Here is a 57,671-nt window from a genome sequence, read left to right as displayed (position 1 = left end):
TATCAGTACTATGGCATCGTAACCGTCGGCCATAGATGATCTATCGTGAAGAGGGGAAAACATTGCAAACCTCCACAAGCTCCACGGAATCCGACTTCAGATTCAAAAGGGGAATCTGATTAAATCACGCCGACGTATTAGAGGCTAATGGGACCAGTAGAGACCGATGATATCCCAAATGAGGGGAACACCACCTGGAAGAACAGCCTTCGCCGGCCTGCTCGGTTGTCCAGTACGGTAACTGTCACATCCACTTCCTAATTTACGATGGCTGTCGATCTGGCAATCCATGATGCACTCGTTCTCACAGCCGACGAGCGGAACCGCCTGTACGAGCGCGGCACAGTATGCATCACCGATGGCTGTATCGAAGAAGTCCGACCATCACGTGCAGGAGACGGAGAATTAGAAGCATCCACCGTTATCGACGGGAACGGGAAACTGGTGATGCCGGGGTTGGTGAACGCCCACACGCACCTGGAGATGACACCGCTCATCGGTGCGTTTAGCGAACTCGAGCTGACGGAGATGCTCGGGAGTGGGACGGCCTTGTTTAACAGACTAGGGAACGGCGAATTCGAGTACCTCGTCGAGGCAGGCGTCGAGCTCGCAGCGCTCAATTTCCTCCTGGGCGGTGTCACGACCGTGAACTCCATGGACGCACGGCCTGCCGCAGGTGCGGAGACGTTCGGGGAAGCAGGGCTCCGCGGATTTTTCGGCCCGGCGATCTCGGACCTCTTCTGGGACCAACCAGTCGATCAGCAGTTCGCCCGTGCTCGCGAGTTCGTCGAAACGTACCACGACACGTACGACGGCCGAATCAGGGCGACGATCTGCCCGCACGACGACTGGTCGTGTACCCGGCAGCTGTGGGAACGGACCGCATCCCTCGCCGCAGAGTATCCGGACCTGCTCGTCCACACGCACTTGCTCGAACTCGAGGAGAGTAACACGATGGCACGAGCGAACGGTGGCGAGGACTCGGTAGGATTGCTCGACGACGTTGGACTCCTGGACGACCGACTGGTCGCTGCTCACTTCCGCCTCGGCGACGAAGAGGACATCCAGCGAACCGCCGAGGCGGACGCGGCTGTTGCGCACTGCCCGTCCGTCTTCTGTTACTGGAATCCGGACGGGGAGACGCAGTGGACGCCCGTTCCCGAGCTTCGAGCCGCCGGCGTCGACGTCGGAGTAGGGATTGACGACCACTACTGGCACGACTCGTACAGCATGTTCGGTGAAGCGCGGCAAGCTCGGCTGGCGGCAAATCTCAAGCGTTCAGCCGGGCAGTTCGACTCGATGGAACTGATACGAATGCTCACTATCGAGGGCGCACGCGCGCTGGGGATGGGCGACGAGATCGGCAGTATCGAAGCGGGAAAGCGCGCGGATATTATCCTCCTCGACGTCGACAAACCGAAGTTCACGCCACTGACCAACGTTCCCGCACACGTCGTGAACAACGCGGTCCCGGCCGACGTCGAGACAGTGATCGTTGACGGCGACGTCGTCCTCCGGAATGGTGTGCCCGAGACAATGGACTCGGACGACGTGCGACAGCGAGTAAATCAGGCTGTCGAACGCTTCATGGACGAGACAGGCTGGGAGTTAGACATTGGTGGTAGTGAACCGCCGACCAGCATCGAGACTGTACGGGACCTCCCAAAGCGTGGCCCTGCGCGACTCCTGACTCGCCTCGCGATGCAATCCGCGCGTGATCGGTTCTCCTTCTAAGACCCTGCCAGCGTAGGGGTGGTTCCCCCTCAGGAATTTCTGTGGGCGCGAACGAACGCACGTCGCAGGACGGTCAGAAGAACGTACGTCTCGTACTTCTGGGTCTGGCAGTGCTCGCAGGGCTGCATATCCTCGACGATCTCCTCAATAGCGTCGTCGCACTCGTCGGTGAGCGTAGTGAGCGCGTCCGTGATCTGGGGCTGGGCAGCGTCGATCATCTCCTCGACGGCGGCGTCGGCCGAATCTGGTAGTGAGTACGAGAGGACGATCGTGTTCGCGTGGTAGTACTTCGTCGTCCCACCACGCCCCTCCTCGAAGCGAACGACGTCGACGAGGCCCGCATCCCGGAGCTCGTTGATGTGATGGCGGACCGTGTTCTCCGTCCGGTCGATGCCGCGATCGTCGAGGCGTTCGTGGACCTCGGTCGCAGTTAGGGCTTCCTCGGACAGAATGTCGAGGACCATCGCCCGCATCGGCTCGTCGATGGCGTCCGAAATCCGAGTGTCTCGCACCGCGATGTCGTCGAGACGGTGGTCGGTATCGGAATCACTCATACGAGGACTGAGCGCGAGCACGCGGGAAAAGGTAGCGGGGCAGGAGTCGGGTAGGTGTCTGTCGAGGTATCCAGTACAGGATGGACCCGCGATAGCGAAAGCCCTAGACGACCCGTTTGACTGTTCCAACGACTCGTATCCGAATTCAAACATATCATATAAAAAATACTTATTGAGGTACGGGCACTATCTCAAACTGTAATGAGCGACACAACCCAATTCCGCGTCCTCGACTTCGACTGCCCGACCTGCGCGAGTACCGTCGAACGCGCCCTGTCGAACGTCGACGGCGTCCAGCACGTCGAAGTCCACTACGCGACCGGCCGCGTCGAGATCGAGTACGACGACAGCGTCGCTGACCCCGACGCCTTCGCAGAGACCATCGAAAACCAGGGGTACACTCCCCAGCCCGCCTAACACTATGAACAAACAATCGATCACGCAGTACTACCGGAACCACCGGAAGGCCATCGTCACGGCGACAAGCGGCCTGCTGTACGGCGGTGGCTGGAGTCTCGGCTACCTCACGAGTTTCGAGATGGCAAGCGCCGCCATCCTCGTCCTCGCGACGGTCGTGGGTGGCTACGACATCGCCAAGACCGCTTACCACGAGGTCACCAACCGGACGCTCGGCATCAAGACGCTGGTGACGCTGGCCGCCATCGGTGCTATCGTCATCGGGGAGTACTGGGAAGCCGCCGCCGTCGTCTTCCTGTTCAGCCTTGGCAGCTACCTCGAAGGCCGGACGATGCGGAAGACCCGGACGGCACTTCAGGAGCTACTGGAGATGACGCCCGACACGGCGACCGTCCGTCGCGACGGGACACTCCAAAAGGTCTCCGCCCGCGATGTCGAAGAGGGCGAAGTCGTCGTCGTAAAGCCGGGCGGGAAGATCCCGGTCGACGGAACCGTCGTCGACGGCGAGAGCGCAGTCAACCAGGCGCCGGTCACCGGCGAGAGCGCGCCCGTCCACAAGGCCGACAGCGACGAGGTGTACGCCGGGACGGTCAACCAGGAGGGCGCGCTAGAAATCCGGACGACGGGAGCGGGATCGGATACGACTCTCGAACGGATCATCCGTCGCGTCGAGGAGGCCCAGGAGGCTCAGTCGCCCACGGAGAGTCTCATCGACCGGTTCGCGAAGTACTACACGCCGGCCGTCATTGCCCTGGCTATCGGCGCGTACGCGGTCACGCAGAACGCGATCCTGTCGCTGACGCTGCTGGTCATCGGCTGTCCGGGCGCGCTGGTCATCGGGCCACCGGTCAGCATCGTCTCGGCCATCGGTAACGCCGCCCGGTCGGGCGTGCTGATGAAGGGCGGCGAACACCTCGAACGCGCCGGCAAGATCGATCTCGTCGCCTTCGACAAGACGGGGACGCTCACGAAGGGCGAGACCACCGTCTCCGGTATCGAGGGGTTCGGCGTCGCCGCCGCCGACGTCCTCTCGCTCGCAGCGACCGCCGAGAAGAAGAGCGAACACCACCTCGCGGACGCCATCGTCGACATGGCCCGCGAACGCCAGACGGCTGCGACGGACGGTGGAGCGACGGTCGCCCAAGCGGACGATACGGACGTGGGGCGCAGGTCGGTCCCCGATCCCGACGACTTCGACGTGGTCGCCGGCAAGGGCGTCATCGCCCATGCCGATGGCCAGGAAGTCGTCGTCGGCAACCGCGCGCTGCTGGACGACCGCGACGTCGATGTCCCCGATCGGGTCGCCGACTACGTCCGCGAGCGTGAGGGGCGCGGCGAGACAGTCGTCCACGTCGTTCGGGACGGGGACATCATCGGCGCGATTGCGATGCGGGACGAGCTCCGGGAGGCCGCTCCTGGGGTCGTCGCGGCGCTCCAAGACGCTGGCATCGAGACGGTGATGCTCACCGGCGACAACGAGCGGACGGCCGCTGCCGTTGCCGAGGAGGTCGGTATCGACGAGTACCGTGCCGAACTCCTCCCCGAGGACAAGCAGTCCGTCATCGAGGGCTACCAGGCCGACGGCCACGTCGTCGCGATGGTCGGCGACGGCATCAACGACGCGCCATCGCTGGCCACTGCCGATGTCGGCATCGCGATGGGTGCTGCGGGAACGGACACCGCTATCGAAACGGCTGACATGGCGTTGATGGCCGACGACCTCGAACGCATCCCGTACGCGGTCAAACTCAGCAAGGCGACGCGCTGGAACGTCCTCGAGAACGTCGGGCTCGCGGTGCTGACCGTGACCGTCCTCCTCGCGGGCGTGCTCACCAGCTACGTCACCCTCGCGTCGGGAATGCTGGTCCACGAGGCCAGCGTCCTCCTCGTCATCCTCAACGGGATGCGACTGCTCCGCTACTGACCACGAGACACGATCACAACCACAACTCATGACATCGAATTCGACTGCGACTGACACGACCCAGACGAGAACCAATTGGCAGGTCGACTACGACGCCGACCCGATCGAAATCCGCGACCCCGTCGCGGAGGCCCTCGGCGTCCTCGAACCGGGCGAGCCGTTCGTCGTCACCTACCGGGACGCGGTGAAAGAAGCCGGACACTCCTGTCCGACAGCCTCGGGTGCCTATCGGATCGTCCAGCTCGGGCTCGACGCCCTGTATCCCGACGACTATCCAGTCCGGAGCGAAATCGAGGTCCAGACGGCCGGCCCGCAGGACGATGCCGCGTACGGCGTGATGAGCCGCATCATCTCGTACGTGACTGGCGCGACCGGCGATGACGGATTCAGCGGGCTCGCCGGCGGCTATGGCGGCCGCCGCGACCTCCTGCGCTTCGACGCGTTCGACCCGGACACGGCGGACCCGACGTTCCGGTTCCGGCGAACCGACACGGACGAGACCGTCGAAGTGACCTACCACGTCAGCGACGTTCCTGACGGTGGACCCGCAATCGGGAACCTCCAAGGGATTCTCGACGAATCGGCAACTGACCAGCAACGAGAGGCTTTCGCTGACGCCTGGCACCGCCGGGTACAGGTCGTCCTCAGCGACGACTCGCTGTTCACCGTCGACGCGGTGTGAACGCGACGGTCTACCCCTCTCACTCGAAATAAGTTACTGCGGTACACTATCGATCTCCTCAAGGGCCTCAGTAGCGACATCACCTAACTCACCAGCCTCGATATGCGAGTACCGCTCACGAACCATCTCCTCAGAATTATCGAGATATCGGGCCGCCACAGTATATCCGAATGCCCGGACCAGAACCTCGCCCATGCCACGACGGCCACCGTGCGGAGCAAGATAATCGTGTTTCGGATGGTCGATGTCGATCTCCGCGGCCTCCGAGAGTCGTTGGAGAATCGACCGTGCGCCGTCCGTCGTGATCGACGGCGGCCGAATGTCCACATCGAGCGCCAGCAGCAGGTCGCGAGCGTACTCCGCACGGCGTTCAATGATTGCTTCTGGGCGTTCCCCTCGTTCGGCGAGGTTTTCCCGGACGAGCCCTGCGAGCGTCCGTTGGTCGAACGTCGGAAACACCGGCCAGCGCTCCGTTGGTGGGTCCATCAACTGGCGATAGCTTCGCAACGGCGAGATCACCGGATCGGGAAGGCTCGCGGCATCCCATTGCTGTTTCTTCCGGTAGACGTCCATACTCCCGTCGTCGACGGAGAGGTCCTCCCAGCGGACGCCGCGCCGGCGCGGGTCGTTCGGATCGCGGAGGAGTTCGCCAACGCGGACGGCGGTGTACGCGAGGACAAACACCAGCGCCCGGTCACGAGCCGCCTTCAACGCCGCGTAGCGTGCTCGCTGCTTGTCGAGGGGATCAGTATCCTCCGGGAGTGTCGTGTACGCCTCGACGGCGTCGCGGGCCCGTTCGTCGACGTGACGGGTGAGGGCGTGGCGCTGTTCGGACGTCCAGGCCTGCTGGTCGCCGGGCTTGCGACCGTCGTCCTCCGGCAGCGGCGCCATCGCACTCGCTCGCTGCGCGTAGTGGGCCTCAAGATATCCCTCGTTGACGCACCAGCCACACCACGCAGAGATATAGCGGTAATAGGTTTGTACTGTGTTCTGCTTGAGTCCCCGATCTCCACCGAGATGTCGGGCGTACTCCCGGAACACGCGTTCGTCGAGATCGTCGAAGGTCGGCTCGCGGCCGACGTCGTCGGCGATCCCGGTCCAGTCGTCGGCGCCGCGGTCGCCGGCGGCCCACTCGGCGAACCGTTCGAGCTCGCGTGCAGCGTTACGTCGATAGTTCCCACCGCCGCCGCCCCGGCCTTTCCCCTTGTCTTGGAGGTAGCGCTCGAAGCTGTCGTCGAGCGGCGTCGAAAGCGCTCGGTCAGGCATTCACCGGCCCTCCACCGTCCTGCAGCCCCGGTCTCGGGTCCTCTACCCTGGGGGAAGCGTCGTCGTGAGGCGGTTGCAGCATTCGTGCTTCACCGACGGCGCCGGGGTACTTCAAAGTGGTCGTGATTACGGGCATAATCACGACCACTTGTTGTATTTGAGCAATCGGGAGAATTCGGGGGTCTAGAGTCTCTTAGCGCCGGAACTCCGCATTACAGTAGAATGTATATCGTATATCGCTATACAAAATCTCGGGCCTTGGAAGTTCACAGTTTCGGAGGATAGGCTAGTTTCAGATCGAATTAGCATCTATTCGTGGCGTATCTCACCGGCCAATCACCAATTCAAATCCCTGATGGCCGTATCTACCGGACGAACGTGGGTAATTGCGTGGATTTTGGGGCTCCTGAATAAGGTTGCCACTCCCAGACGGAGGAGTCACTAAGAGATCAGCCGGTTAGTCATGTGGAATCAACGACGAGGCAATGAGCTCAACACACTCACCCGCAGTCAACACGGGTGCATAGTCCATCTCACCGTCGACATCCGCTTTCAGCAGGAAGTCGGTGAGCCGCCAAATATTGTACAGGAGTACCGCGAACACGAAGTAGAACAGGCGAACGCGGTAGTCTTTCGAGGAGGTCTTGGCGAGAAAGTCACCTTTGATCGATTTGTACTCACTCTCGATCTGCCACCGGCGGCTGTAGCGCTGACAGAACGACTCGGCTTCCTCCGGACCGACTCGGAGATTCGTCGCGAAGACGGCCGTCCCCTCACCACTCGTCGACGGTACGTACAGGAGCCGCATTGGATGCGATCCAGATTCCACATGGACAGAAGCTGACTCAACGGCCACCTCTTGGTCGTCTTCCTCCATTTGTTCGAGTACATCCCGTTCAGAGCTGGAGACTCGCTTCGGAATGAGGTAGTTCACATCGAGGTTTGAGAGCGTCTGAAACACGCGTATCGAATCGAACTCCCGATCACACAGCACTGTCTCAATCGGAACGTGTTCTTTCGCTTGTCGAACCAGTCGCCGCACAGTGCGATGAATCTGATTCGACGAGTTCTCATCCCACTCAGAGCTCTCTCGGACCGGTTCTACGGCGAGAACGAGCGGAATGTTCTGCCCGATGATCGAGAGGGTTGCGAATTTGAACGCTCGACCGTCTCTATCCTTCGTCCCGCTGACCATCGGCATTCCTTCGACCTCTCCGTAGTAGGGAATAGTTGTGATATCGATCGCGGCCGTGACTGGACGCCGGAACGATGCTTCAGAGGCGATCACGGAGAGTAAGCGATCCGTCGTCTCGTTAAATCCGCTCACGAGGCCTTCAGGATCGAACTGTTTGACAGCGCGGAGGTGGGTGTCGCCGTGGGGTCCATACTCTTCACCACGACGGTACTGAAAGCGAGTCGCTCCTTGCGCGGTTCCGCACCGAACCATCCCCATGAACGTCTGTAACTCGAAAAATTGCGTGTCTTCGTAGGTAGTGTTTGACGCCCGATCAGAGTCGAAATGACCGAAGGCGTGATCACGCGCGAGGCGCGTTGTCTGGACGATTGCGTTCTGTGAGAATGATTCGTCTTCGACTGAGTCTATGTTTTCTTCAGTACCTTCGACGATCTCTTTCTTGGGGCGAACCTCAGACGCTGAGATATCGCGATCGTGAACTTCTTTGATAACAAAGTGGGCAGCAGCGTGGACATATTCGTGGGTCTCGTCGTCGAATCTATTTCGCCACGCTCGTGAGAAGGCCGATTCGTCAGGTACTCGGGTGAAGCCGAGAATAGTGGCGACTTCCGGTTGCCGGGTGAGTCGTCGAGAAAACTCGGCGTACGAATCTCCGGTGATCTCCATGAAAACGAACGAGAGGACCATTGCTCGAAAGGAGAGTGGCGCAGGATGCCACGCTGGATACTCGTCTTTGATCGCGTCTATCGAGTGATCAAGGTTCTCGAACGCAGTGACGAGATCGGTTTCTTTGAACTCGTTACGGATGGTGATCCCTAGCTGGTACGCTTCGCACAGAGTGCATTCAAAATTTTTCACTAGAAGGTGAATCGTCAGGGGTGCTCATACAATATACTGAGGAAGGTTACAAAATCAACTCTTTGAGTGGAAACGTTGAGTAGAACACGAATTAACAGCTAGATTGAAATTCTATCCAAGTGATATATGCTGGCTTGATTGTGGTCAATACCTCACAGTGTTACCGGAGAAGAGCACCCGCGTAAAGCACAAAGAGAGCCAGAACAACGGAATTGGCTCTGTTGAAATCCTCTTAGATTTATATGTTTGTCCTGTGATTTCACGAAATGAAGGCTCTCCCGAAGTCGCAGATTCTCCGATCTACTGCGAAAGCTATCCATCTGGCCCGACGAGCAGTCTTTCGATACTCCTCGAAGCTCTCCAAACACCACTATACACTCCCGCAACACGTTGGTCTGTTGTGTCTCAAAGTTCGGAAGAACACGACATACCGTGGCCTGCTTGACGATTTCACTGGAGGTGAAATTTAAGTAATATAAATTCAACAGAGTGAGTCATTTTTGATGATAGTTCAAATTTAGCTGTGGTTGCTGGCTGGACACAATCGATAATTATCACTCCAAGTAAGACAGGCGCAGTAAATTATAAATTTAGCCTTATCTAATTATTTCACAATGCTGAGTGCGATCATGGAAGACTATCTCAAAGCGATCTATTATCTCCAGAACGAAGCGGACGACCGGGTACGAACCTCGGTACTCGCTGAGTATATGGATGTAGAGCAACCGACGGTTACCAGTATGATGAAAAAGTTATCAGAGCGTGATTTCGTGCTGTACGAACCCTACAGGGGAGTTGAGCTCACTGATACTGGAGTTCCTATTGCTCTCGAAATCATTCTCCATCACCGACTGTTAGAACGATATCTGACGGACCACCTCGAGTATGATTGGGCAGAGGTACACGACGAAGCAGATCGTCTCGAACACCACATCAGCAGTAAGTTTGCCGACCGGATTGCAGAGCAGCTAGGACAACCAGCGGTTGATCCGCATGGCGACCCAATTCCCACCGCGAATCTGGATGTCTCGGGAGCAAAGGATGGTGAACGTCTTGCTGATCATCAAGTGGGTGACAGCGTTCAGATCGTACGGGTTCCGGACACAGATCCAGATCTCCTCCGGTACCTGTCCAAACACGGGATTCTCCCCGGAACTGTCGTAGATGTTGTTGAGATTGCGCCATTTGGAATGGTCACACTTGACCCTGATAGCGGAGATGGTCCGGTTGCGCTACCCGAAGAAGTCGCATGTTCCATATCCACCCAATCTCTCACACAGAGTTCTCACTGAGAAGCTCGGAAGTCCGCTAGTCTATTTTTAGATTAGACCTACTCGAAGTTTAGATGGGTCTAATTTATATATTGGGCCCATCCACTATCACATATGGGTATCCGAAGAGTCAACCCGTCGAGGAGATCATGCCCTCGATAAATTACGAGAGTGCGGCAGATGTCACCAAACGACTCGAACAGCGTTTGGTTGAATCACTCACTGGTGAAACGAGCGTCAGTCGTCGCACGGTACTCGGCAGTCTTGGTGTCGCGGGAAGTGCCGCCGTTGGACTCGGGAGTTCACGTGCAAGTGCGTCACCCGGCCACGAGGGCGATGATACACACGGTAACTTCGGTTCGGTGGGCGAATACCAAGATTTGGATTTCGATCCGCACGAGTTCCTCACCGCGTTCAATACCGGAGACAGCGGGCAGGATAACGTTCCGCAGCAAGTCTACGAGGAGGATGGTCGAACCGTACGGGAGTTCGAATTCAACGCCGTCGACACAACGATCACCATCGCTCCGGGCGTCGAGTTCCAAGCGTGGGCATTCAACGGTCAGGTGCCGGGCCCCACGATCCGTGCCGTTGAGGGCGACCTAATTCGCGTTAAATTCACGAACCTAGGACGGCACGCTCACACGATCCATCCGCATCTGAAGAACCTTAACCCGCGAATGGACGGAATCCCCCAAAACGGGCCTGGTGTCCTCGAAACGGGAGAATCATTCACCTACGAATGGATTGCCCAACCCGCCGGTACGCACTTCTATCATTGCCACTCGCTCCCGCTGAAAGAACACATCCACCGCGGACTCTACGGCACGATCATCGTCGATCCGGACCCCGAACGCGTCAGGGAGAATCCACGCGACTACGTCAATTACCCCGGCCCGATTACCGACGACATGCGGACGCGGTTCGTCGAAGAGGCGAAGAGCCGGAACCACGAGTACGCCGAAAACGACGCCGTCAACGAGATGGTCATGGTGATGAACTCGTTCGACACTAACTTCGACGGCGGGAACGAGGTCTACGCGGCGAACACACGGGCGTTCGCATACGGGGTCGGTAGTACCGACGGCACCGGCAACTGGACGGCGGGCGAGACGAAGCGTCCCATCCAGATCGACAAGAACGAACGGCAACGCGTGTATCTCTCCAATGCGACTGAGTTCGACCTCATCAACTCGTTCCACACGCACTCGCAGTTCTTCGATTACTATGACCACGGGACTACGCTGACACCGACGCGCAAGACCGTAGACACGATCATGCAGACGCAGGCGCAACGCGGTATCATCGAGCTCGACTACTCGGATCACGAACCCGGGCTGTACATGTTCCACGCCCACCAATCCGAGTTCGCCGAACTCGGCTGGATGAGCTTCTTTGAGGTGGTCTAACATGGCGGATGAGACACAAAAACCGACGCCAGACGGTGGTGTATCTACTGAAAACGAGGTCACACAGCCCCTCGGACTACCGAGATGGGTCAGCGCGATACTCCCGATCGTGTTGCTCGTGCTCGTCTTGGGTGTGTTCGCGTTCACGTCACCACTCGCGAGTATTCAGAGCCAGAGTGGTGAACCGCTTCCCGACGTGACGATCACGCACACGACGCTTCCGAGCGACGAAACGGTCGTGTTACACGTAACGAACAACGGGCCCGATTCCGTGACGATAGCACAGGTCCTCGTCGATGAGGCCTACTGGAATTTTCAGGTCGAAGGAGCTGGTGGCGACCAAACGCTCGCTCCGATGGAAAGCGCACAGATCGTGATCCCGTATCACTGGAATCCGGGATGGGATCTCAACGTCGCCCTCGTACTCTCTGACGGGGCGACATTCGAGAATACGATCGTCGCTCCGAGTCAGGCACCCGGATTCAGCCTCAGTCTGCTCTGGACGCTTGCAGTCATCGGGCTGTTCGTCGGTGTGATCCCAGTCGCATTAGGGATGCTGTGGTTCCCCTACATCAAGACGATGAGCGATCGGTGGCTGCACGCCGTGCTCTTGTTCGCGGCCGGCGTCCTCGGTTTCTTGGCGTTCGACGCCGGGTTCGAGGCGTTCGAACTCGCTCAACGAGTTCCGGGCGCGTACGAGGGCAACCTTTTGATCGTCTTCGGGATCCTCGGCGCGCTCACTCTCGTTCAGGCAATCAGCGCGTGGCGCAAGGGCCGTGTTGCCGCCGGTGACAGTCGGGCGAGTAGCGGTCTCTGGATCGCATATCTGGTTGCGATCGGAATCGGCCTACACAACCTCGCGGAAGGGCTGGCGATCGGGAGTTCGTTCGCACTCGGGCGTGTGTCGCTCGGCGCGTTCCTCGTGATCGGGTTCATGCTCCACAACGTGACGGAAGGCCCGGCCGTCGTTGCACCGGTCGCCCGCGGAGAGCGTCCGTCGTTCAAGCACTTCGCTGCGCTCGGCGTCATCGCCGGTGCCCCCGTCATCCTCGGCGGGTGGATCGGTAGTCTCGCGTACTCGCCGACGATCGGAGCCTTCTTCCTCGCGATCGGGGTTGGCGCAATTTTACAGGTCAACTGGGAGATCGCGGGAATGGTTCGGGATGCAGGCGGTCGCGTGGCCAGCGCCACGAACCTGCTTGCGTTCCTGCTCGGCCTCGGAGTGATGTACGTGACCGACCTCTTCGTGGCGCTCTGAGAGGTACTATCCATCTCTGTTCCAATGGCACTCAAATTCTACAATCGACGGACGGTATTGCGACTCAGTACTGCCGCCTTGGCGACGCTCAGCACCGCCGGATGTTTGAACGGACAGTCACCGTCGACCCTGACCGTCACGATGCCCGACGATCACACGTTCGAGCCGAAGACTGCGACGATCGAAACCGGAGGGACAGTGACGTGGACGAACGAGAGCGACATCCAGCACACGGTCACAGCGTATGAAGACGAAATTCCTGCCGAGGCCGTGTACTTCGCAAGTGGTGGCTTCGAGTCAGAGCGTGCTGCGAGAAACCGGGTTACTGAGGGACTCATCGCCCCGGGAGAGAACTACGAGCACACGTTCGATCAACCCGGAACGTACGGGTACTGTTGTATTCCGCATGAAAGTTCTGGAATGGTCGGGACAGTCCTAGTGAGATGATCTGACAGGAGTATTAATAACTCAACTCACAATACTTATTAATATTTAACATAATATGGGCCAGATATCGCAGTAGAGTTAATAAATCTGTAGCGGCAAGCGGTGAGTAATGACCTCACCTGACGACGATTCCCACGACAAACGTGGCGAACCACCGAACCGAACCCACACGCACGAAGAGGGATCTCAGCATCGTCACGAGTCCGCTCAGTATGCAAAGGGTGTCGATGACACCCCCCCACCACACGGACAAGGGGATGTTGCACAGTTCTCGGTTCCGGAGATGGACTGTCCCTCGTGTGCAGGGAAAGTTGAGAACAGCGTCGAAAAACTGGACGGTATCAACAGCATCGACCCGCAAGTGACGACGGGAACGTTGACAGTCTCATACGACAGCGAGCAAACCAGCGCTACCGAGATAGCTGATCGGGTCGAAAAGGCGGGATACACCATCGAAGACGTCGACGAGATAACGACGAAATTTACGGTTCCCGAGATGGACTGCCCCTCGTGTGCGGGGAAGATCGAAAAGTCACTCGACAAAGCTGGAGTTACAGCGTATAAAACCCGGCCAACGAACGGAACCGTCGTTGTCACGTACGATTCTTCGGAGGCCGGAGAAGCCGAGATAATCAGTGCTATCGAACGTGCTGGATACGAGGTTACAGACAGTTCGAGCGACGAGTCCGAAGGTCAGAACGCGACCGAGGAACGCGAGAGCATCTGGGTGAGTCCGCGGGCACTCAAGACGTGGATCAGCGGTGGGTTCGTTGCTCTCGGTTTGCTCCTTGAATTCTTCCTCACTGGGCAGAACGGACAGATTGCGAGCCTTCTCGGCACAGAGCTGTTCGTTGCCGACGGACTGTTCCTTGTCGCCGTCGCCTTCGGGGGTCAAGAGATCCTTCGCAACGGCTACTACTCGGCGCGGAATCTGAACCTCGATATCGACTTTTTGATGTCGGTGGCTATCCTCGGGGCGCTGGTCGCGAGCCTCGCCTTCGGTGAAGCGCTTTACTTCGAGGCCGCCACCCTCGCGTTCCTGTTTAGCATCGCCGAGCTGCTGGAGCGGTACTCGATGGATCGCGCCCGGAACTCGCTCCGGGAGTTGATGGACCTCTCGCCGGACGAAGCGACCGTCAAGCGAGACAGTAGTACGGAGACGGTTCCAGTCGACGAGGTCGCTGTCGGTGACGTCGTCGTCGTGAAACCGGGCGAGAAGATCCCACTCGACGGGACCGTCGTCGACGGTGAAAGCGCAGTCAATCAGGCGCCCATCACGGGCGAAAGCGTGCCCGTCGACAAGGCGATGGGAGACGAGGTGTACGCCGGTACGATCAACGAAGAGGGGTATCTCGAGGTGGAGGTTACCTCCGAGGCCGGCGATAACACGCTCTCGCGTATCGTGGAGATGGTCGAAGACGCTCAGTCAAACAAGACCGAGCGTGAGCAGTTCGTCGAGCGCTTCTCGGCGTACTACACACCGGTCGTCGTCGCCTTCGCGGTCTTGACGACAGTGGGGAGCCCGTACGTCCTCGGAACCACGTGGCCGACGGCCGTCGTCTACGGGCTGACACTCCTCGTACTCGCCTGCCCGTGTGCGTTCGTCATCTCGACGCCCGTCTCCGTGGTGTCGGGGATCACGAGCGCTGCTAAGAACGGGGTCCTGATCAAGGGCGGCAACCACCTCGAAGCGATGGGGAGCGTCGACGTCGTCGCGTTCGACAAGACCGGGACGCTCACGAAAGGGGAGCTCACCGTCACCGACGTCGTTCCACTGAACGAAAATTCCGAAGAAGATGTCCTCCGGTGTGCGCGTGGGCTCGAACAGCGGAGCGAACATCCCATCGGCGAGGCAATCGTCGCTGAAGCCGGCAGCGCAGGGGTCGCCGAGCGCGAAATCGATGACTTCGAGAGCATCACTGGGAAGGGTGTTCGTGCCGATCTCGATGGGACCCCCCATTTCGCAGGCAAACCGGGGCTGTTTGAGGAGTTAGGTTTCGACCTCTCGCACGTCCACGCGACGACCGACGGTGGCGTCGTGACACAGACAGCCCGTCAGATGTGCGACCGGAATAACTGTCTTGACCTCCTCGAAGAGACCGTCCCTCAACTCCAGGCAGAAGGGAAGACCGTTGTGCTCGTCGGAACCGAAGACGAACTTGAAGGTATCGTCGCCGTGGCCGACGAGATCCGTCCCGAAGCAGCGCGAACGATCGCTCGACTCAGAGATCTCGGCGTCTCACGGACGGTCATGCTGACCGGCGACAACGAGCGAACTGCTCGCGCGATCGCCGACCAAGTCGGAGTCGACGAGTACCGGGCAGAACTGCTTCCCGACGAGAAAGTGGCTGCCGTCGAGGAGCTCATCGAGGAACACGAGGGCGTCGCGATGGTCGGTGATGGGATCAACGACGCCCCGGCGCTCGCGACGGCAACGGTGGGTATTGCGATGGGCGCGGCCGGGACGGACACCGCGTTGGAGACGGCCGACATCGCGCTGATGGGTGACGACCTCGCAAAGCTCCCGTATCTCTACGAGCTCGCGAACGACGCAAACGGCGTCATCCGGCAGAATATCTGGGCCAGCCTCGGTGTCAAAGCCGGACTTGCTCTCGCGGTTCCGTTCGGGTACGTCCCCATCTGGCTCGCCGTCCTCGCCGGCGACGCGGGGATGACGATGGCCGTGACCGGGAACGCAATGCGACTCTCTCGCGTCGAACCGGAGACAGAGAACAACTGACGCTTGAGAGTCGTAATACCGGACATTACGAATTTATCAGATCAAAACGTATGAGTCAACACGGGCATGCTCACGAAGAGACGGAAGAATATGAACTAACAACCGAAACAGACAGCAGTACGCGCCGACTTGCCCTCGTAGCGGTCGTCAATTTCCTTGGCTTCCTTGCCGAATTGGCTGGTGGACTCCTCTTCGGTTCGGTCGCTCTCATCAGCGATGCGCTCCACATGCTATTCGACATGCTTGCGTACGCAATGGCGTTCGGCGCGAGCTACACCGCGGAACGATTCGAAGGCGGTGCTGAGTGGTCGTACGGACTCCATCGACTGGAGCCGGTTGCTGCGTTTCTCAACGGGATACTGCTCGTTCCGATGGTCGGGTACATCCTGTGGGAATCGTATCAACGGTTCCTGGACCCGGTTGAGATCGATCCGACAATGACGCTGATCATCGCCGGCGGCGGCTTGCTTGTCAACTTGGGATCGGTCTATATCGTACAAGGGGGCGAGATGAGCCTCAACGAGCGCGGCGCATTCTATCACCTTCTCGGCGATGCCGGTGGATCAGTCGCGGTGATCATTTCGACACTCGCCGTCGTCACGTTCGATTTACCTGTCGCCGACCCGGTGGCTGCCATCCTCATCGGCGTGTTAGTGCTCGTTTCGGCAGGAAAGGTACTCCGCGGAAGCACCTCAATCCTCTTAGAACGGAGCCCTATCTCACCGGATAAACTTCGAAATGAACTGACAGCTGTCGATGGCGTTGAAGACGTCGACGACATACACGTCTGGCAAGTATGTAGTCAGTTGACCGTAGCGACAGTGCGTCTTCAGTATGAGCCCACATCACTAGACCAACATCAGGCGATCCGCTCTCGCGTCCATCAGCTTCTTTCCGACCATGGAATCGATCACGCAACCGTCGAACTAGTGGGTGAGATGGAGAGGGACCCGGAGACTGCCGACAACACGAGTCACAACCACTGATTTTCAAATGACAGAAATAACGACACGGATTCAGTCTGTCGGGAGTGCAGTTGGGCTCACGTACGGCTCAACGGTTATTGGGTCGGTAATTGTCACCATCGGTGCCGCACTGCTGGGCGCATTCGGGGTCGATGTAACCGCTCGTCCATCGTTGCGCCTCGTAATGAGCACGATCTTGTTACAGGGGGTGACATTCGGAGGGCTCTCAATCCTCTATCTCAGATTCCGAGATCTCGACTTCGAATTCGTTTCGCTTTCGATTCCGGACAGGCGAGATGTTGCTGTAACCATCGGGGGGGTAGGTACACTCCTCGGATTACTCATTGTCGCATCACGCGTTATCTCCTCGCTCGGACTGGAATCAGCAGAAAACCAAGTAGTAACAGTTGGTCAGCAAAATCCGACAGCTTTTCTAATTCTCATTCCTCTATCGTTTCTGCTAGTCGGTCCGGGCGAAGAGCTGTTATACCGAGGACTGGTTCAGGGGACACTCCGAGAAACGCTACATCCAACCCGTGCAATCGTTCTTGCGAGCGCCCTCTTCGCATCGATCCATCTCTTCTCGTTGAGTGGAGAAGGGAAGCTCGTGTACGTCGGTATCGCATTCGTTCTAGCTCTGGTACTCGGTGCGACCTACGAGTACACCGATAACCTCGTTGTTCCGGCTCTGATTCACGGTGCGTACAATGCGATTCAATTCACGAGCGCGTATCTGACGGCAACAGGTGGAATGTAACTGTTTGCTATCTGTGGGTCTCAGATCTCAGTTCTTTCGACAGCAAACCCTTAGTTTGCTTGTGAAGCCCGTCCGACTGTTGCCGAACATATTCGCTTGCCTTCTCAAAAACAGGGATTCTGCAGTCCTCGTTTGTCGCGACAGCCCAATGTGTCGAATGAACCATGACGACACCTTTCGGTGCCCCCGGAACCGGACTGTCCCGGCGAGAATTTCTTGCTGCGACCGGCGTGACGGGCGTATCGGCGTTGGCGGGTTGTTCGTCGAAGACGATTAACGCGCCGACGGCGGCCACGAACACTCCGAACGAGGCACAGACATCTCCGTCAGATCTCCCCTACACCAGCCCTCCGACAGTCGTCAACGTCGACGAACAGGGCGGGTCAGTGACGATGGGGACGCAGCCGGCGCGACACGCCGTCCACCCGCTCGATTCGATGGGCGGGCCGGTCGAGTTCCCCCGCGTCTGGGCGTGGCAGGCCGACGACCACGATCCGAGCGTCCCGGGTCCGATCCTCCGGACGACCGAGGGGAACGACATGGAGGTGACGCTCGACAACACGAACGGGCGCCGGCCGCACACGATCCACTTCCACGGCGTCACCAAGTCGTGGAAGAACGACGGCGTCCCGACGTCGACCGGGATCAAAGTCCCCGCGGGCGAGAAGCACACCTACGAGATCCCGGCGAACGTTCCGGGGACGCACCTGTATCACTGTCACCTCCAGACCCACCGCCACATCGATATGGGGATGTACGGGATCTTCCGGGTCGATCCCGAGGGCTACGAGCCGGCGGACCGGGAGTACTTCATGACGATCAAAGACTGGGACTCGCGGATCCCGAAGAAGTGGGGCGGCGAGGGGAACTTCACGTACGACACGACCTCGCGGACGCCGGACGTCTTCACCGTCAACGGGAAGAGCGCGCCCCGGACGCTCCACCCCGAACAGGGGTCGCCGATCATCGTCGATCAAGGCGATTTGGTCCGCGTACACCTCGTCAACGGTGGGTACATGTCGCACCCGATGCATATCCACAACCATCGCTTCCAGCGCGTCGAAAAGGACGGCGGGGTCGTTCCGGAAGCCGCCAGACACGACATCGACGTCACGAACATCGCCCCCGCGGAACGGCACACGATCGAGTTCACGGCCGACGCGGACCCCGGGATCTACCTCATGCACTGCCACAAGGTCAACCACGTGATGAACGGGTCGTTCTACCCCGGCGGCATGCTTACCGGCGTGGTGTACCGCTCCGTCATGGACTCGGACATCTTCAGTCAGCTCATGGAGTACGCCGGCTACGAACCGAACTGACGCGATCTGACACGGACTTCTGAACCGTCCCGAAGAACTCTACAGGACGGTTCCACGCATATACAGACTCTGAGGGCAGTCACGAGGTCCGTCTCGGGGGGAACGAGAGAGACAGATAATTGTGTGTGAGTCACTAACCCCTCGCAATGACCCAGAAAGGCGGAAAAGGGGGCGCTGGTGCTGACAGACCGAAACCTCGACGAAGGTCGCTCCGCCTACTCGTCTTGGTTGCTGTCGGGATCAGTCTCCTTTCTCTGATCCCGACAGTTTCGGCCCACGGTGGCGCTGAATCGTCGGGACTCTCACAATCGCACGGGTTGGCGATCGCTGGTATCGGTGCTCTCGTAGTCGGTACGCTCATCCTCCTCAAGCGAAGGGGGCGGGTCTCGCCGAGAACCGCTCTATACGGAATTGCGGTCGGCATCGGTGTTGCTATCGCCGGCGCGATCATCTTCGAAGGCCTGGCCCCGGATCCGACGTATCAGGCGGACTCGATGCCGTTCCCGCGGTCGTGGTATCAGCCGCTCGCGATCGGAACCGGCCTGCTAGTCGTGGTCGCGAGTTTCGTCACCGGACTCGTGCGATGGACGACACGTCCCCGGTACATGGCTCTCGGCATGCTGCTCGGTGGCTGGATACTGTACCCGTATCTACTGCCCGGATTCAGCGGCTACACCAACCCGATCGGGTACGGGATCGTCCTCGCGACACCACTACTCGTCGGCTACATTCTCTGGAACGACGTTGGCACGGCACTGTCGACGATCCTTCGGGATCCGGTGGCGCGTCGGTTCGGATTCAGCGTCGGAGCCATGGTGAGCCTCTTCTTTATGGCGACGACGGGATACCTATCCTTCTTTAGTGAGGAGGGCGCTCCGCAAGAGACGACCGTGGCGGTTCTGAACGTACTGTATCAGATCGTGCGATGGCCCACCCTCGAGGTTCTGCTCCCCGACGTTCCGTTTTTCATCGCGATCTCTCCCGGTGTGGTCATCGTGATTGGACTCCTCGGCGTCCTCGTGGGGTTGAACGCGGCCGCCGTCGCTCACTCGTGGCGTCTCGATCAGCAGGCGGGAGCAACACAGAGCACAGCCGGGACGGCGACAGTCGTCGGTGCGTGTACGTGTGGGTGTTGTGGTCCCCTCGTCTCCCAAGTCGCTGTCATCGCGGCCGGCCCGACGATCGCGGCACCAATATACTGGATCTTCGTCGATTCAGCGTCGCCGCTCAGTTCAATATTCCTGTTAGGGAGCATCGCACTGTTCACCGGAACGCTCGTGTATTCGATCGACTCCCCGACACCCGTCCGGCAGGACGCGTCTGAGCTCAGTGCGGGAGTCACCGAGTAAACATCCCGGCCACGTCGATCCACGGCTGCTGATCGTTCATCGAGACTTGTTGAACACGAAGCGCGGACCCCCAGACGTAGTAACCCGAATTAGAACGCTTCAGACGGACTGACACTGTGACTTTGGGGGCGGTACCGGACAGAACCGCTACGGACTAACGCGGAATTCGCCATGTTTCATCCCGAGGAAGTACGCGACCACCGAGAACGCGATCATCGAGGGAAGAACCATCATAAAGACGGTCGAGGGTGTCATCACAGCGGTTAGCGCGACCGTTGCGACGGCGACGATCACGGCGAGTGGAACTACCGAACGCAGGAAATCGAATTCCATGGGGGTAGTAGTGTCTGGACAGGATTAGTCCTTTAGAAACAGAAGCGATGCGGATCCGGGTGGCGACCTCAACGATCGGATCGACGGTGCTCAAATGATAGATAGCTACTCTTTACACCGTATCGGTAGGCTCGGATCCGCGATCGTTTGGAGGCCGTATCCCTTACCTGAGTAGCTTCCGCCGAGTGTTTACGGCGAGCAACCCACCGCTGGCAATAACCGCAGTCGCTGCCGTCAGCGGATTGAAGAACCCGACGGCCAACGCCACGAGTGCGATACCGTTGTAGGAGAACGCGAGGAGATTGTTCTGTTTCACGCGACGGCGGGCCGCTCCCGCAAGGTCGAACGCGGTTTCGACGGAGCGGATGTCGTCGTCGACAATCGCAACATCGGCGGCGTCGGCGGCCAACGCCGTCCCGCCGCCCAGCGAGATGCCGAGGTCGGCGGCGGCGAGCGCCGGCGCGTCGTTGGTACCGTCACCGACCATCGCAACCTGCCCATCAGATTTGAGCCGCCGGATCGTCGCCGTCTTCCCCTCCGGCGGAACCGTCGCAAAGACGTGCGTCACGGCGTCGTGTCGCTTGAAGAAGTCTGTCGCCTCCTCGTCGTCGCCGGTCAGGACGACGATCTCCGTGCCCCGCTCCCCAAGCCGAGAGACGGTGTCATCCCAGCCGTCTCGCGGCTCGTCCCCGACGACGATCAGCCCCTCTGCTGTCCCGTCACGACCGACGACGACCGGAAGCTGTCCGAATCCCTGAGCGTCGGCGACCCGAGACCGGATGTCGTCGTTAACGGTCCACCCCTGTTCTGCGAATAGATCGAGGTTCCCGACGAGGTACGACGTGTCGCCGATCACGCCTTCGATACCCGACCGATGGTTCGTGAACTCGCGTATCTGACCGACGTCTTCCGTTCCGACCGCGTCATCTCCCGAGTCCGGCTGAGCCGCTGCGGCGTCGCCATCGTCACTCCCGGCGAACGCCGTCGTGATAGCGTTCGCGGCGGGGTGTGACGCCCGTTGTTCGAGTGCGGCGACGGCGTCGAGTAACTCGGGAGGCGCGTCCGCTTCGATCACCTCCATCTCTCCGGTTGTGAGTGTCCCCGTCTTATCGAAGACGACGATATCGACGTCGCGGAGCCGTTCGAAGACTGTTTCGTCGAAGATGATGATCCCGCGCCGGAGCGCACTGGAGAGGCTCTTCGCGACCGACAGGGGCGTCGCAAGTCCGAGGGCCCACGGCGAGCCGGCAAGGATGATCAACAGCGCGAGGAGGAGGGCATCTGGCAGGCCCATCCCAAATGCGAGTACACCGACGCTGCCGACCGCGACAGCGGCTCCGACGACGAGGAAGACGGCGTACGACGCGAGTTGGTCGGCGTGGCGTTGGACGCCGTGAGTCGCGCTCTGTAGGTCCCAGACGGCGGTCGTTATCCGGTCGATACTACTCGTTACGTCTGGGCCGACACGGACCAACGCTGCACCGTCCGTCACGATCGACCCCCCGATCACGTCGTCTCCGGCGCGTTTGAGCACCGGAAGCGATTCACCTGTCACGATCGCTTCGTCGACGGTACAGCTGTCTTCAACCAGTTCACCGTCTATTGGAACACGTTCGCCCTGTCGAACGAGCACGACATCCCCTGTATTGAGATTCTCCACGCGAACTTCCTCAGTCTCTCCGTCCGAGTCGTACGTTCGTGCACTCTCGACCTGTGATATGGTGAGCTCGGTGAGACGATCAAGTGCCCGCTGTTTGATTGACGATTCGTAGAATACCATCGCGGTAACCGCGGCCGTGACGATGATCGCGAGATCATAGAAAATGTCGTTTTGCCCGAGGATAACGGCAGCCGTACTGTACGCGTACGCGCTGATGGCGGTGAGCGCGACCAACAGATCGGTGTTCGGGCGTCGCATTTTGAGACTGATATACGCGCCACGCAACACTGGCAGACCGGTAAAGACGAGAATGATACCAGTCATCACGAAATACAGTCGGAGGAACACGAACGCCCCTTGACTGTCTAGCCGAAATGCGCCCTCAAATATTTGGAGCGCTTGCCAGTCGAAAATCGACGCGAGCTGCGCTGGATAGAGGATCGCAACGTATGGGACCAACAGAAACGCACCGAAGAGGAACCCAACGGAGTATCGCATCCCCAAGAGCTGGTCGTCTCGGCGCTTTCGAATCCCACCCATCTCCCGTGATCGACGTGTCGTGCCACCGGCCTCTCCCACGTCTGATGAGGCATCCTCACGGAGATACGCCGTGTACCCCAGAGTGCTCAACGCCTCGCGCAACGATTCCTTCGAAGCAGTGTCTGGATCGTATTCAACTCGGATCGTCTCCGTGACGTAACTCGCCTCGGCACTAGTCACTCCCTCTTGTTTTTCGGCGAGAGATTCAAGATACGCCTCACACGTCGCGGAGTACATGCCGTCGATCCGGAGAAACGTCCGAGAACGATGCTGATCAGTAGGAACCGCGTCTTCCTCTTGGTCGATCCCGTTCTCAGTTGTCTGGGTGGTATCGAGGGAATCGGGAGCTCCAAGCGTCGTGTACACATCGTGACATCCACTTGAACAGAATGACCGCTCACTAACAGTCTCGAATGTGGAAGATTGAATCACACGACCACACAAGTCACAGTTGCCAGTCATATCTCAGTATCGGTGGGTCTGTCTGTCCGATATCAGATCGATATAAATAGAGATGATGGTACACCCTTTGTTTCCCAAAGTGGTCAAGTGGTAGAGTATCAATCGCTTATACCTCGGTACGCAGGTCGTGTTTATGTTGTTGTTGCTCTCTCCTACTCAGACACACTCTGTAGTAAATATCGTGTCGATCGATGATATCCACGCCTATGCAGTACATCCTGTCGATATTATAATATATAGGAGGACTCAAAAAACATAAATAATAGTATGTTTTAATAACGGAACGAAGGCACGCATCAAATCTATCCTCCGAGATTGTGGGAAGTTGAGACTACAACGGGTTCAGCGGGACTGTGATGCGTGGTTTCGGACGAATAGATGAGCGGAAACTGATTCAGATCGCTTTCTGACCGGAGGTTATTGTTGGATGTTCAACTAATCCGGCGTGTTTCTGAGGCCGCGGGTAGTGTAGCCACTCAGACGCCGTGCTACCATAGGTAGAGGGCCTCGCTATCCGATTCCTGTTTCCTTCTTCAGCAGCGTCAGCGTATTGTCGGCTGTTACGATCGGCGAATGTTCGTACTCGCCAGTCAACTCGACCTGCACGAGCAGATCGACAGCTCGCCAGATCGAGTACAGCAGACACGCGAACGCGAAATAGAAGAATCGCAACCCGAAATCCTTCGACGTTGTCGCGGCCATGAATCGCTTGATCGACCTATACCCACTCTCAATTTCCCACCGGTAGCCATACTCAGTGAGGTGTCCGCTTCCTCGATTCGTCATGAACACCGAGTACTGCCGGTGGTCATCGTGCTCGGAGTCCTCTTTCCGACGGTAGATCAGCGTCGTCTCGTGCCACTCGTTCTTCCCGAGATGGAGTTTCCGATCGGTCTCGTACCGGTCTTGCCCCCGCTGGAGTAATCGTTTTGCCTGAGCTTTCTCACTCGTCTGCATCCGCTTCGGCACGACATAGGAAAGCCCACGCTGGCTGATCATCTCTAGAATGTGCTGGCTGTCGAACTCCCGATCCATCAGCACATTATCGACGTGAACGAGCTCTTCAGCCGAATCCAGCAAGTCCTCGACGATCTCCTTGCGTGACTCGCCTTTCTGGACTGGGCGGGCATCAAGGACGAGCGGGACAGCGTTACCGACCAACTGGACTGTCGCCCACTGGTAGGCGTATTCGTCGGTCTTCTCCTTCGTTCCGATTATCTCGTCCTCGTGGCCTGCGCGGTCGCCCGTGAAGGGATCATCCTCAGTGATGTCGATTGCGACGATACCCGCCCGGAAGAACTCCTCCGTCCCCGCAAGTTCGTTGGTGAGTTGCTGGACCGCCTGTCGGTACATCTCGCGGATCTGCTCAATGGAGAGATCACGAATCTGGTCGCGATGGCCGTGCCCGAGTGGTGTTCGCTCACGCGTCGATTCGTGGATGAAGCTGCGAGCGCCCTCGTTGGCGGCCAAGTTCTCGCGGAGCCCGAGATAGGTCTGTAAGCCCCAGTAGGCGTTCTCGGGAATCTCACAGTCCTCGCCACGATTGAGCGAGAACGCGGGGAACACGACGCGACTGACGTGGTCGGTGATATTCCCTGCCTCGTCAAGGATGGTCTGGTCGTCAGGGTCCGATTCAGTAGCGTCGTGGCCTCGATCCAAGAGGTTTCGTTCTGGCTCGCGTGGTACAGCGACATCCGCGTTCTGCGCTTTGATCAGGATCGTTCGAGCCGCTTTCTGAACCGTCTCGCGAAGCCCATCGGTAAAGCGCGTATGCCAACTGCGCCAGAGTGTCGATTGGTCGGGGACGGACTCCAACTCAAGACGCTCACGGAGTTCGGAATGGCTGTCGAGGTACTTGAGGAGTGCAGTTTCGTGCTCCCATCCGTGGAGTTCCTTCAGGACGAACACGCGAAAGAGGGTGTCCATCTCGTAGCGTGTCAAACCTCCATAGCAGTCGTGGGTGTTGAACTGGAAGTAAGCCAGCGGGAGTGACCAGACGAACTCCTCGACCGAGTCGTGGCTATCGTGGTCGAACCACGTCTCTGAGACTGTCTGCACATCTGATTCCAGCCCCGCGAGCGACGTTCGGTCGTAGAGCGGTGTCGTGTCATAGACTGGCCACGCAACGTGCGGTCGGTGTGCGATCCGCCGAAAGACAGTGCGTCGAGATTCACGAGTCGGTGACACGATAAGAAAATAATTCGATTAATAGCGCCGTTCTGTCGATACGACGCTCTAAGTTGTTGACTAGTACACTTGACAGTCAGGCGTCAGGGTTGCGAGGCATAATCTTAACCGTAGCCGAGCGTGCGCGGTCGCTGATCATCGCGTTCAGGTACTGGCTTCCCTCGTACTTTTCGCGATAGGCTTCGTCGATACGGTCGTTAATCGATCCGTCAACCGGCTCGAAAGTGGCCTCCTTCGTCATGCCAGCGGCTTCAATGCGACCGGCGTTTTCTCGGACTGCAGCCTGATACCAACTAGAGTCCTGACCGTTGTAGGCACGCACGTAGAGGGCGTCATCCACTCGAACAGACCAGATCCACGTTGGCGTGCCGTACGTCTCACCGTCTTCACGGAATGGTGCAACGTGCAGGTCGTCCGATTCAACGATTTCACTCAGTTCTTCTTCTGGCCATTCGGGCATTAGTGGGTTCTCCTCGCAATCGATCGTCCGTATCGTTTCTTACTCGTCGGTACTTCGCTTGCGTGTGATTTCACCGATACCAGCATTCGCAGAGCAGTTCGGACAAGCAAACACGCGACCCGTATCATCACTGAATACCCGTATGAAGCGTTCGGACACGTGGCCGTCGCAGTTCTCACACACTGGCATAGGCTAACACGCGTGCTCCATCACTGAACGCAAGGACCGGTCAGTCGTCATGGTGGCGGGTTTAGCTATCTGACTTCGGGTACTCCTCGTCAGTAACGTGGTCCAGCCAAGTGACGGCTTCTCCGTCTTGCTCCTCTTGGATAGCGATGTGGGTCATAGCCTTATCTGGCGTCGCGCCGTGCCAGTGTTTCTCGCCCGGTGGGAACCAGACCACGTCACCGGCTCGGATCTGCTTGATTTCTCCGCCTTCACGCTGGACGAGCCCACAGCCGCTCGTCACTATCAGCCGCTGGCCGAGTGGGTGAGTGTGCCACGCGGTCCGAGCACCTGGTTCGAACGTAACGCTTGCCGCCGCCGCGCGGGCCTCCCCCTGTGGGTTGAACAGGCCGTCAATTCGAACATCTCCGGTAAAGTAGTCCTCGGGCCCTTCGTACGTCGGGAGTGAACTGGCGTCTGTTACCTCCATGTTTGTTCCTCGACTCTACATTGGATGCCCTGCAATTTGGATTCAATGCTATCTTATTAGCCCGTTTAAATAGGGGTATTTGTGATGGCTGTTCAACCCACGTCCTTCAATGGATGTACACTGGAACAAGGGACGAGTTCGTACCATAATAGCACATACCGTGTTGGCTTCGACGAGACATTTCCTGGACGACTGGGGAGAGTATATAAACGGGCTAATCAGTTAGGGCAGTATACAAATCAGCTCTTCTCGTAGATACGGCTATGTCTGAATACGAAGACTCGGCGACGTCGTCCAATGACGTGTCTGGCGGCCACTCGGATATCAAGACAGCTATCGTGACGGGCGCGAACAGCGGGCTCGGCTTCGAGGTGACGAAGGGTCTCGCCGAGCGCGGCACACACGTCGTGATGGTGTGTCGAAGCATCGAACGAGGAGAAAACGCAAAACAAGAGATCGAAACGGAACTCCCGGAATCATCATTGACGGTACATGAACTCGATCTTGCCGATCTCGATTCGCTCGCGGCGTTCGCTGAGTGGTTCGAGTCGACGTACGACGAACTTCACCTGCTCTGTAACAACGCTGGTGTAATGGCTATCCCACGGAAGGAGACAGCGGAGGGTTTCGAGTATCAGTTCGGCGTGAATCATCTTGGACACTTCGCACTCACCGCCCATCTTCTCCCCGTGTTGACACGGACAACCGAGGAATCACGCGTCATCACCCAGAGCAGTGTCGCCCACCGAAACGGTGAAATCGACTTCGACGACCTTCACGGCGAAAAGTCCTACAGCGCGTGGGGAGCCTACGGGCAGTCGAAACTCGCAAACGTCCTGTTCGGGTACGAACTCGACCGTCGGCTTCCCGACGAGGCGAACGTGAAGAGTATCGTCTGCCATCCCGGCTGGGCCGCAACAGACCTCCAGTTCCGCGGTCCTCGACAGTCAGGGTCTCGTCTCCGCCTCTGGATGATGAAACTTGCTAACACCGTGATCGCCCAGAGCGCCGAACGGGGCGCAGAGCCGATGCTCTATGCCGCGACCGAACCGAAACTTGAGGGCGGTCAGTTCGTCGGTCCCGATGGCTTCCGAAATATGCGCGGCTCGCCCGAAGTCCAGGAATCGAGCGACCGTTCCTACGATGTGGACACCGCCCAGCGACTGTGGGAAGTATCTGAAGAGCTTACTGGCGTCTCATTCGACCTAGACCTACCTGAAGCAAACTGGCAATAGAGAGTTCCCAAGAGCGCGGGATTGGACTGTCCGACTGAGCGGCGAGTCTCTGCCTGTCTCTGCTCACGACGTAGCCGACACGCATTTGCGGAGGTTATTGACCGGCGAGGGGTTTCAGGACGTTTCCATTAGCGACCGTTTGACTGATGAGTCGGTGTTCTGCTCGACGGAGCAAATCCGAGGCAGCGGGTGCCGAGATATCGAGTTCCTGTGCAACGTCGTCCGTCGATGCGGTTCGTGGTGATTCGTAGTATCCGAGCGAAAAGGCGACGCGGATCGCTTCGTACTGCCTGTCGGTCAGCCCGAACTGCGCCCGCTCGTCGGGATGCTCAGGATCAGACGAGATGTTGAGTAGTTCGAAAGGGAGCCCATACATTTGACAGCGGTCTCGCAAAGTGCTGAGTGCGTCGTAGTCGGCGAACACTTTTCGTTCGATCCATCCCTCCCCGGTTATGGTCGCGTCCAGCAGCACGCCTTCGAACTGCGTCGGGTCGTGTGACTCAAGCAGATCAGTCGTTCGCTCGGCGAGGATCTGGTAGAACCAGCCGTCCGGCGCTTTCCCAACCGACCGCACGTCAACGATCTCAGGTTGGTCGCTAGCCTCGGCTTCGAACGTCTCTCGTTCGTCAGCTGGAATACTGACCATGAAGATGTATCGGTCCTCGTCGAGCCGGATCATCTGAGAGAGCGAGATTTCTTTATTCGGAAGCGACCGAGCGAGCTTGACGAAAGGGAGTGCGTCCGACGACAGGAGAATTTCTGCGGCGATAGCCATATCGATCAGTCAGTGCTGGAGCATATAATACATACCCGACGACGATAGTCGTTCGAGCTGTGCGCTGGATGCGCGGCGCATCAGTTCGACGCGGCTTCTCCGTCTCCCGGTTTGAGAATGATCTTCCCACGGGCGTGTTTCTCTTCGCTCAGTCGGTGGGCCTTTCGCGCTTGCGAGAGTGGCAACACCGTATCGAGCGTCACCGAGACAGTGTCGTCTTCAAGGAGTTCGGTGATCTCCGCGAACCATTCCCGATTCCAGCGCACGTTCGTCATTATCGCTTCCACGCCGTGTTGGTTCGCCAGTTCTTGCTGTTCGTCCGTGGGGGGACTCGGAAGTTTGTCGATGATTCCCCCAGGCTTGAGCACTTCGAGGGATCGATCGAACGTTTCGCCGCCGACGCCGTCGATTACCCCGTCGACTGGGTCGAGCACCTCTTCGAAGCGTCGCTCTCGATAGTTGACGAACTCGTCGACACCAAGCTCTCGGAGATAATCCTCGTTCGACCCCGAGGCGGTGCCGATGACGTGGAGCCCGCGGTGCTTCGCGAACTGGACGGCGAAGTGACCCACGCCACCAGCTGCGGCGTGGACGAGGACGCGTTCGTTTGCCTCCAGTTCGAGCGCGTCCAGCGCTTGCCACGCGGTTAGCGCCGTCATCGGGACGCCAGCCGCCTCCTCGAAGGAGAGCGGTGCCGGTTTTCGCATGAGTTCCACCTCAGGAGCCACCATCGCTTCCGCGTACGTGCCGCCACCGTCCGGGAACCCGACGAGACCGTACACCTCGTCGCCGACCGCCAGTTCACTCACTTCGGGGCCAGTTTCGGTAACGACCCCAGCGGCGTCCCACCCGACCGTCCACGGGAGCTCCCGCTGCTCCACCATTCCTTTCCGAGTCATCCAGTCAACAGGGTTCACCCCGGCGGCGCGGACATCCAAGCGCACCTCACCAGTCGTGGGTTCGGGTTCTTCGACGTCTTCGTACTGCAGAACCTCCGGGCCCCCGTACTCGTGAATGCGTACTGCTTTCATAGGCTATAGAATACGTCAAGGGCCGGTAGACCAAGGGGGAGGTGCTAACTAGATAGAGTGTTTAAATTCACAATGCTGGATGATTTATGGGGGCGGATCAACGAGAGCACCGTCAGAACGGGACTACGGCTGGACCTGGTCGAGCGGCCGGATCAGGACCTCGTTGATGTCGACGCGCTCCGGTTGTGTGACGACGAACGTAATGGTTCGCGCGATGTCCTCGGGGGCGAGCGCGTCCATCGACCCGACGTACTCTTTGACCCCCGCCTGGAGTTCATCGTCAGGAATGTGATCGAGGAGTTCGGTGTCGACCGCACCCGGTTCGATTGTGGCGACGTGGATACCAGCGTCGGCGACGTCGAGGCGGAGCGAGTCCCCGAACATCTTCACGCCGGCTTTCGCCGCGTTGTAGTGGGCGCTGTTCTCCTGAAGGAACCGCCCGACGACGGACGAGAGGTTGACGATATGCCCCCTCTCCTGTTCCATCATCGTCGGAACGACAGCGTGCGTGAGTTTGATGAGCCCGCTGAGGTTCACGTCGATGGTCGTCTGGAGTGTCTCGCGGTCCGCCTCCGCGATGTGCGCGAGTGGCATGACTCCGGCGTTGTTCACGAGAATATCGATGCGGCCGTACTCGTCCAGCGTCGCTTCCACGAGGTCGTCGATGTCGTCGTCGTTCGTGATATCCGTCGGCACGACGAGCGCCTCACCGTCGGTGTCCTCGATGTTGGCTTCGAGTGCTTCGAGTTTCTCTGCCCGCCGAGCGGCGATCACGACACTTGCCCCCCGAGAGGCAAGTGACTCCGCGGTCGCACTCCCGATACCGGAAGACGCCCCGGTGACGATCGCAACCTGTCCATCCAGTTCAGAACCGAATTCTGTTGACATCGATTGAACAGAGGTCTGGCGTCGGCTTCGAGATTATCCTATACTAAGAGCGCGTTTAAGTAGGCTGATCGGACAGCCGAACTGTGCACGCGGAACCCACCCTCGCACGACAGAGGGCCGCCGAACGGTTTCACCAATACGTTCACTGGGATAGCAGCGCACTCTCATCAGTGTCGCACTAAGGCCGCAGCGACCCCGAAAGCGTCGAATTCAACGACTTCTTCGGATTCCAGAGAGGAACGAGAATTCGCTACTTCGAGGGTTTTCGAGCCGATGTGGAGCGTGAAGCGTGGCAGAAAGCAGTTGCTGTTCGCCGCGGCGGAGGAGCCCCGACATCGACGGCTGTGAGATTCCTAATTCGTCAGCGAGCGCTTCGGCGGTGGTCTGTCTCGGGCGTTCGTAATACCCCCGAGAGAGCGCAAGCACCAACGCCTGGTACTGTCTCTCGGTTAATCCGTACGGCGCGGAATCCGTCGACGGTGCAACGTCGTAGTCGACCGAGACGACCTCCATCGAGATGCCGTTATTCTCGCAGGCGGTCTGGAAATCGGTGAGGGCAGTGTAATCTTCGAACAGCTTTTCTTCGAGCCAGCCGTCCGGCGTGACGGTTATCGCACCCATGAGCACTGCATCCGGGCTCGCCTCGAACGCCTCGGCGATGGATTCGTCCAGCCGCACGGTTAACTTGAGTACGGCTTTGCCGCTCGCCTCATCGAGCTTCGTCACTTCAACCACCTCCTCTAACACCGAGAACTCCTCCTCAGAGGGACTCTCGGAGCTTTTGACCTCAATAACAAACATCTGCTGACGTGGTTGAATCGAGAGTGTATGTATACACGAAATTTGGCGTGATTGTATCGAATCAGCGACGCCTACGAGCGGTAGCGAAGGTGAACTGAGATGGAGTTTAGCTATGATCGTCATTTTGGATCATGCTCCCAGTATACAAGGCGTTATCTTACCCTACAGAACGGCCATATAGCTCGTCGTAATGCCGATCTAATGCTGTAAGAGCGTCCTTCGCGTCTTCAGTTAGACGGTACTCGTTCGTCCGCTTGTCCAACTGCGACTTCTCCAAGTAGCCCATTTCACACAGGTCGTCGAGGTTCGGATACAGGCGTCCGTGATTGATTTCGCTCCGGTACATGGTTTCGAGCCGGCGCTTAATTTCTAAGCCGTAGCAGTCCTCGTCAGAGGCCCCAATTGCGTAGATGGCATGTATGAGATCCCGCTGGAACGAGGTGAGATGATACCACGATTCCTCAATCTCACCGGGCATGAGCGACGGCGGTGTCGGTTCAACATTGTTGTATCGTTCGTCTGTATCCATGGTGTGAGAGGGGATTGGGTATGATTCGAGGTGGTCCGTGCCGATTCAGTCAATGATGTTCTGAATCAATTGATCGATTTTTATGCGTGTGCTCAGGCTCGCTTTACTACGGCCTCTGTTGATGGAGAGATCATGTCGGATCTCTAGCTTTCAGGTTTCACCATAACCTTAATCGCCTCACGGTCGTCCATCGCTTGGTAGCCCTTGGAGACGCCTTCTAGCCCGACAGTCTTCGTAAAGATCGGCGACGGATCGAGAATGCCCTGAAGAACGTCGTCCAGGAGTTCCTCGGCATAATTCCGGACAGGTGCAGGACCACCGATAAACGAGGCGTTGCTGTAGAACAGCGGTGCGAGGAACTCGGCACTTTCGACGTGGGGCACGCCGACGTACCCGATATTCCCGCCAGGACGGACTACTTCAGCAGCAGTTTCGAGCGACGACGCTGCACCGACGCATTCGAGGACGTGATTCGCGCCACCGTAGGTCAGTTCTCGGGCTTGCTCTATAGCCTCTTCACCGCGAGTCGAAACGACATCGGTCGCCCCGAACTCTTGAGCGAGAGCGAGACGGTCTTCGTGGTGGCCCATTGCGATGATGCGCTCTGCCCCTAGGCGCTGTGCAGCGAGAACACCACAAAGTCCGACCGCGCCGTCACCGATAACCACGGCCGTATCACCCGCTCCGACATCTGCGCTCACGGCGGCGTGGTGGCCTGTCGCCATCACATCGGTTAGCGGGAGGATAGATTCGAGAGCATCCTCGTCATTTGCGTGCCGCTCGGGGACGCGAATCAGCGTCCCGTTGGCGAAGGGGACACGGAGCTTTTCTGCTTGGGCCCCGCCTCCGCCGTGCGGACCCCAGAACCCTCCGTTCACACACGACGTCTGGAGTCCCTTGCGGCAGAATTCGCACTCCCCACAACTAATCGCAAACGGAGCGAACACTCGGTCACCCGGTTTGACGTGGCGTACCTCCTCACCGACATCCTCAACGATTCCCATCGGCTCGTGGCCGACAGGTGACCCCGGTTCGTGCTCTTCTTCACCGCGGTAAAACCAGAGATCCGAACCACAGATTGCAGTGTGAGTGACACGGATTATCGCGTCTTTCGGATCCTCTAGTTCGGGTTCGGGTCGCTCTTCGATACGTATCTCACCCGGACCGTGATAGGTCGCTGCCTTCATGATTTGTTGGCCGAGTTAAACAACGGTCTCGTATTCCATGGAAGGAGTGCTATCAACATAGCCTATTTAAGTGGTCTGCGTCAGACAGAGACGGTTCTTTAGACAATCAACGGTGAAGAATGGAAGTTCCACCACCGAGTAGTGAAAACTAGGTCTCCCTGGCCTACCTAGAGACCATTTCTAACGGTACTTGAGAGTCAAGTGAAGACGCGATGAGTTGCCGTTCACCACGACGAAGGAGAGTTGACAGCGACGGTTGTGAAATCCCGAGTTCCTGGGCAAGCTCCTCAGCTGTGACTTGTCGCGGACTCTCGTAATACCCACGAGAGATAGCAAGTGTCAGGGCCTCTCGTTGGCGGTCGGTCAATCCATCTTCTGACTGGTTGTCAGACGAGGACGGGTCGGGAGATATCGAGAGGAGGTCAAGAGAAATACCGTGGTCTTCACAACTTTTCCGGAATGCATTAAAATTCTCATAGTCTCTGAAAACCTTCGTTTCGTGCCACCCTTCAGTAGTGACAGTCGTCGGTTCCAACTCTACTCCCTCGAAGTCCGGTTCGAACGCCTGCGAGACGGATTCCTCTAGCTCGACAGTAAGTCTATAAACAGTCTTATCACTCGTTTCCCCCACCAGCTCCGCCTCCATGATTTCGTCAAGATCCAATAGCTCCTCCTCGGAGACCTTATCGTCTTGATCGAATCTTGCGGAAAATATCTGGACATCCGGTTGTAGACAGAGCGCGTGCGTACTTTCGATTGTATCGACTTGGATCGAATTTGGGATACTGACAAGTGGAAGAGATGGCGAGCGGAGGACAAACTCAGTGGTGACAGTCATGGCGAGAATGTACGCCGCCCGGACGCTTAATCTTCTGGGTCCCGCTTGGATGCTGCCGGCGGTGCCGTTCTGTCACCGGTTATCGGCCAGTTGACCGCCTTGTGTTTGACGAGGTCACGATCCTCCACCGCGAAAGGAAGTGCTGGCTGCACCCTCATTGACGCGTTCTGAGGGTTGATTTCGCGAGTCTTGAAATCTCCAGTCGGCAACGGGGAATCCGAGGAATTGAGCAAGCACAGAGGTTTCTTCAAGTTTCCTTCATTCGCGTTTCTGAAGGTGTTCCGATTGGTTAGATCAATCGATTGTAATATTGTTACAATCGAGAGGTACGGAACGCTGAAGCAGAGATCTCATTAATCACGAAGGTGTTCGAGAACCGTATGCATTGAGAGAGGCAGTCTCAACTACCCTCATCCGGGGAAGTTGAGACTACAGCGGGTATAGCGGGCCTGTGATGCGTTGTTTCGGTCGATTCAGTGATCGGAAGCCGACTCAGATTACTCTCCAGTCGGGCGGTTCTGTTGAACTTCCAATCATATACGCGAATTTCGGCGACTTTCGACAGCGTAGCCACTCAGACGCCCCGCTATTGCGGAGAGAGTCTCGTTACTATCCGATTCCGGTTTCCTTCTTCACCAGCGTTAGCGTATTGTCGGCTGTTACAATCGGTGAATGCTCGTATTCACCGGTCAACTGTACCTGTACCAATAGATCGACCGCTCGCCAGATCGAGTACAGGAGACAGGCGAACGCGAAGTAGAAGAATCGGAGGCTAAAATTCTTCGAGGTCGTCGCGCTCATGAACCGTTTGATCGACTTGTAGCCACTCTCGATCTCCCACCGGTAGCCATTCTCCGAGAGAAGGCCACTCTTCCGATTTGTCATGAACACCGAGTACTGCCGATGATCAGTGTGCGCGGAGTTCTCTTTCCGTCGGTAGATTAGCGTCGTCGAGTGCCACTCGTTGTCGCCGAGATGTAGCTTCCGGTCGGTCTCATACCGATCCTTGTCGCGCTTGAGAAGGCGCTTGGCTTGGGCCTTCTCGCTGGTCTGCATCCGCTTCGGGACGACGTAGGAGAGCCCACGTTGACTCAGCATCTCCAGGATATGCTGGCTGTCGAACTCACGGTCCATCAGTACGTTATCGACATGAACAGCTGCCTCTGCCGAATCCAAGAGGTCCTCGACGATCTCCTTGCGTGTGTCCCCTTTCCGGACTGGGCGCGCATCTAAGACGATTGGGACGGCATTCCCGACCAGCTGGACCGTGGCCCACTGGTAGGCGTACTCGTCGGTGTTCTCTTTCGTGCCGATAATCTCATCTTCGTGGCCATCTCGGTCACCAGTAAAGGGGTCTGATTCAGTGATATCGATGGCAACGATGCCAGCCCGGTAGAACGCCTCCGTCTCTGCGACTCGATCCAAGAGGCGACTCACGGCGTGGCGGTACATCTCGCGTATCTGCTCAATTGAGAGGTCGCGGAGATGCTCGCGATGGGCGTGGCCGAGCGGTGTCCGCTCCCGATTGGACTCGTGAATGAAACTGCGAGCCCCCTCATTGACGGCGAGGTTTTCTCGAAGCCCCAGGTAGGTTTGGAGGTCCCAGTAGGCATTCTCGTGGATCTCACAACCCTCGCCACGGTCCAGTGAGAACGTTGGGAAGGCAACGCGACTCACTTGCTCAGTAACGGTCTCGGCCTGCTCTAATACGGTCTGATCATTGGGGTCCGATTCTTCATTCTCATCATGGTGTCTGCGGCTCTGCCGTTCTGGTTCTCGTGGAACAGAGACACCCACATTTTGGGCTTTGATGAGGATTGTTCGCGCTGCCGTCTCGACTGTGTCTTGGAGTTCGGCCGTGAACCGGTGATGCCAGCTACGCCATAGGGTTGACTGATCGGGGACCGACTCCAGGCCAAGTTGATCACAGAGATCGGGATGCTTGGTGAGGTATTCGACGAGCGCGGTTTCGTGGTCCCAGTCGTAGAGTTCTTTTAACAGGAATAGGCGAAACAGAGTCTCAATCTCGTAGCTCGTCGAGCCTGCGTATCGGTCGTGGGGATCGAACTGGACGTATGCAAGCGGTAATGTGTGGACGAATGGTTCAACGCCCTCGTGTTCGTCTTGTTGGAACCACGTTTTTGCGACGACGCGGACATCCGACTCCAGTGCGGGAAGCGACGAGCGATCGAACAGCGGGCTAGATCCATACGTTGGCCAATCGACATAGGAACAATGAGCGATTTGGCGAAAGACTGTTCGACGCGACTCGGGGGTCATAGCCATGTGGGTACTGATAGCAAAACGTCCAAGACCAGTTGATCAAGATCGGATTGAAGTTGGATTCATCAGCGGAAGTGTTGTGGTTAGTTGGAGTAAGAGACACTCCCAAATTGTGTTTCTCGCCAGTATTTCCAGAGGTAGGATAGATCACTGGGATACAACAGTTTTACAATTTCCCGCTTGCTCCCATCGTTAATATCTGAAAGGGTATCTCGAGAAAGCTTGTTCAGATCTTGCATGAGTCGGTCGTACCGTTCGTTTGGTGCAAGGTATAGCAACCTCGTCATCATCAATCGACGGTCTTGTCGGGGGGCAACTTGCTCGTTCCATAGGTCGTCGTAGACTCCCATCTCCTCAGCAGAGGTGTTTTTCGTCCTCGTCAGACAGCGGTCGGCTGTCATTGCAGCTGCGCGAGCTGATTTCATACACTTGTAGATTCCCTCTCCCCAGACAGGATCAACCGACGGGACAGTATCACCGATCGCCATGAACGAATCAGTACTCATCGATCCGGGGGGCTGTACATGTGCTGATCCCCGAACTGGACTCTCTGCGATTTGTCTGGCGTTCTCGAACCGTGGGTCAGTATCAAGCCAATGTTCGAGATACCCGTCGACGGTGCGATCGTGAATGGCGTTTTCTTGATAGCGTTCATTCTGGATATAACAGATGCCGACTTTTGCTGTGTCGTCACCCGTATGGAAGATCCACGAATAACCTCCAGGGGCGTACTCGTGGTCCAACCGCAACATCATCGCGTCAGTGAGATCAGCAAACTCGGGATGATTGAGATCGACGCCTTCGAATAAGTATTCAATACCAATCGCGTGGTTCTCCCGCTCAAGATTGGCTATCCCCATATCTTTAGCTAGTGGCGCAGCCGGACCCGTAGCATCAATAACGATTTCGCCAAAGACCTCCTGGTCACGGTTATAACGGACACCAACGAGATCACCATCTTCGACGATCGGATCACGAACACGAGCATCAAACCGATACTCAGCACCCTTGTGACGACCATCCTCGACAAGGTACTTCTTGAACGCCTCGAAGTCCAAGACAAAGCCCGGCTGGTCCTGGATAAAGTGTTCATTTGGAGATTCAAGAACTACTGATTCAGTCGCGTGCATAACGACGTCGTCCGGGATGCCGAAGGAGGTCATCATTGACGCAAACGTTCCGCCGGTAGATTTGTTACTTTGAGCTGGGAACTCATCTTCTGCCTCGGTTTCTAGGACGACAACATCGTACCCACGGTCAGCTAGATCTCGTGCACACTGCGCCCCCGCTGGACCTGCCCCAGCGATGATTACATCATAACTGTTGGACATCATTGGAGAACAACTACTCAAAAGAGGACGAACAAGATGTTGGAACACAGTGCCACTTTTCGGTTGTTTCTACACAGACCCGGTGCCCTCCCTCTTAGTGGGCAGACATCTGTGACACCACGTTAACGCAGTAGACGCCACCGATAATGAGGCCAATTCCGACAAGGCCTGCCAGGTCAACTGATTCACCAAAAACAATGGCCCCGATACCTGCCACACCAACAATACCCAATGCTGCCCATGTTCCATAGACAACACCCATCGGTAATTCCTCTAACGTCAGGGATAGTAGATAGAACGCCGCCCCATATCCGAGGACAACCCCAATACTGGGAACCAGTTGTGAAAACCCATCGGAGAGTTTGAGGGCAGTTGTCCCGAATAATTCGAAGAGTATTGCACCAGCGAGCAGTACGTACGGATGCATATCGTTAGGTCTCGAAGCCACCGATATACGGCTATTGAAACAAAACAGCACTTACAATATTTTTGGAGGTACAATGACAATCTATGACTGAATTGGGCGAGCTTGGACTCTCAAGTTACGAGGAGAAGGCCTATCGCACGCTTCTCGTGACGGGAGCAGTGACGGCAGCCGAACTCTCTGATACTAGTGGAGTCCCAAAAGGCCGTATCTACGACGTGCTAAACGGCCTTGAAGCTCGCAATCTGATTTGGAGACAGTCAAGCGACCCAAATCGATACGTGGCCCTACAGCCAGAAACCGTCGTCGACAGGCTTCTGGCTGAACGAGCGTATGAGCTGAAACAAGAGTGGGATCGTTACCGCGAAAAAGCAGAAACAGTCCGTTCGAACCTATTACCGACACCACCGACAGAGAGTAGTTTCTGGCTTGGATCGCTCGGAAGCGACGAAATGAGTACAGCACACCAGCAGCATATGCGAACCGCGGAGAACGTTGTCAAAGCAACTGTCGGGCCTCCCTACGAGGATGCGACGTGGGAGACACTCCAATCTGAAGTGGAAGGCTTTTTGGAGGGTGCTAATACGGATTTGTCTGTAGACCTCCTCTTCAGTGAAAAAGCAGTTACCGTACTCCCCGACCGATTCCCACATCTAATTGAAAACCAACCCGCAGACATAACTGTCAGAACGACTCCTGAGATTGCGCTTTCGTTTGATATCGTGGACAATGTGGAGACGACGATCGATGTGCTACATCCAGTATCTGGTGAAGACAGGATCGGTGTGATCGGGATCAAAGATTCGCAAGTAGTCTCCGAGTTTGAGCAGTACTTCCAACGACTGTGGACCGATGCTGTTCCCCTCCTTGAGTGAGACAGTGATGATGGGAGGAAGACGTGATGTGATGCAAGTGACTCAAACCGATATTGCCTCTGTGCATTGAGAAGGCCAGTCTCAACTCCTGTGGGGCGTGGGGAGTTGAGACTACAGTGGGGTTAGCGGGTCTGTGATGCGTGGTTTCGACCGAATCTAGGAGTGGAAACTGCTTCAGGTCGCTCTCCGAACGAGCATTCTTGTTGCTATATCTACCATATGGGCGATTTTCTACAACTTTCGGTAGCGTTGCCACTCAGACGACGTTCTATCACGGGTAGAGAACCGTACTACCCGATTCCGGTCTCCTTCTTCAACAGCGTGAGCGTATTATCGGCAGTCACCATCGGTGCGTGTTCGTACTCACCCGTCAACTCGACTTGGACGAGTAGGTCGACTGCTCGCCAGATCGAGTACAAGAGACACGCGAACGCGAAGTAGAAGAACCGCAGTCCGAAATTCGTCGACGTCGTCGCGGCCATGAATCGCTTGATCGACCGATAGCCACTCTCGATCTCCCACCGGTATCCGTACTCACTGAGAAAACCGCCACCCCGGTTGGACATGAACACCGAGTACTGCCGGTGATCGTCGTGTTCAGAGTTCTCTTTCCGACGGTAGATTAGCGTCGTCTCATGCCATTCATTCTGGCCGAGATGGAGTTTGCAGTCGGTCTCGTACCGGTCTTGATCGCGCTGAAGCAACCGCTTGGCCTGGGCTTTTTCGCTAGTCTGCATCCGCTTCGGCACGACGTAGGAAAGCCCACGCTGGCTGATCATCTCCAGGACGTGCTGGCTGTCGAACTCCCGATCCATCAGCACGTTATCGACATGGACGAGCCCTTCAGCCGAGTCCAGCAAGTCCTCGACGATCTCCTTCCGTGACTCGCCTTTCCGTACCGGGCGGGCATCAAGGACGAGCGGGACAGCGTTGCCGACCAACTGGACTGTTGCCCACTGGTAGGCGTATTCGTCGGTCTTCTCCTTCGTCCCGATAATCTCGTCCTTGTGCCCACTTCGGTCACCCGTAAACGGGTCAGCTTCCGTGATATCGATCGCGATGATTCCCGCTCGAAAGAACTGCTCTGTCTCCGCGACTTCATCCAGTAGACGTTTCACTGCTTGGCGGTACATCTCGCGAATCTCCGCGATCGAGAGGTCACGAATATGCTCGCGATGGGCGTGCCCGAGTGGTGTCCGATCACGCGTTGACTCGCAAATGAAGCTCCGAGCCCCCTCGTTGGCAGCCAAGTTCTCGCGGAGACCGAGATAGGTCTGTAAGTCCCAGTAGGCGTTCTCATGGATCTCACAACCCTCACCACGGTCCAATGAGAACGCCGGGAAAACGACGCGGCTGATGCGATCTGTGATCGCTTCCGCCTGTTCCAGTACAGTCTGACCGTCTAGGTCGGACTCATCGGTGTCGTTACCTCGTTGGGGGAGCGTCTGTTTTGGGTCACGCGGAACGCTTACACCCGCGTTCTGGGCATTGATCAGGATTGTCCGGGCGGCTGTCTCAACCGTCTCACGCAACTCACCCGTGAAGCGCTCGTGCCAGCTGCGCCACAGCGTCGACTGATTCGGAATTCTACCGAGCTCGAGTTGCTCGCGAAGTTCAGGGTGGCACTCGAGGAATTCGACGAGTGCCGTCTCGTGGTCCCATCCATGGAGTTCTTTCAGCACGAACACTCGAAAGAGGGTGTTCATCTCGTAGCGCGTCGACTCCGTGTAGCGGTCGTGGGCCTCGAATCTGAAGTAGGCGATTGGGAGTGTGCAGATGAACTGCTCCAGTGAGTCGTGTTCGTGGTGAGTAAACCAGACTTCCGAGACGATTTGAATATCCGATTCTAATCCGGCGAGTGAGGTTTGATCGTACAACGGCGTCAAATCATAGACTGGCCACTGGACGTACGGCTGTTGAGCGATTCGTCGAAAGACCGTGCGCTGTGACTCCCAGGTCGCAACCACTACGAGATACTGGCCACGACCCGGCCAAGAATCCGTCTAACTGATCAGTATAGAGGATATATTCAGCAGGCGGTCGCCGTTCGTTTCATGTGACCGAGGTGGAACGGTGGTTCGGTAGGTGTGCAGACTCGATGAGTAGGCCAGCGTGTTCGTCATCGAACTGCCGTCACAGAGTCGACGGTGGGCACCATATGATATATGAATCGGTGAGCGGAAAGCAAAACCAGTGAGGACCGAGTATCAGAACCTCCTCCTGTTCGGCATATACAGCGTCTGTGGTGCGCTCGTCTTCGTCGGCGCGAAGCTGGGCATGCCGGACGTGCCGCCATTACTGTTCGCGGCACTCCGCCTCGACATCGCCGGCGTGGCGTTACTCGCCGTCGCCGGCTGGCGTTCGACGTACTGGCTCCCCCGCACGCGCCGCGATGTGCTCGGCGTGGGGGTCGTCGGCGTGTTCACGCTCGGTGTCATGAACGCCATCTTGTTCGCCGGCCAGCAGTACGTCACCAGCGCCGTCGGTGCGATCGCCTACAGTTTCATGCCAGTCCTGACGACGGGATTCGCCGTCCTCCTGTTGCCGACAGCCTCGCTCGACATCGTCGACGCATTCGGCATCCTTCTCGGATTCCTTGGAGTCGGTATCGTCGCCCAGCCGTCGGCAGCAGCCATTCATGCAGACCGTCTCATCGGATTCGGACTGATGATCGGGAGCGTTGCGATATTCGCACTCGGCACCGTGCTGACCCAACGGGTGCAACCAGCGCTTCCCCGACTCGCGCTCACCGCGTGGGGTGTGCTCCTTGCTGCGGTCGTAAACCACGGTATCGCCGTCGTCTTCGGCTATTCGCTGACCGCGATTACGTGGACGTCCACCGCCATTACTGGCGTTGTCGTTGAGAGCCTCCTCGCGACAGCCGTCTTGTACGCCGTCCATTTCGAACTCATCGACAGAATCGGGCCTGCTCGGACGAGTCTCAATTTCTATCTGCAACCAATCGTCGCAGCACCGATCGGATTGGTCCTGTTCGACAACCGATTGGCGACCGTGAGTCTGGTTGGCTTCCTCATCATCTTCGTCGGGTTCGTACTCATCGAAAGAGAAGTGATACTCAATACCTGCTACTCCGCTACGTAACAACAAACTCGACCCGGATTCCATGACCGGTACGCGGGAGAGTTTAGCAGGAGATTCACTAGTTACTACCCCGAAAAGAAACTGTGCGTGAACTTTTCTATGACACGCTCGCAGAAAGTAGTTTTACTCAAATCTCACTCCGCTACAGAGTGGCGAATACAAGTCGTCCTTCCCATAGGCTATATTACTTAGTAGTATAACTTGGTTATTGATGGCAAAGACTCAGATCCAGCTGGCCAAAGCAGGCGAAATCACATCTGCTATGAAACGAGTTGCCGAGCGCGAAAACTATGATCCGGACTTTGTTCGACAGCAGGTTGCCGACGGACAAGCCGTCATTCCGAACAATCATGCGCACGAATCGCTTGACCCGATGATTATAGGACGGGAATTTTCTACAAAGGTCAACGCGAACATTGGCAATAGCGACACGACTAGTGGTATCGAAGGCGAACTCCAGAAACTCCACACTGCGGTCCACTATGGTGCCGACACTGTGATGGACCTTTCAACCGGCGAGGATCTTGATGACATCCGTAGCGCTAATATCGAGCATTCACCCGTGCCGGTCGGAACCGTCCCGATTTACGAGGCTGTCAAGCGTGTTGACAGTCCCGCCGAAATCACCCACGAACTGCTGCTCGACATTATCGAGAAGCAAGCCAGGCAGGGCGTCGATTATATGACTATCCATGCAGGCGTGCTGATGGAACATCTTCCACTGACAGACGGCCGAAAGACTGGAATCGTCTCGCGAGGGGGGTCTATTCTAGCCCAGTGGATCGAAGAGAATGGGATGCAGAACCCGCTGTACACGAAGTTCGAGGAAATCTGCGAAATCTTCGCGGAACACGACGTGACGTTCTCATTGGGCGATGGCCTCCGTCCCGGTTGTCTCGCAGATGCGAGCGACGAAGCCCAGTTCGCCGAACTCGACACACTCGGCGAACTGACTCGGACCGCATGGGACCACGGCGTCCAAGTCATGGTTGAAGGCCCCGGACACGTCCCAATAGACGAGATCGCCGATAACGTCGAACGCCAACAAGACGTCTGTGACGGTGCACCATTCTACGTCCTCGGCCCGCTAGTCACCGATGTCGCGCCGGGCTACGATCATATCACAAGCGCGATTGGGGCGACCGAGGCTGCTCGTGCAGGAGCGGCGATGTTGTGTTATGTTACACCGAAGGAACATCTCGGTCTCCCTGACGAAGAGGACGTGAGAGACGGTCTCGCAGCCTATCGGATTGCAGCCCACGCTGCTGACGTCGCGAATGATCTTCCGGGTGCACGCGACTGGGATGATGCACTTTCCGAAGCGCGCTACGAGTTCGATTGGCGCAGGCAATTCGAACTCGCACTGGATCCCGAGCGTGCCCAAGAATACCACGATCAGACATTGCCTGGCGACAACTACAAGGAAGCTCGTTTCTGCTCGATGTGTGGTGTCGAGTTCTGCTCGATGCGAATTGATCAGGACGCACGGGATGCCGACGGTGAGATGTCTTCGATTGATGACGAGACTAACCTTGACGCTTCGCCTGCTGCGGATGTGAATCTCCCGCCGGTTGGAACCCATGACACGAGTCGCGTTCCTGATGAAGTCGAAATCAATGGTGTCACATTTACTCCTGCAGAATCACACGCAGACGATTAACCTTCAACAGTTCTGAAATTTATTTTTGGGCCACTCAATACGAGTGATCGCGACTTCGAAACCTGTGCTGACTATGTATCCTGTACTTACCGATTCTTCTCGGTCTATTTCAACCATTGTAGCGTGACCGACTCAGAGCGTCTATCTATCAGTCTGGACACTAGTGATTTCGAATCGTGCGCCTTCCTCGTCGCTGTCGGTCACGGTGATCTCCCACCCGTGAGCGGCAACGAACTGCTTGACGATATACAGCCCAGGCCCTCACCGTTGGTTGAGTCCTCCAATTCAAACACCTGCTCACCTACGTCTTCAGAGATACCCGGCCCAGCGGCTGCCACGTAGAAGCCGTCCTTCAACTCACCAATCGTCATAGGCACGTCCGCAATCCCGTATTCGACCGCATTCCAAATCAAATTCTCCACCACTTGCCGGAGCCGACTCGCATCAGCCTGAATCGTTTGCTCTATGTCGATGACCAGCGTCGTATCGGCTGTTGGAATGGTCTGCCAGCACTCACTGTCTCCGCAAGATCAATCGCCTCGACCTCGCTCCGCCTCACCCTCCATCCTTATCTGAGCACTGCCGTGAATGGAAACCCAAGAATTATATCTTCGTCAACTGGCTTGGCTAGCGTGGTTTACGAGACAGGAAATCGCACCGTCGACGACGCTGTCGCCCGCATACTCGACGGCGAGACACTCGACCGCCGGGATGGACTCGCACTGATTGCCCAGCCGGTCGAGCCCCTCGCCGAGGGAGCGGACTACGTCCACTCCCAGCTCGGCGACGACACTGTCGACGCGTGTTCCATCGTGAACGCGAAGGCGGGCAACTGCGCAGAGGACTGTGGGTTCTGTGCGCAGTCAGTCCACTTCGACACTGGTATCGACACCTACGGCTTTCTCGACCCCGAACAAATCCTCAAGGCGGCCAAGCAAGCCGAACGCGACGGCGCCCAGCGCTTTGGCGTCGTCGTCGCCGAGAAAGGCGTCTCCAAGGAAAAACGCCCCGACGAGTGGGACGACGTCATCCGCGCAATCCGCTTAGTACGAGACGAAACCGACGTCGAAGTCGACGCCTCCCTCGGGATCCTCACCGAAGAAGAGGCCGCGATTCTCGCGGACGAAGGGCTCAATCACTACAACCACAACATCGAAACCTCGCCGCGTTTCTTCCCCGAAATCGTCGGGACCCATGACTTCGAAGACCGCGTGAAGACGCTCGAAGTCGCCAAGGAAGCCGGTATGGACCTCTGTGCCGGCGTTATCCTGGGCATGGGCGAATCGCCTACCGACCGCGTGGACGCGGCCATCGCGCTCCAGGACATCGGGGTCTCCTCGCTCCCCGTCAACATCCTCAATCCGGTCGCCGGGACGATGTTCGACGACCGAGAGGAAGCACTCATCTCCACGGCGGAGACCATCAAGACCATCGCGGTCTACCGACTGCTCCACCCGCACGCGCGAGTGCGGCTCACCGGCGGTCGCGAGGTCAACTTCGCTGAGGACGAGCAACACCTTCCCTTCGAGGCCGGCGCGGATGGCATCCTCACCGGGAACTACCTCACAACCGAGGGCCAGTCCCCCGGCGACGACATCGAGATGATGGAGCAGGCCGGCATGGAGCCCAATACCGAGGTCAACGATTTCGACCCGGAAGAAGTGAAATCCCGTGATGGCGACTCGGCCGACCCCGCGGATATGGCGGTCGGGACAGCCACGAGTAAGGCGGAACTGTCTGATGACTAACACAGAGATACAGCAACAGCTATGAACGACATCAACTTCGCCGTTCTCGGCACTGGTGGTATCGGCCGTCGCGCACTCGAAGTCTCCGCGGACAAAGACGAACTCACCCCTATCGCAGCCTGCGACCGCCATGGGGTTGCCGTCAACCACGACGGCCTTGATGTGGACGAACTGCTGGCCGCAACGGAGGGGAACATCGCTTCCGACGGCGGGACTACCATTGAATCCGGCGGTGACGACATCAAGGAACACGGCGACGACAAGGGCGTCGTCGCCTCCGCACAGGCCGAGCCGACGGAGACGCCCATCGAGGACATCATCGCCGAATACGAGGCCATCGACGCGGTACTCATCGCGCTGCCGAACCTCGAACACGACTTCATTCCGACTGTCGCCGAGCGCTTCGCGAACGCAGGCTACGAGGGCGTCCTCGTCGACGTGCTCAAGCGTTCACGTGTCATCGGCATGCTCGACGACCGCGAGGAACAACTGGAAGAATCAGGCATCACATTTGTCTGCGGTGCGGGCGCGACACCCGGCCTCCTCACGGGCGTGGCGGCACTCGCCGCCCAGTCGTTCATCGAGATCGAGGAGGTCGAAATCTGGTGGGGCGTCGGCCTCAAATCCGGCTACGAGGACAACCGCGGCACCGTCCGCGAGGACATCGCCCACCTCCCCGACTACGATATCGAATCGGCACGTGCCCTTTCGGACGAGGAGATCGAGGAAATCGTCGACGCTCACGACGGCGTCATCGAGTTCAACGACATGGAGCACGCCGACGACGTGCTTCTCGAACGGGCAGGTATCTGCGACGCTGAGGACGTGACCGTCGGCGGCGTCCTTGACCTTCGCAACGACGAGAAGCCCACAACGACGACCGTCAAAGTCACCGGTCGCACGTTCGATGGCGAGGTCGGTACCAACACGTTCGAACTCGACGACGACACGAGCATGGAAGCCAACGTGAACGGCCCTGCACTTGGCTACCTGAAGGCTGCCGTCCGCCGCAACTGGACCGGCGATTACGGCGTCTACGGGCCTGCCGAGCTCATGCCCGGGTTCTGAACAGTGCAGCAGCAGATGGATCGAGGGTTCGACCTCGAAGCACGCCTCCAGTCCCGGGAAGAGCGTGGGCTCCGTCGCGACCTCGCTCCTGTCGACCGTGTCGAGCCGAGGGCTCGCCGGGTGCCCGACCCCGGTGCCGACGTACCGGCCTTCGACGCCGATGCCGAGGAAATGCTGGTGTTCGCAGCCAACGACTACCTCGGGCTCGCGGGAGACGCCAGACTGGCCGAGGCAGCCGCCCGGACAGCCCATGAAGTCGGCACTGGCGCGGGCGCCAGCCGGCTCGTCGTGGGCGATACATCCGCTCACCGCAAGCTCGAACACGCACTCGTCAAATCGAAAGAAACCGAGCGTGCGCTGGCGTTCTCCTCGGGGTACGCCGCCAACATTGGGACGATTACGGCGCTCGCCCCCGACGCGATCTTCTCCGACGAACTCAACCATGCCTCCATCATCGACGGCTGCCGGCTCTCCGGCGCCGATATCGAGGTGTACGACCACTGTGACGCCAGCGACCTCCGGGCGACCATGGATCGCCGTGCCCGCGAAGCAGATGGGGAGGAATCCTGGCTGGTCGTGACAGATTCGGTATTCAGCATGGATGGCGACATCGCTCCACTCAGAATGATATGTTCGGCCGCCGAGCGCCACGACGCGTGGGTGATGGTCGACGAAGCCCACGCGACGGGCGTGTACGACGGCGGCATGGTCGGTCAGCTGGGACTCGAAGACCGGATTCATGTCCAGTTGGGGACCCTCTCGAAGGCGCTCGGTGCCCAGGGCGGGTTCGTCGCCGGGAATGAGATGCTCATCGAGCACCTGGCGAATGCGGCCCGTTCGTTCGTCTTCTCGACCGGGCTCTCCCCGCCTGCGGCGGGTGCCGCACAGGAGGCGCTACGTATCGCACGGGAGACGGACCGCCCCCAGACGCTCCAGGATCACGCCGATTACCTCCGGTCGGGGTTTGAGGACCTCGGCTTCGAGGTGCTCGGTGAGACCCACATCCTGCCCGTGCTGGTCGGAGACCGGGAGGATGCGGTCGCGCTCGATGAAGCGCTCCGCGACCGCGGGGTGCTCGCCCCTGCCATCCGCCCGCCGATCGTTCCGGTGGGGATGTCACGGCTGCGCGTCGCTCCCACAGCCGCACACACGCGCGAGCAACTCGACCGCTGTCTCGACGCGTTCGAGGCCGCCGGCGAGGAGGTGGGGCTGCGATGAGTCTCTCCGTGCTTGGCACCGGGACAGGTGTCGGCAAGACTGTCATCACTGCTGGCCTCGTGGGCTGGCTCCGCGACCGCGGCCGCGATGCAGTCGGTATCAAGCCCGCACAGACTGGCTTTCCACCGGACGACGACGCTGGCTTCGTCGCCGAAGCCGCGGGAAGCGAGGACGCCAGTGTCTGCCTGCGCTATCTCGAACCCGCGCTTGCCCCGGCAGTTGCCGCAGACATAGAAGATGCTGCCCTCTCTTATGACGAGATCCTACAGGGTTGTCGGAGCGAACTAGAGGCTGCCGACCCGGGTGTCGTCGAAGGGATTGGTGGTCTCCGGGTGCCGCTCGCTGAGGGGAAGGAGGTCGTCGACCTAGCCGCCGATCTCGGATTACCGACGCTCGTAGTCGCACGCTCGGGACTCGGCACGCTCAATCACAGCGCGCTGACCGTCAAGGCTCTCGAACGGCGCGGCCTTGACGTGTGCGGTGTGGTCCTTAACGATTACGCTGGCGAAACGCTCGCCGAGCGGACGAACCCCGACGTACTCGAATCGATGGTCGATCTGCCTGTGTACACAGTGCCGGGACTCGACCTTGACACGCCGGGCAAGGCGGTGACAGCGGTAAAGGAAAACCTTCCGCCGAGCGTATTACCTGAATAGCGCCTACGACGGACGCAGATGAATTGACAGATTCCGGGATTGATCCGCCTCAAAGCCGTATGCATTGAGACAACCAGTCTCAACTTCTGTCATCCGAGAAGAGATGAGGCCTAGATTGAGTTATCACGGTGCCAACGGCGTGATTGTCTAAGGCGTGCGCTGCGAGAGACATCAGGTCAATGAGCTCCCGTCCAAATTTCGTTGTGTGCGGTCGATCTGGAGTTCCGCTACCCGCAGCTATTTGTTATGTAGTACCACCCACATTGTATGTCCGATATTGACCGAGCCACTATCGAGTCAGTCGCTCAACGATATGGGATCGACGTCGATGACGAGGCAGTATCAGCCTATCTCGAGGCAACGTTGGACCAAGCTGCGCAGTTCAACGCACTTGACCCAAAATCGATTGAGAGTGACTACCGGGTCGATCCGACTCTCGGCGACGATGAGTACAACGCCTTCCGTCATCAGTTCGAGTACGGCGAGGGCGATGGCCGATTAGCGGACCTTGACGTGGCGGTCAAGGAAAACATCGTCGTCGCAGGTGCGCCAACCACCTGTGGCTCCCCAGGATTCGAGTTTGAGCCGCCGCACAGCGCGACTGTCGTCGAGCAGCTTGTCGATAACGGCGCAACGCTGGTTGGCACGACGAACATGGACGAGTTCGCATTTTACATCACCGGTGAGACGTGCACACACGGCCGTGTCGAGAATCCTGCTGTCGATGGGTGTGTTCCCGGAGGATCCTCGAGCGGAAGCGGCGCAGCCGTAGCCGCCGGCCTCGTAGATGCAGCACTGGGGACCGACACCGGTGGGTCGGTTAGGATTCCCGCATCATTCTGTGGCGTCATCGGCATCAAACCGACCCATCAGCGTGTCTCGCGATTCGGTGTCATCGACCTCTCACAGTCGTTAGACCACGTTGGGCCACTCGCTCGAGATGTTGAAACCGCTGCTCGCGTCCTCGAGACTATCGCTGGACCGGACATCGACGACCCATCCACGCGAGGCACTCCCGAACCCGAGAACTACGTGAGCGTCGTGGACAAAGGGGTTGAGGACCTCCGGATTGGCGTTGTCAGCGAAGCAATGGCAACGAGCGAGGACAGCGTCAGTGATTGCGTCTCAGCAGCGGTCGAGGGGCTCGCTAACGCGGGAGCGACCATTGAGAAAACGTCGCTTCCGGGCTATGAAATGATGGGACCAGTTGTCGGCGCCATTGCCGGACTGGAGTTTGCAGCGTTCGTCGGGTCGAACGGCGCCTCTCTCGCAACCGGTACTGGAACGACTGAAGAGATTCGTGAAGCACTGGTAGCCGCCAACGACCGCGGTGACTTCGGCGAAAACGTTGCTAACCTCCTCGTCACGAACGGTACTGTTGCCGATGGCGACGGATCAGCGTACGTCGCAGCGAAGGGGCTGCAACGCGACTTCACCCGGACTGTTCGGGAAACACTCGACGACTACGACGCGCTCGTCACACCGACGACACCGATGCCTGCCCCCGAATTCGGAACGATCGAAGGCCTCGACGGACTCCTTCGAGTCGTGGAGAACACTGCCCCCTTCAACTGCAGCGGGACGCCAGCTGTCTCTGTCCCCTGTGGAACTGTCTCTGAGAAACCAGTCGGCCTTCAAGTCGTCACCGACTGGAACGATGAGGCCACTGGGATCGCTGTCGCAGGAGCCGTCGAGCGGCTCTAATCAGGATATCTCTGTTACTTGGGACTATTGAGAACATACAGAATTGCGCGAATACGTTGATGGTTTGTGGCGGTTACCCACAACAGCTGTGCGTCTCATCCTGGCAAAATCAATCCTCATCGAGTTCCGAAAGCCGAGCCTGGATTTCCTCAGCATCTGCCTCAGAGAGCGCCTCAACACCGAACTGGACAAGTAGCGGGTAGAAGTGGCGGTTCTTCTTAAATTCGTCCTGGCCCGCCTTGCGGAGCTTTAGCTGGGACTCGAGGTAGGTATCCTCCATTTCGTCGAGGACATCGTCGGGAATGTAGATCGTCCGCCCGTTCCACTCGTCCTTGATATTCGTCTTCGTTTTGCTCGTTTCGTTCGTTTCACTCGTTGAAGTCGATTCGGTCGTGTCGGTCGATGAACTGGTTTCCACCGTTTCACTCACCTCACTCGTTTCGCTGGAATCAGCCTCGTCGTCCTCCTCTTCGTAGTTGCCCTCGATGCCGGAAGCATCACCCCAGCCGTCGGTCATGCTTTCACCTCCTCAGGTACGGTCTTCTCAAACGTCTCGTCGAACAGGTCGGCGATCTCGTTGAACAGGTCGCGTGCATCCTCGACGCGCTGGTTCTCCTTGCCGAAGCCGAAGACAGACACACCCTCGCCAATCGACTGAGAGAGGTCAGTCCGCTTCGGGATCTCGAACACCGGGAGGGAGTACGCCGACTTGATCTCCTCGATGGTGTCGCGGTGTTCAGCGTTCTGCTCGACGCGGTTACAGACAATCGCGAGCCGATTGATGTCTCCGTACGCCTGTTCGAGGGAACTCAGCTGCTTTGCGAAAATCTGGAGGCTGTTGGCGTTGAGCTTCTCGGGAATGACGGGGATGACGACGTTGCCGGTCGCGACCAGGGCGTTGTCGGTGAGGACGTTCAGGGATGGCGGCGTGTCGACGATGATGTAGTCGTAGTCCTTGTCGAGCTCGTCGAGAGTCATCTCCAACCGCTCGCGACTCTTCGGCGCCTCAAGCAGCGTCTGGATGTTCTTGTTGTTCGCGAGTTTCTCGCTGGCGGGAAGGATGTCGAATTCCTCGTGCTCGACGATGATGTCGTTCACCGACTCCATCTGGTCGAAGTCGAGGACGTCGAACAGCGTCGTACGGTCGGTATCGTAGTACAGATCGTTGTAGCCAAGCGAGCAGGTGAGCCCGCCGTGGTAGTCGATATCGACCAAGAGGACGTCGTGACCTCGGGCGGCAAGTGCGCCGCCAGTATGAATGACGTCGGTTGTCTTCCCCGCGCCTCCCTTCTGATTCGCCACCGTGATTCGTGCGGTATTGGTGTCGGTCATTATCTTCGTTTCTCTCGTTGTGTTCGTTTCGTTCGTTTTGTTCATTTAGTTCGGTGCGTTCGGTGAGGGTGTTTCACTCGGTGAGAGGATTACTACGATGTTAAAACCAACTGTTCGTTCCACTCGTTGAAGCAAACGCACTCGTTGCCATCAATTAATTCGTTCTGTTCGTTACGTTCGTTTTCTCGTTTTGTTCATCGAGTAGAGGGTCCCAGTTCGTTCCTCAGGATGCGTTCAATACATTCGTTTTTCTCGTTCAGTTCGTTTTGCTCGTTGGATTCGTTATAGTCGTTCCACGTGTTTTCAGCGGGAATCAGGACTACCTTCGAGAGTATGGAGAGATAGTGACTTCATGGCCATTCGAGTAAGGCTTTTAACTGTTACCGGATTATTGGTAACCACCAGATGTACGAGGTACTCGACGACACCGCGGCGCAGGTCATCCTCGCTATCGAGAGTGGTGACTCCATCCGTCGTGTCGCCCAACACCTCCACACGCCGTACGAGACGGTAAGACAGGCCGTCAACCGACTCGAAGACGCAGGCTACGTCCGCTATGACGACGGCCTCTCAGTCGTCGACGAGCGCGTGAGGGACGCAGCACGAGAGCTCGTCGCTGCCAGCGCCGGCGTCAGTCCACCATCCATCGAGGAGGCCTACGTCATCCCGCAGTTCGGTGACTGGCCGTTCGCATTCACACGGATCGACGCCGTCTACGTGTGGACCCAGGGCGGCTACCAGGTCGGTCGCAAGCCCGACGACTATCCACTGTTCCTCGCTGTTCGTGAGCAGGACGTCGACGCCTGGGTGACATTTTTCGAGTGGTTCGACCTCCCGACCGCATTCGAACGACAGCCCCGAGACGAGTTGGACGGACCGCTGCAGATCGTCCTCGAGCCACGCGCGTCACTCGATATCGAGCACGTCGAAGGGTACCCAGTGATCCCGAGAGCAGAGACAATCGAGTACATGCGCGAGAACTACGCCCAGTTCCAGTCGGCGCTCGCGATGCTCGACCGGATGTACGAGGACCTCGACCTCGGCGTCACGTATCGAGAGACCGAACGGGCACAGCCATGAGCTTCAACAACCGAAGTGACGCGCTCATCGAACTGCTCGAGGAGCTCACCCAACAGGGCCACGAGTACGTTCTTGTCGGCGGCTACGCTGTCTCAGCGTTCAATGCTCGCTTCTCCACGGACCTCGATATCGTCGTCGCGCCGGACTCCAAGGCTGACTTCGTCGAGTTCCTCGAACAGCAGGGGTTCGAGGAAACGGACAGTCACGCCAAGAAATGGTACTACGACACCGAAGTAATCGAGTACGAGAAGCGGCTCACGCCGCAGCAGCCGATCGGCTTCGATCTCCTGGTAAACGGACTCGGGTGTCGCCAGACGGAGGCACAGTGGTCGTTCGACTACCTGTACGACCACAGCCACCAACAGGAGGTGAGCGGGGGCACAGTGACGACGACGGCCAGAGTCATCGATGGGGCCGTCCTCGTGGCGGCAAAGCTCCACAGTGGCCGAGAAGCGGACCTCCGAGACGTCCTGGCAGTGGCTGAAGAAATCGACCTCAACGCTGTCACGCCCCATCTGCGGCGAGGGGACGACAATGCCCTACGGGAGCAACTTGAGCGTGGACTGGATATCTTGGAGAGCGACGAACTCGAGCACGGATTTCGGAGTGACTTCGGGGCCTCAGCTATCTCAGAAGAAACGGTCACCGCTCTCCACGAGTATCTGTCTGCACAGATTGACCAGCTGAGCTGAATCGGTCGGGACTCCCTTGGCCAGAAGTGAAGATAAGGCCCTTCAACGGTGCTTGCAGTCAGTCAAAAAATTGGAGGGGAGTTGTCAGTCGATCGTCGCTAACACACGGACATCCGTAGCTGAGTGTCGTTCCCGTTCAGTACGAGCACCGTGCTCGCGGAGGAACTCATCAATACGGTCGGCTAAGGACTCCGCATCCTCCCTATCGACGTGGACGATTAGCGTCGGACGCTCCTTGTCGCTGTTCTCAATCACGAGCGAGACATCCTTGAATTCGTCCGGCTGTCTATACGCCTCGAACTCATCGGCGACCTGGTCAGCCAGGTCGTCAAGCACCTCAATCGGTTCCTTTGTCATAGATTGAATATCGGGGTTGGAAGGTTGTGCCATCGCGAACGGGTGGAGAAAACGTGACTTTCAGAACCACCTCCATCAGACAAACGCGAACGGAGCCTTCTCACACCGATGGTTTACCGAGAAGAAGACCGATCCACAGAAGGGACAACAGGTTAGAGTGCTCGCGGATCGCTATCGACAATGCTCGCAAACGCGACGTTCTCCTGAACTTGTTCGATTTCGACTGTTGGCTCCTCACCGGGCTGAGCGCCGGGGACGATCACGACGTACCCCCGTTCGACTTTCGCAATACCGTCTCCTTGATCACCGATGGTTTCGATTGTCACGTCGCGCACTTCTCCCTCATCAACAGGAGGACTAGATGAATCATGGCTCGTGCTCCCCTGAGAGGCGGGATGCCGTGGGGCCTGTGGGGATGTTGATTCAGCTTCGGAGGAGGAATCAAGGAGAGCGATGCGATACGTTTCATCACTGGTCAGCGCCCCGTGCTTGATCTCACTCGGAGGAATCTCGATGACGAAAGTGCCATCCTCCTCCTTAATTTTCGCAGTGAAAATCGAACAGAGGGAGTCTGATATTTCTACCATAACTGGGTTTGATACTGGATACAATTAATCGGTCTCTTTGAGAAGGAGCGAACTGGATCAGCTGTCCTCAGCTGGTTCTTCCCAAGGAATGTCTCGCTTATGGACTACAGCGAGCTTCGAGTCGTCATCATCTTCTATTGCACTGAGACCACGCTGGACGAGAGTGTGAACCTGTCCAGCAGACTCCGGGAACGAAAATTGGTCATCCTCCGCGTCAGCACGGAGTTCCAGATAATGGAGGTACAACCTGAACCTCGTATCTGCTCCGATAGGCCACCAAATCGTCCCTATCTGCTCATCTACCTGATTGTCCCAATGCCCTATGAGTTCACGGATATCGTCGACGAGCTCCTCCCCAGAGGTGCGAAGGCGGAGGGAGTATTCCCGATCCCGCTCCATATCTTCGATTATATCCTGAAGGAAAGGCTCAGCCTCCAAGGCGGTAGGTGAGGTCTGATCCGCTCCTAGAAGGTGTTCTAACGCCCGAATTTCTTCACGCCGAGCGGCTACAGCGTATGCGACATTGTACTTGTCCTCGGGGAAGATTTCGTGCTGACTCGGTTGCTGTGCCTGAGGGTCAGTGTCCCCAGTGGATGAGCTAAATAAGGTCTCAAAGAGTCCCATACGCTTCGTCAGGAGGGCACCCATAAGTACTTCCTGTCATATCAGACGGCAATTCTGGCGGCTGTGAACCGATTCACCTTGCCACTCGAAGAAGAAGCGGATTATCTTTGTATCGACAGACAGCAATGGATATGGTAGCAACACGAGAGAGGGCCCTTAGCGAACGCGAGTTCGAACTACTGTTAGAAGGTGCTGGGCGAATAGATGATACACAACAGAGACTCGAAACACGAGCGGCCATTCTCCTTGGAGGCCGTCTTGGACTTAGACCAGGAGAAACAACGCACTTGTCGAAATCGTGGGTTGACCTAGAGCGGCAAATGATCCAGATTCCCACACAGGAAAACTGTACGAAGGGACGGGATGGTGGCATCTGTGGATACTGCCGGCAGGCGGTGAAACAACGGCTAGATCACAATCCCAATACGGATTTTCAGAGCTTTGCTGAGCGTTATTGGCTCCCGAAAACAGAAGCCGCATCTCGAACAGTTCCGTACCACTTTTCGTATCGGGTTCGAGTTGCGGTTGAATTGTTACTCGACGAACATAGTGGCTGGCCGTATTCGTTCTCGACCTTACAGCGACGTCTAGAAACGGCCCTGAAATTGTCCCCAGAATTGTCTAACGACGCAACCTCATTACATGGATTACGTGCCACAGCAGCGTCGTACCATGCAGGAAGAGGCTTGGATCTTCCCGCACTCCGAGCAATGTTCGGGTGGGAGGACATCACGACCGCACGTCAATATCTAAATGTCGATGGAGCTATGACCCGACGAGCGCTGGACAGTATTCATCAGTAAATCTGAACCCACTGATATTCAGGAACCAGGCGTAGCGCTATTTCAGTGATTACTCCATCGGGCCTACATCTCCAAGATAAGTGTATTTCTCAGCGACCTTCTCGAAGTACGCTTCCGTCATAATTCGAGGATTCGACACCCGATGGAAGTCATCAAGGACGAACTGCATTTCCTCCACATCCAGCCCATATGCGTGGAACACGGCTGCGTCGACTTCGGCTTGTAGTTCACGCCGAGTCTCCATATCCGTCGCCGGCTCAATCCCGCCGAGTCGCTCACGCATCTCAGCAAACTCCTCACCATAACAGTTGAGCTTCGCCGCTCGATCAGCGATGTAGTGGAACCAGTCGTCGCCGTCAGTGAGACGAGGAGCCTGTGACTCCTCAAACTTGTACTTCGAGGCGTGGGAATCGACCTTTGTCCGCATCAAGAAATCGAACGGGATACTGTTGATCAGCCCAAGTGCGACGAAAAGCTCCTTATCAGAGAAAACACGGTCGTAAGCACTGTGCATCGGGAATTCCGAAAGGTCGTCCTTGGTAGGGTTTGCTTCGAATGGCCGAACCGTGTACAGCGTATGGACTACGACTCCACCCGGTGGGATTACAGCCGCAATGAGCGTCCGTTCGTCGGTTGCACGAGCGACTTCACGGAGCACAAGCCGGTACTCAGAACTATGGAGACGGATGTCCTCCAAAGAAAGTTCGGGGCGGTCGAATTCTTCTGTTAGCAACCGATTGACGAACCGCTTCTGCGAACTTGCCGGGAGATGGCGGAACTCAGGGTCATCAGCGAACTTGTTGTAGATAGCCTTCTTCAGGCTGATCGCATCGTCCCGGGCACGGAAGTTCTTCTCTCGAATGCGACGCTTCGCGCTCAGCTCCTCGTTATCCTCATCGACACTCCACAAAGAGATGGGTTTGAGATCGTCGACGTAAGTCGACTCATAACAGAATTGGTGAATGTTCTTTCCCTGATAGACCGGATAATCCCCTTTGGATTCGTCTTCGATGAATCTATCCCGATCTCGTCCTCGATCCAGTTCCTTGTACAAGACCGTTCGCCAAGCACCTTCAATTTCAGTCGCCAATGGTGGTGTCTGGAGAATTTTATCCAGCACTGAAACCTCCTGCTGGTCCTCGATGTTGGGAAAAATTCGAGCTCCAGGAGAATACTCTTTGAGGATTCGCGCTGGAATTTCTAGAGCTACATCGTCAATTGACCGAAGAACATCAACGGAAGTCTGATGAAAGATTCCGTGGACAGTATCAGTGCTTCCCTCTGTTCGGAGCGTAACGATACCGAAGTTATACCTAGTGTCTATATCGGAGAAGATACCGCGATTTTCAAATCCGATGATACTCTGAATCTCAGACTCTTCCAATGCATGTACTCGCAAATCCTTTCCAGCGGCGGCATTGAAGAACGGACCAGGAAGCAACTGTGAAACATAACCACCGTCTCTGACGATATCATAGACTCGCTCAAAGAACAGTAGGGACAGGTCGTTCGTCCGTGCAACCTGTTGTCCTTCTACGCTTGGTGTCTGGTACTCGTATTCTCCACTCTGGTTGATATAGGTCGCTTGCCGTTCCTTGTCACGCTGGAACTTCTCCCATTCAGCAGCGATTTCAGGGTTCTTTAAGAGTTCCTCTACCTTCTTGTCCTTTTCACCTGGTGGGCGGCTACGAAACTCAGTATCGTACTTTGGGAAGAAGTCCGTCCGGTATGGCTTCAGCTCATCCCACGGTGGGTTCCCAATGATGACATCAAAGCCGCCTTCCCGATAGACTGTCGCGAACTCGAGCACCCAATGAAACGGTGAGAACTCCTCTAATTCCTCAAGAGAAATATCCTCGTCGACAAGTTCGTTGAACTGATCGCGGATCTTCTCATTAAGCTCCTCGCTGTGGGTGTCGATTTTTCGTTCAGCCATTTTACGGGCATTCTGCGCTTCACGGGCAGAATCCGCAGCTCGATGCCGGTCCTGTTCCCGGATGACATCCTCATAGAGATCTTTGACTGCAATTCCGACACCCCAATTCGAGAGTGACGCGTCGCCAGCATCTTCCCGTGCGACTTCTTGGAGCTCAGTGAACCCGATCAGCGAGTTACCCTGACGGATGTTAAAATCAATATTTGGGAGGGGTTCGACCTCGTTCGGTTCGTCCTCGATATCAGCGACCATCGACAGCCACAGGCGTAGTTTACAGATTTCGACTGCCCCGTCCTCGATATCGACTCCATAGAGATTGTGAAGGATGATAGAACGCTTTGCGAAAAGTGAGACCCCTCCATGTCCCTCTTCTATTCTCTCCAATTCTTCACGGCTACGACTCTCCAACTCCCAGCCTTGCCCCTCAGCTTCGAGCCGCTGGAAATACTCAATGCATTGCAT

The 57,671-nt window shown here is 57.5% G+C and carries 52 protein-coding genes and 1 pseudogene; 27 read left to right on the top strand and 26 right to left on the bottom strand.

What is annotated here, in order from left to right; genetic code table 11:
• The first annotated feature begins 267 nt into the window (after positions 1-267).
• A complete protein-coding gene (locus ACQE3L_RS08525) occupies positions 268-1,734 on the top strand; it encodes an amidohydrolase family protein (protein WP_004594621.1) in 1,467 nt (488 codons plus the stop codon).
• A gap of 29 nt (positions 1,735-1,763) precedes the next feature.
• On the opposite strand, the gene ACQE3L_RS08520 is transcribed toward ACQE3L_RS08525, so the two are convergent.
• A complete protein-coding gene (locus ACQE3L_RS08520) occupies positions 1,764-2,288 on the bottom strand; it encodes an ArsR/SmtB family transcription factor (RefSeq protein ID WP_426963386.1) in 525 nt (174 codons plus the stop codon).
• A 201-nt stretch (positions 2,289-2,489) separates the two neighbouring features.
• On the opposite strand from ACQE3L_RS08520, the gene ACQE3L_RS08515 reads away from it, so the two are divergent.
• From ACQE3L_RS08515 to ACQE3L_RS08505, 3 genes are read left to right on the top strand one after another with little or no spacing between them, the layout of a single operon-like run.
• Complete coding sequence (locus ACQE3L_RS08515) at positions 2,490-2,705, top strand: heavy-metal-associated domain-containing protein (RefSeq protein ID WP_004594622.1); 216 nt, start codon at positions 2,490-2,492, stop codon at positions 2,703-2,705.
• A 4-nt stretch (positions 2,706-2,709) separates the two neighbouring features.
• Entirely contained in the window at positions 2,710-4,629 is a 1,920-nt protein-coding gene (locus ACQE3L_RS08510; protein WP_004594624.1) for a heavy metal translocating P-type ATPase, read from the top strand.
• 28 nt (positions 4,630-4,657) lie between these two features.
• On the top strand, positions 4,658-5,311 hold the full coding sequence (locus ACQE3L_RS08505) for a hypothetical protein (RefSeq protein WP_004594625.1): 654 nt from the start codon (positions 4,658-4,660) through the stop codon (positions 5,309-5,311).
• A 33-nt stretch (positions 5,312-5,344) separates the two neighbouring features.
• Here the strand turns inward: ACQE3L_RS08505 and ACQE3L_RS08500 are convergent, their stop codons facing one another.
• Both ACQE3L_RS08500 and ACQE3L_RS08495 read right to left on the bottom strand, forming a co-directional pair.
• A complete protein-coding gene (locus ACQE3L_RS08500; protein ID WP_049987695.1) occupies positions 5,345-6,577 on the bottom strand; it encodes a tyrosine-type recombinase/integrase in 1,233 nt (410 codons plus the stop codon).
• A gap of 457 nt (positions 6,578-7,034) precedes the next feature.
• Positions 7,035-8,438, bottom strand: a complete 1,404-nt coding sequence (locus ACQE3L_RS08495; RefSeq protein WP_426963385.1) for a transposase — start codon at positions 8,436-8,438, stop codon at positions 7,035-7,037.
• Between the two features lie 458 nt (positions 8,439-8,896).
• On the opposite strand from ACQE3L_RS08495, the pseudogene ACQE3L_RS08490 reads away from it, so the two are divergent.
• From ACQE3L_RS08490 to ACQE3L_RS08445, 10 genes and pseudogenes are all read left to right on the top strand, one after another.
• Positions 8,897-9,079, top strand: a pseudogene (locus ACQE3L_RS08490) (IS5/IS1182 family transposase); the annotation flags it as partial.
• A gap of 165 nt (positions 9,080-9,244) precedes the next feature.
• Positions 9,245-9,922 carry a metal-dependent transcriptional regulator gene (locus ACQE3L_RS08485; RefSeq protein ID WP_426963384.1) on the top strand — a complete coding sequence of 226 codons (678 nt, stop codon included), beginning with the start codon at positions 9,245-9,247 and terminating at the stop codon, positions 9,920-9,922.
• A gap of 128 nt (positions 9,923-10,050) precedes the next feature.
• Entirely contained in the window at positions 10,051-11,310 is a 1,260-nt protein-coding gene (locus ACQE3L_RS08480) for a multicopper oxidase domain-containing protein (RefSeq protein WP_426963383.1), read from the top strand.
• A gap of 1 nt (position 11,311) precedes the next feature.
• Positions 11,312-12,568: a ZIP family metal transporter gene (locus tag ACQE3L_RS08475; RefSeq protein ID WP_371191817.1), complete on the top strand. Its 1,257-nt coding sequence runs from the start codon at positions 11,312-11,314 to the stop codon at positions 12,566-12,568.
• Positions 12,569-12,709: 141 nt separating this feature from the next.
• Positions 12,710-13,015, top strand: a complete 306-nt coding sequence (locus ACQE3L_RS08470; RefSeq protein WP_371191816.1) for a cupredoxin domain-containing protein — start codon at positions 12,710-12,712, stop codon at positions 13,013-13,015.
• 109 nt (positions 13,016-13,124) lie between these two features.
• Positions 13,125-15,755 (top strand): heavy metal translocating P-type ATPase, encoded by a 2,631-nt coding sequence (locus ACQE3L_RS08465; protein WP_426963382.1) that lies wholly within the window; start codon positions 13,125-13,127, stop codon positions 15,753-15,755.
• 50 nt (positions 15,756-15,805) lie between these two features.
• Positions 15,806-16,741, top strand: coding sequence for a cation diffusion facilitator family transporter (locus ACQE3L_RS08460; RefSeq protein ID WP_426963381.1), 936 nt, complete (start codon positions 15,806-15,808; stop codon positions 16,739-16,741).
• Positions 16,742-16,904: 163 nt separating this feature from the next.
• On the top strand, positions 16,905-17,477 hold the full coding sequence (locus ACQE3L_RS08455) for a CPBP family intramembrane glutamic endopeptidase (RefSeq protein ID WP_371191865.1): 573 nt from the start codon (positions 16,905-16,907) through the stop codon (positions 17,475-17,477).
• Between the two features lie 164 nt (positions 17,478-17,641).
• Complete coding sequence (locus ACQE3L_RS08450; protein WP_371191864.1) at positions 17,642-18,799, top strand: multicopper oxidase domain-containing protein; 1,158 nt, start codon at positions 17,642-17,644, stop codon at positions 18,797-18,799.
• A 146-nt stretch (positions 18,800-18,945) separates the two neighbouring features.
• Complete coding sequence (locus tag ACQE3L_RS08445; RefSeq protein ID WP_426963380.1) at positions 18,946-20,148, top strand: hypothetical protein; 1,203 nt, start codon at positions 18,946-18,948, stop codon at positions 20,146-20,148.
• A gap of 147 nt (positions 20,149-20,295) precedes the next feature.
• Here ACQE3L_RS08445 and ACQE3L_RS08440 read toward each other — a convergent pair whose 3' ends face one another.
• From ACQE3L_RS08440 to ACQE3L_RS08415, 6 genes are all read right to left on the bottom strand, one after another.
• Positions 20,296-20,481: a DUF7333 family protein gene (locus tag ACQE3L_RS08440; protein ID WP_371191862.1), complete on the bottom strand. Its 186-nt coding sequence runs from the start codon at positions 20,479-20,481 to the stop codon at positions 20,296-20,298.
• A 163-nt stretch (positions 20,482-20,644) separates the two neighbouring features.
• The gene (locus tag ACQE3L_RS08435; protein WP_426963379.1) at positions 20,645-23,143 is read right to left on the bottom strand and encodes a heavy metal translocating P-type ATPase; all 2,499 of its coding nucleotides are present in this window, start codon (positions 23,141-23,143) and stop codon (positions 20,645-20,647) included.
• A gap of 510 nt (positions 23,144-23,653) precedes the next feature.
• The gene (locus tag ACQE3L_RS08430) at positions 23,654-25,330 is read right to left on the bottom strand and encodes a transposase (RefSeq protein ID WP_426963378.1); all 1,677 of its coding nucleotides are present in this window, start codon (positions 25,328-25,330) and stop codon (positions 23,654-23,656) included.
• Positions 25,331-25,406: 76 nt separating this feature from the next.
• Positions 25,407-25,790 (bottom strand): DUF2255 family protein, encoded by a 384-nt coding sequence (locus ACQE3L_RS08425; RefSeq protein ID WP_004594443.1) that lies wholly within the window; start codon positions 25,788-25,790, stop codon positions 25,407-25,409.
• Between the two features lie 39 nt (positions 25,791-25,829).
• On the bottom strand, positions 25,830-25,979 hold the full coding sequence (locus ACQE3L_RS08420) for a DUF7563 family protein (RefSeq protein WP_425557115.1): 150 nt from the start codon (positions 25,977-25,979) through the stop codon (positions 25,830-25,832).
• A gap of 61 nt (positions 25,980-26,040) precedes the next feature.
• A complete protein-coding gene (locus ACQE3L_RS08415) occupies positions 26,041-26,445 on the bottom strand; it encodes a (R)-mandelonitrile lyase (protein WP_426963377.1) in 405 nt (134 codons plus the stop codon).
• A gap of 263 nt (positions 26,446-26,708) precedes the next feature.
• Between ACQE3L_RS08415 and ACQE3L_RS08410 the strand changes: the two genes are divergently transcribed.
• Positions 26,709-27,680: an oxidoreductase gene (locus tag ACQE3L_RS08410; RefSeq protein ID WP_426963376.1), complete on the top strand. Its 972-nt coding sequence runs from the start codon at positions 26,709-26,711 to the stop codon at positions 27,678-27,680.
• A gap of 94 nt (positions 27,681-27,774) precedes the next feature.
• On the opposite strand, the gene ACQE3L_RS08405 is transcribed toward ACQE3L_RS08410, so the two are convergent.
• From ACQE3L_RS08405 to ACQE3L_RS08360, 10 genes are all read right to left on the bottom strand, one after another.
• On the bottom strand, positions 27,775-28,455 hold the full coding sequence (locus tag ACQE3L_RS08405) for a helix-turn-helix domain-containing protein (RefSeq protein WP_426963375.1): 681 nt from the start codon (positions 28,453-28,455) through the stop codon (positions 27,775-27,777).
• An 80-nt stretch (positions 28,456-28,535) separates the two neighbouring features.
• Positions 28,536-29,486, bottom strand: a complete 951-nt coding sequence (locus ACQE3L_RS08400; protein WP_426963373.1) for an NADP-dependent oxidoreductase — start codon at positions 29,484-29,486, stop codon at positions 28,536-28,538.
• A gap of 123 nt (positions 29,487-29,609) precedes the next feature.
• Positions 29,610-30,374 carry an SDR family oxidoreductase gene (locus ACQE3L_RS08395; RefSeq protein WP_426963372.1) on the bottom strand — a complete coding sequence of 255 codons (765 nt, stop codon included), beginning with the start codon at positions 30,372-30,374 and terminating at the stop codon, positions 29,610-29,612.
• A 210-nt stretch (positions 30,375-30,584) separates the two neighbouring features.
• Positions 30,585-31,175 (bottom strand): helix-turn-helix domain-containing protein, encoded by a 591-nt coding sequence (locus tag ACQE3L_RS08390; RefSeq protein WP_426963371.1) that lies wholly within the window; start codon positions 31,173-31,175, stop codon positions 30,585-30,587.
• A gap of 157 nt (positions 31,176-31,332) precedes the next feature.
• On the bottom strand, positions 31,333-31,653 hold the full coding sequence (locus ACQE3L_RS08385) for a PadR family transcriptional regulator (protein WP_426963392.1): 321 nt from the start codon (positions 31,651-31,653) through the stop codon (positions 31,333-31,335).
• Between the two features lie 194 nt (positions 31,654-31,847).
• On the bottom strand, positions 31,848-32,891 hold the full coding sequence (locus ACQE3L_RS08380) for a zinc-dependent alcohol dehydrogenase family protein (protein ID WP_426963370.1): 1,044 nt from the start codon (positions 32,889-32,891) through the stop codon (positions 31,848-31,850).
• 163 nt (positions 32,892-33,054) lie between these two features.
• Positions 33,055-33,729 carry a helix-turn-helix domain-containing protein gene (locus tag ACQE3L_RS08375; RefSeq protein WP_004594449.1) on the bottom strand — a complete coding sequence of 225 codons (675 nt, stop codon included), beginning with the start codon at positions 33,727-33,729 and terminating at the stop codon, positions 33,055-33,057.
• 609 nt (positions 33,730-34,338) lie between these two features.
• Positions 34,339-36,015, bottom strand: a complete 1,677-nt coding sequence (locus ACQE3L_RS08370; RefSeq protein ID WP_426963369.1) for a transposase — start codon at positions 36,013-36,015, stop codon at positions 34,339-34,341.
• Positions 36,016-36,095: 80 nt separating this feature from the next.
• On the bottom strand, positions 36,096-37,343 hold the full coding sequence (locus ACQE3L_RS08365) for a digeranylgeranylglycerophospholipid reductase (protein WP_426963391.1): 1,248 nt from the start codon (positions 37,341-37,343) through the stop codon (positions 36,096-36,098).
• A 94-nt stretch (positions 37,344-37,437) separates the two neighbouring features.
• The gene (locus ACQE3L_RS08360; protein ID WP_426963368.1) at positions 37,438-37,770 is read right to left on the bottom strand and encodes a DMT family transporter; all 333 of its coding nucleotides are present in this window, start codon (positions 37,768-37,770) and stop codon (positions 37,438-37,440) included.
• A gap of 83 nt (positions 37,771-37,853) precedes the next feature.
• Between ACQE3L_RS08360 and ACQE3L_RS08355 the strand changes: the two genes are divergently transcribed.
• Positions 37,854-38,642 carry a TrmB family transcriptional regulator gene (locus tag ACQE3L_RS08355; protein WP_426963366.1) on the top strand — a complete coding sequence of 263 codons (789 nt, stop codon included), beginning with the start codon at positions 37,854-37,856 and terminating at the stop codon, positions 38,640-38,642.
• 290 nt (positions 38,643-38,932) lie between these two features.
• Here the strand turns inward: ACQE3L_RS08355 and ACQE3L_RS08350 are convergent, their stop codons facing one another.
• Complete coding sequence (locus tag ACQE3L_RS08350; RefSeq protein ID WP_426963365.1) at positions 38,933-40,609, bottom strand: transposase; 1,677 nt, start codon at positions 40,607-40,609, stop codon at positions 38,933-38,935.
• A gap of 226 nt (positions 40,610-40,835) precedes the next feature.
• On the opposite strand from ACQE3L_RS08350, the gene ACQE3L_RS08345 reads away from it, so the two are divergent.
• Positions 40,836-41,744 carry a DMT family transporter gene (locus tag ACQE3L_RS08345; protein WP_426963364.1) on the top strand — a complete coding sequence of 303 codons (909 nt, stop codon included), beginning with the start codon at positions 40,836-40,838 and terminating at the stop codon, positions 41,742-41,744.
• Positions 41,745-41,955: 211 nt separating this feature from the next.
• Complete coding sequence (gene thiC, locus ACQE3L_RS08340; protein WP_426963363.1) at positions 41,956-43,404, top strand: phosphomethylpyrimidine synthase ThiC; 1,449 nt, start codon at positions 41,956-41,958, stop codon at positions 43,402-43,404.
• Positions 43,405-43,604: 200 nt separating this feature from the next.
• Here the strand turns inward: thiC and ACQE3L_RS08335 are convergent, their stop codons facing one another.
• A complete protein-coding gene (locus tag ACQE3L_RS08335) occupies positions 43,605-43,859 on the bottom strand; it encodes an ATP-binding protein (RefSeq protein ID WP_350338644.1) in 255 nt (84 codons plus the stop codon).
• A 177-nt stretch (positions 43,860-44,036) separates the two neighbouring features.
• On the opposite strand from ACQE3L_RS08335, the gene bioB reads away from it, so the two are divergent.
• The 5 genes from bioB to ACQE3L_RS08310 all read left to right on the top strand — a co-directional run bounded on the left by bioB (position 44,037) and on the right by ACQE3L_RS08310 (position 49,798).
• Positions 44,037-45,152, top strand: coding sequence for a biotin synthase BioB (gene bioB / locus ACQE3L_RS08330; RefSeq protein WP_426963362.1), 1,116 nt, complete (start codon positions 44,037-44,039; stop codon positions 45,150-45,152).
• A gap of 21 nt (positions 45,153-45,173) precedes the next feature.
• Positions 45,174-46,220, top strand: coding sequence for a (S)-8-amino-7-oxononanoate synthase BioU (gene bioU / locus ACQE3L_RS08325; protein WP_426963361.1), 1,047 nt, complete (start codon positions 45,174-45,176; stop codon positions 46,218-46,220).
• A gap of 15 nt (positions 46,221-46,235) precedes the next feature.
• Entirely contained in the window at positions 46,236-47,438 is a 1,203-nt protein-coding gene (locus tag ACQE3L_RS08320; protein WP_426963390.1) for an aminotransferase class I/II-fold pyridoxal phosphate-dependent enzyme, read from the top strand.
• Complete coding sequence (gene bioD / locus ACQE3L_RS08315) at positions 47,435-48,094, top strand: dethiobiotin synthase (RefSeq protein WP_426963360.1); 660 nt, start codon at positions 47,435-47,437, stop codon at positions 48,092-48,094. Before ACQE3L_RS08320 ends, bioD begins: the two co-directional genes overlap by 4 nt.
• Before the next feature lie 267 nt (positions 48,095-48,361).
• Positions 48,362-49,798: an amidase gene (locus tag ACQE3L_RS08310; protein ID WP_426963359.1), complete on the top strand. Its 1,437-nt coding sequence runs from the start codon at positions 48,362-48,364 to the stop codon at positions 49,796-49,798.
• Between the two features lie 109 nt (positions 49,799-49,907).
• On the opposite strand, the gene ACQE3L_RS08305 is transcribed toward ACQE3L_RS08310, so the two are convergent.
• Positions 49,908-50,315 carry a DUF8160 family protein gene (locus ACQE3L_RS08305; RefSeq protein WP_426963358.1) on the bottom strand — a complete coding sequence of 136 codons (408 nt, stop codon included), beginning with the start codon at positions 50,313-50,315 and terminating at the stop codon, positions 49,908-49,910.
• Entirely contained in the window at positions 50,312-51,130 is an 819-nt protein-coding gene (locus ACQE3L_RS08300; protein WP_426963357.1) for a ParA family protein, read from the bottom strand. Before ACQE3L_RS08300 ends, ACQE3L_RS08305 begins: the two co-directional genes overlap by 4 nt.
• Before the next feature lie 405 nt (positions 51,131-51,535).
• Between ACQE3L_RS08300 and ACQE3L_RS08295 the strand changes: the two genes are divergently transcribed.
• Positions 51,536-52,210, top strand: coding sequence for a helix-turn-helix domain-containing protein (locus tag ACQE3L_RS08295; RefSeq protein WP_426963356.1), 675 nt, complete (start codon positions 51,536-51,538; stop codon positions 52,208-52,210).
• The gene (locus tag ACQE3L_RS08290) at positions 52,207-52,902 is read left to right on the top strand and encodes a nucleotidyltransferase domain-containing protein (RefSeq protein ID WP_426963355.1); all 696 of its coding nucleotides are present in this window, start codon (positions 52,207-52,209) and stop codon (positions 52,900-52,902) included. The genes ACQE3L_RS08295 and ACQE3L_RS08290 overlap by 4 nt, the downstream gene beginning before the upstream one ends.
• Before the next feature lie 84 nt (positions 52,903-52,986).
• Here ACQE3L_RS08290 and ACQE3L_RS08285 read toward each other — a convergent pair whose 3' ends face one another.
• Together ACQE3L_RS08285 and ACQE3L_RS08280 are read right to left on the bottom strand one after the other, a co-directional pair.
• On the bottom strand, positions 52,987-53,259 hold the full coding sequence (locus tag ACQE3L_RS08285) for a hypothetical protein (protein ID WP_049804983.1): 273 nt from the start codon (positions 53,257-53,259) through the stop codon (positions 52,987-52,989).
• Positions 53,260-53,411: 152 nt separating this feature from the next.
• On the bottom strand, positions 53,412-53,846 hold the full coding sequence (locus ACQE3L_RS08280; RefSeq protein WP_426963354.1) for a TRAM domain-containing protein: 435 nt from the start codon (positions 53,844-53,846) through the stop codon (positions 53,412-53,414).
• A 99-nt stretch (positions 53,847-53,945) separates the two neighbouring features.
• Between ACQE3L_RS08280 and ACQE3L_RS08275 the strand changes: the two genes are divergently transcribed.
• Entirely contained in the window at positions 53,946-54,296 is a 351-nt protein-coding gene (locus ACQE3L_RS08275; RefSeq protein WP_426963353.1) for a hypothetical protein, read from the top strand.
• 299 nt (positions 54,297-54,595) lie between these two features.
• Positions 54,596-55,273, top strand: a complete 678-nt coding sequence (locus ACQE3L_RS08270; RefSeq protein ID WP_321170479.1) for a site-specific integrase — start codon at positions 54,596-54,598, stop codon at positions 55,271-55,273.
• Positions 55,274-55,322: 49 nt separating this feature from the next.
• Here the strand turns inward: ACQE3L_RS08270 and ACQE3L_RS08265 are convergent.
• On the bottom strand, positions 55,323-57,671 hold a 2,349-nt coding region (locus ACQE3L_RS08265), incomplete at its 5' end, for an Eco57I restriction-modification methylase domain-containing protein (protein WP_426963352.1).

This window comes from Haloparvum alkalitolerans, assembly GCF_050122995.1.
Taxonomy (GTDB): Archaea; Halobacteriota; Halobacteria; order Halobacteriales; family Haloferacaceae; genus Haloparvum; species Haloparvum alkalitolerans.
Note: the sequence above shows the minus strand (reverse complement) of the source record. Positions and strands in the feature narration are given on the sequence as shown.

What these genes read in the sequence shown, in the direction of transcription:
- ACQE3L_RS08410 (WP_426963376.1), top strand. Translation starts at nt 26,709, where the DNA reads ATGTCTGAATACGAAGACTCGGCGACGTCGTCCAATGACGTGTCTGGC.
- ACQE3L_RS08425 (WP_004594443.1), bottom strand. Translation starts at nt 25,790, where the DNA reads ATGCCCGAATGGCCAGAAGAAGAACTGAGTGAAATCGTTGAATCGGAC.
- ACQE3L_RS08365 (WP_426963391.1), bottom strand. Translation starts at nt 37,343, where the DNA reads ATGTCCAACAGTTATGATGTAATCATCGCTGGGGCAGGTCCAGCGGGG.
- ACQE3L_RS08440 (WP_371191862.1), bottom strand. Translation starts at nt 20,481, where the DNA reads ATGGAATTCGATTTCCTGCGTTCGGTAGTTCCACTCGCCGTGATCGTC.
- ACQE3L_RS08370 (WP_426963369.1), bottom strand. Translation starts at nt 36,015, where the DNA reads ATGGCTATGACCCCCGAGTCGCGTCGAACAGTCTTTCGCCAAATCGCT.
- bioD (WP_426963360.1), top strand. Translation starts at nt 47,435, where the DNA reads ATGAGTCTCTCCGTGCTTGGCACCGGGACAGGTGTCGGCAAGACTGTC.
- ACQE3L_RS08415 (WP_426963377.1), bottom strand. Translation starts at nt 26,445, where the DNA reads ATGGAGGTAACAGACGCCAGTTCACTCCCGACGTACGAAGGGCCCGAG.
- ACQE3L_RS08455 (WP_371191865.1), top strand. Translation starts at nt 16,905, where the DNA reads ATGAGCACGATCTTGTTACAGGGGGTGACATTCGGAGGGCTCTCAATC.
- ACQE3L_RS08320 (WP_426963390.1), top strand. Translation starts at nt 46,236, where the DNA reads ATGGATCGAGGGTTCGACCTCGAAGCACGCCTCCAGTCCCGGGAAGAG.
- ACQE3L_RS08465 (WP_426963382.1), top strand. Translation starts at nt 13,125, where the DNA reads ATGACCTCACCTGACGACGATTCCCACGACAAACGTGGCGAACCACCG.
- ACQE3L_RS08445 (WP_426963380.1), top strand. Translation starts at nt 18,946, where the DNA reads ATGACCCAGAAAGGCGGAAAAGGGGGCGCTGGTGCTGACAGACCGAAA.
- ACQE3L_RS08470 (WP_371191816.1), top strand. Translation starts at nt 12,710, where the DNA reads ATGCCCGACGATCACACGTTCGAGCCGAAGACTGCGACGATCGAAACC.
- ACQE3L_RS08485 (WP_426963384.1), top strand. Translation starts at nt 9,245, where the DNA reads ATGCTGAGTGCGATCATGGAAGACTATCTCAAAGCGATCTATTATCTC.
- ACQE3L_RS08270 (WP_321170479.1), top strand. Translation starts at nt 54,596, where the DNA reads ATGGATATGGTAGCAACACGAGAGAGGGCCCTTAGCGAACGCGAGTTC.
- ACQE3L_RS08385 (WP_426963392.1), bottom strand. Translation starts at nt 31,653, where the DNA reads ATGCCCGGTGAGATTGAGGAATCGTGGTATCATCTCACCTCGTTCCAG.
- ACQE3L_RS08510 (WP_004594624.1), top strand. Translation starts at nt 2,710, where the DNA reads ATGAACAAACAATCGATCACGCAGTACTACCGGAACCACCGGAAGGCC.
- ACQE3L_RS08515 (WP_004594622.1), top strand. Translation starts at nt 2,490, where the DNA reads ATGAGCGACACAACCCAATTCCGCGTCCTCGACTTCGACTGCCCGACC.
- ACQE3L_RS08275 (WP_426963353.1), top strand. Translation starts at nt 53,946, where the DNA reads ATGGACTACAGCGAGCTTCGAGTCGTCATCATCTTCTATTGCACTGAG.
- thiC (WP_426963363.1), top strand. Translation starts at nt 41,956, where the DNA reads ATGGCAAAGACTCAGATCCAGCTGGCCAAAGCAGGCGAAATCACATCT.
- ACQE3L_RS08400 (WP_426963373.1), bottom strand. Translation starts at nt 29,486, where the DNA reads ATGAAAGCAGTACGCATTCACGAGTACGGGGGCCCGGAGGTTCTGCAG.
- ACQE3L_RS08450 (WP_371191864.1), top strand. Translation starts at nt 17,642, where the DNA reads ATGACGACACCTTTCGGTGCCCCCGGAACCGGACTGTCCCGGCGAGAA.
- ACQE3L_RS08520 (WP_426963386.1), bottom strand. Translation starts at nt 2,288, where the DNA reads ATGAGTGATTCCGATACCGACCACCGTCTCGACGACATCGCGGTGCGA.
- ACQE3L_RS08380 (WP_426963370.1), bottom strand. Translation starts at nt 32,891, where the DNA reads ATGAAGGCAGCGACCTATCACGGTCCGGGTGAGATACGTATCGAAGAG.
- ACQE3L_RS08475 (WP_371191817.1), top strand. Translation starts at nt 11,312, where the DNA reads ATGGCGGATGAGACACAAAAACCGACGCCAGACGGTGGTGTATCTACT.
- ACQE3L_RS08285 (WP_049804983.1), bottom strand. Translation starts at nt 53,259, where the DNA reads ATGACAAAGGAACCGATTGAGGTGCTTGACGACCTGGCTGACCAGGTC.
- ACQE3L_RS08310 (WP_426963359.1), top strand. Translation starts at nt 48,362, where the DNA reads ATGTCCGATATTGACCGAGCCACTATCGAGTCAGTCGCTCAACGATAT.
- ACQE3L_RS08505 (WP_004594625.1), top strand. Translation starts at nt 4,658, where the DNA reads ATGACATCGAATTCGACTGCGACTGACACGACCCAGACGAGAACCAAT.
- ACQE3L_RS08405 (WP_426963375.1), bottom strand. Translation starts at nt 28,455, where the DNA reads ATGGCTATCGCCGCAGAAATTCTCCTGTCGTCGGACGCACTCCCTTTC.
- ACQE3L_RS08355 (WP_426963366.1), top strand. Translation starts at nt 37,854, where the DNA reads ATGACTGAATTGGGCGAGCTTGGACTCTCAAGTTACGAGGAGAAGGCC.
- ACQE3L_RS08290 (WP_426963355.1), top strand. Translation starts at nt 52,207, where the DNA reads ATGAGCTTCAACAACCGAAGTGACGCGCTCATCGAACTGCTCGAGGAG.
- ACQE3L_RS08280 (WP_426963354.1), bottom strand. Translation starts at nt 53,846, where the DNA reads ATGGTAGAAATATCAGACTCCCTCTGTTCGATTTTCACTGCGAAAATT.
- ACQE3L_RS08390 (WP_426963371.1), bottom strand. Translation starts at nt 31,175, where the DNA reads ATGTTTGTTATTGAGGTCAAAAGCTCCGAGAGTCCCTCTGAGGAGGAG.
- ACQE3L_RS08460 (WP_426963381.1), top strand. Translation starts at nt 15,806, where the DNA reads ATGAGTCAACACGGGCATGCTCACGAAGAGACGGAAGAATATGAACTA.
- ACQE3L_RS08375 (WP_004594449.1), bottom strand. Translation starts at nt 33,729, where the DNA reads ATGACTGTCACCACTGAGTTTGTCCTCCGCTCGCCATCTCTTCCACTT.
- ACQE3L_RS08305 (WP_426963358.1), bottom strand. Translation starts at nt 50,315, where the DNA reads ATGACCGACGGCTGGGGTGATGCTTCCGGCATCGAGGGCAACTACGAA.
- ACQE3L_RS08295 (WP_426963356.1), top strand. Translation starts at nt 51,536, where the DNA reads ATGTACGAGGTACTCGACGACACCGCGGCGCAGGTCATCCTCGCTATC.
- bioU (WP_426963361.1), top strand. Translation starts at nt 45,174, where the DNA reads ATGAACGACATCAACTTCGCCGTTCTCGGCACTGGTGGTATCGGCCGT.
- ACQE3L_RS08435 (WP_426963379.1), bottom strand. Translation starts at nt 23,143, where the DNA reads ATGACTGGCAACTGTGACTTGTGTGGTCGTGTGATTCAATCTTCCACA.
- ACQE3L_RS08495 (WP_426963385.1), bottom strand. Translation starts at nt 8,438, where the DNA reads ATGGAGATCACCGGAGATTCGTACGCCGAGTTTTCTCGACGACTCACC.
- ACQE3L_RS08420 (WP_425557115.1), bottom strand. Translation starts at nt 25,979, where the DNA reads ATGCCAGTGTGTGAGAACTGCGACGGCCACGTGTCCGAACGCTTCATA.
- ACQE3L_RS08480 (WP_426963383.1), top strand. Translation starts at nt 10,051, where the DNA reads ATGCCCTCGATAAATTACGAGAGTGCGGCAGATGTCACCAAACGACTC.
- ACQE3L_RS08300 (WP_426963357.1), bottom strand. Translation starts at nt 51,130, where the DNA reads ATGACCGACACCAATACCGCACGAATCACGGTGGCGAATCAGAAGGGA.
- ACQE3L_RS08360 (WP_426963368.1), bottom strand. Translation starts at nt 37,770, where the DNA reads ATGCATCCGTACGTACTGCTCGCTGGTGCAATACTCTTCGAATTATTC.
- ACQE3L_RS08500 (WP_049987695.1), bottom strand. Translation starts at nt 6,577, where the DNA reads ATGCCTGACCGAGCGCTTTCGACGCCGCTCGACGACAGCTTCGAGCGC.
- ACQE3L_RS08395 (WP_426963372.1), bottom strand. Translation starts at nt 30,374, where the DNA reads ATGTCAACAGAATTCGGTTCTGAACTGGATGGACAGGTTGCGATCGTC.
- ACQE3L_RS08525 (WP_004594621.1), top strand. Translation starts at nt 268, where the DNA reads ATGGCTGTCGATCTGGCAATCCATGATGCACTCGTTCTCACAGCCGAC.